This is a genomic window from Aestuariivita boseongensis, assembly GCF_001262635.1.
GTDB lineage: Bacteria > Pseudomonadota > Alphaproteobacteria > Rhodobacterales > Rhodobacteraceae > Aestuariivita > Aestuariivita boseongensis.
In genome coordinates this window covers 1-53928 of the sequence record NZ_JXYH01000014.1, presented here as the reverse complement: position 1 = coordinate 53928, position 53928 = coordinate 1, and the positions used below count along the sequence as shown (strand labels likewise).

The 53928-nt window shown below is 61.2% G+C and carries 62 protein-coding genes (1 of these 62 only partly in view); 25 read left to right on the top strand and 37 right to left on the bottom strand.

Going from position 1 to position 53928, the window contains the following annotated elements:
• Positions 1-116, bottom strand: partial view of a proline--tRNA ligase gene (proS, locus tag TR61_RS07855; RefSeq protein WP_050929370.1) — the beginning only. The gene continues 1282 nt to the left of window position 1, outside the view; only the first 116 of its 1398 coding nucleotides appear in the window; the start codon lies at positions 114-116; its stop codon lies off the left edge, out of view.
• A 200-nt stretch (positions 117-316) separates the two neighbouring features.
• On the opposite strand from proS, the gene TR61_RS07850 reads away from it, so the two are divergent.
• The 4 genes from TR61_RS07850 to TR61_RS07835 all read left to right on the top strand — a co-directional run bounded on the left by TR61_RS07850 (position 317) and on the right by TR61_RS07835 (position 5907).
• The gene (locus TR61_RS07850; RefSeq protein ID WP_050929369.1) at positions 317-1384 is read left to right on the top strand and encodes an AI-2E family transporter; all 1068 of its coding nucleotides are present in this window, start codon (positions 317-319) and stop codon (positions 1382-1384) included.
• A complete protein-coding gene (locus tag TR61_RS07845) occupies positions 1384-2052 on the top strand; it encodes a P-loop NTPase family protein (RefSeq protein ID WP_050929368.1) in 669 nt (222 codons plus the stop codon). The genes TR61_RS07850 and TR61_RS07845 overlap by 1 nt, the downstream gene beginning before the upstream one ends.
• Before the next feature lie 69 nt (positions 2053-2121).
• On the top strand, positions 2122-4296 hold the full coding sequence (locus TR61_RS07840; RefSeq protein WP_050929367.1) for an RNA degradosome polyphosphate kinase: 2175 nt from the start codon (positions 2122-2124) through the stop codon (positions 4294-4296).
• 66 nt (positions 4297-4362) lie between these two features.
• Positions 4363-5907, top strand: coding sequence for a Ppx/GppA family phosphatase (locus TR61_RS07835; protein WP_050929366.1), 1545 nt, complete (start codon positions 4363-4365; stop codon positions 5905-5907).
• On the opposite strand, the gene TR61_RS07830 is transcribed toward TR61_RS07835, so the two are convergent.
• From TR61_RS07830 to TR61_RS07800, 7 genes are all read right to left on the bottom strand, one after another.
• Positions 5904-6275 carry a hypothetical protein gene (locus TR61_RS07830; RefSeq protein WP_050929395.1) on the bottom strand — a complete coding sequence of 124 codons (372 nt, stop codon included), beginning with the start codon at positions 6273-6275 and terminating at the stop codon, positions 5904-5906. The two genes, TR61_RS07835 and TR61_RS07830, sit on opposite strands and share 4 nt — an antisense overlap.
• 36 nt (positions 6276-6311) lie before the next feature.
• On the bottom strand, positions 6312-7319 hold the full coding sequence (locus TR61_RS07825; protein ID WP_050929365.1) for an endonuclease/exonuclease/phosphatase family protein: 1008 nt from the start codon (positions 7317-7319) through the stop codon (positions 6312-6314).
• Positions 7319-7999: a molecular chaperone DjiA gene (locus tag TR61_RS07820; RefSeq protein ID WP_050929394.1), complete on the bottom strand. Its 681-nt coding sequence runs from the start codon at positions 7997-7999 to the stop codon at positions 7319-7321. Before TR61_RS07820 ends, TR61_RS07825 begins: the two co-directional genes overlap by 1 nt.
• A 42-nt stretch (positions 8000-8041) precedes the next feature.
• Positions 8042-8521: a GNAT family N-acetyltransferase gene (locus TR61_RS07815; protein WP_050929364.1), complete on the bottom strand. Its 480-nt coding sequence runs from the start codon at positions 8519-8521 to the stop codon at positions 8042-8044.
• Positions 8518-9138 (bottom strand): VOC family protein, encoded by a 621-nt coding sequence (locus TR61_RS07810; RefSeq protein ID WP_050929363.1) that lies wholly within the window; start codon positions 9136-9138, stop codon positions 8518-8520. Before TR61_RS07810 ends, TR61_RS07815 begins: the two co-directional genes overlap by 4 nt.
• Before the next feature lie 75 nt (positions 9139-9213).
• Positions 9214-11340, bottom strand: coding sequence for a methylmalonyl-CoA mutase (gene scpA / locus TR61_RS07805; RefSeq protein ID WP_050929362.1), 2127 nt, complete (start codon positions 11338-11340; stop codon positions 9214-9216).
• Positions 11306-12301, bottom strand: coding sequence for a hypothetical protein (locus TR61_RS07800; RefSeq protein WP_245626843.1), 996 nt, complete (start codon positions 12299-12301; stop codon positions 11306-11308). The genes scpA and TR61_RS07800 overlap by 35 nt, the downstream gene beginning before the upstream one ends.
• A gap of 111 nt (positions 12302-12412) precedes the next feature.
• On the opposite strand from TR61_RS07800, the gene TR61_RS07795 reads away from it, so the two are divergent.
• The gene (locus TR61_RS07795) at positions 12413-12859 is read left to right on the top strand and encodes a DUF4174 domain-containing protein (RefSeq protein WP_050929360.1); all 447 of its coding nucleotides are present in this window, start codon (positions 12413-12415) and stop codon (positions 12857-12859) included.
• An 87-nt stretch (positions 12860-12946) separates the two neighbouring features.
• Here TR61_RS07795 and TR61_RS07790 read toward each other — a convergent pair whose 3' ends face one another.
• From TR61_RS07790 to TR61_RS07765, 7 genes are all read right to left on the bottom strand, one after another.
• On the bottom strand, positions 12947-14992 hold the full coding sequence (locus tag TR61_RS07790) for an acetyl-CoA carboxylase biotin carboxylase subunit (protein WP_050929359.1): 2046 nt from the start codon (positions 14990-14992) through the stop codon (positions 12947-12949).
• A 129-nt stretch (positions 14993-15121) separates the two neighbouring features.
• A complete protein-coding gene (locus TR61_RS07785) occupies positions 15122-15325 on the bottom strand; it encodes a hypothetical protein (protein WP_050929358.1) in 204 nt (67 codons plus the stop codon).
• A 355-nt stretch (positions 15326-15680) separates the two neighbouring features.
• A complete protein-coding gene (locus tag TR61_RS07780; protein WP_050929357.1) occupies positions 15681-16025 on the bottom strand; it encodes a hypothetical protein in 345 nt (114 codons plus the stop codon).
• 72 nt (positions 16026-16097) lie between these two features.
• A complete protein-coding gene (locus TR61_RS20130; RefSeq protein ID WP_172676950.1) occupies positions 16098-16241 on the bottom strand; it encodes a hypothetical protein in 144 nt (47 codons plus the stop codon).
• A 214-nt stretch (positions 16242-16455) separates the two neighbouring features.
• Positions 16456-16851, bottom strand: a complete 396-nt coding sequence (locus tag TR61_RS07775) for a DUF6497 family protein (protein ID WP_245626841.1) — start codon at positions 16849-16851, stop codon at positions 16456-16458.
• 68 nt (positions 16852-16919) lie between these two features.
• Positions 16920-17318 carry a cupin domain-containing protein gene (locus TR61_RS07770; RefSeq protein ID WP_050929356.1) on the bottom strand — a complete coding sequence of 133 codons (399 nt, stop codon included), beginning with the start codon at positions 17316-17318 and terminating at the stop codon, positions 16920-16922.
• Between the two features lie 62 nt (positions 17319-17380).
• On the bottom strand, positions 17381-18913 hold the full coding sequence (locus tag TR61_RS07765) for an acyl-CoA carboxylase subunit beta (RefSeq protein WP_050929355.1): 1533 nt from the start codon (positions 18911-18913) through the stop codon (positions 17381-17383).
• Positions 18914-19097: 184 nt separating this feature from the next.
• Between TR61_RS07765 and TR61_RS07760 the strand changes: the two genes are divergently transcribed.
• Both TR61_RS07760 and TR61_RS07755 read left to right on the top strand, forming a co-directional pair.
• A complete protein-coding gene (locus TR61_RS07760; protein WP_050929354.1) occupies positions 19098-20312 on the top strand; it encodes a multidrug effflux MFS transporter in 1215 nt (404 codons plus the stop codon).
• Between the two features lie 63 nt (positions 20313-20375).
• Entirely contained in the window at positions 20376-21770 is a 1395-nt protein-coding gene (locus TR61_RS07755; protein WP_050929353.1) for a helix-turn-helix domain-containing protein, read from the top strand.
• Between the two features lie 143 nt (positions 21771-21913).
• Here TR61_RS07755 and TR61_RS07750 read toward each other — a convergent pair whose 3' ends face one another.
• From TR61_RS07750 to betI, 5 genes are all read right to left on the bottom strand, one after another.
• A complete protein-coding gene (locus tag TR61_RS07750) occupies positions 21914-22153 on the bottom strand; it encodes an HP1242/YdcH family protein (protein ID WP_050929352.1) in 240 nt (79 codons plus the stop codon).
• 104 nt (positions 22154-22257) lie between these two features.
• On the bottom strand, positions 22258-22908 hold the full coding sequence (locus TR61_RS07745) for a thermonuclease family protein (protein ID WP_050929351.1): 651 nt from the start codon (positions 22906-22908) through the stop codon (positions 22258-22260).
• A gap of 54 nt (positions 22909-22962) precedes the next feature.
• Entirely contained in the window at positions 22963-24612 is a 1650-nt protein-coding gene (betA, locus tag TR61_RS07740) for a choline dehydrogenase (RefSeq protein ID WP_050929350.1), read from the bottom strand.
• A 78-nt stretch (positions 24613-24690) separates the two neighbouring features.
• Complete coding sequence (betC, locus tag TR61_RS07735) at positions 24691-26199, bottom strand: choline-sulfatase (RefSeq protein WP_050929392.1); 1509 nt, start codon at positions 26197-26199, stop codon at positions 24691-24693.
• Positions 26199-26774, bottom strand: a complete 576-nt coding sequence (gene betI, locus TR61_RS07730; protein ID WP_082181879.1) for a choline-binding transcriptional repressor BetI — start codon at positions 26772-26774, stop codon at positions 26199-26201. The genes betC and betI overlap by 1 nt, the downstream gene beginning before the upstream one ends.
• A 113-nt stretch (positions 26775-26887) precedes the next feature.
• On the opposite strand from betI, the gene TR61_RS07725 reads away from it, so the two are divergent.
• The 3 genes from TR61_RS07725 (at position 26888) to choV (ending at position 29782) form a co-directional block, all read left to right on the top strand.
• Positions 26888-27811: a choline ABC transporter substrate-binding protein gene (locus tag TR61_RS07725; RefSeq protein WP_050929349.1), complete on the top strand. Its 924-nt coding sequence runs from the start codon at positions 26888-26890 to the stop codon at positions 27809-27811.
• Positions 27812-27917: 106 nt separating this feature from the next.
• The gene (gene choW / locus TR61_RS07720) at positions 27918-28751 is read left to right on the top strand and encodes a choline ABC transporter permease subunit (RefSeq protein WP_050929348.1); all 834 of its coding nucleotides are present in this window, start codon (positions 27918-27920) and stop codon (positions 28749-28751) included.
• Positions 28751-29782, top strand: coding sequence for a choline ABC transporter ATP-binding protein (choV, locus tag TR61_RS07715; RefSeq protein WP_050929347.1), 1032 nt, complete (start codon positions 28751-28753; stop codon positions 29780-29782). Before choW ends, choV begins: the two co-directional genes overlap by 1 nt.
• Here the strand turns inward: choV and TR61_RS07710 are convergent.
• Positions 29779-30684 (bottom strand): DMT family transporter, encoded by a 906-nt coding sequence (locus TR61_RS07710; RefSeq protein ID WP_050929346.1) that lies wholly within the window; start codon positions 30682-30684, stop codon positions 29779-29781. The genes choV and TR61_RS07710 overlap by 4 nt on opposite strands.
• 39 nt (positions 30685-30723) lie before the next feature.
• Positions 30724-31323, bottom strand: a complete 600-nt coding sequence (locus TR61_RS07705; RefSeq protein WP_050929345.1) for a LysE/ArgO family amino acid transporter — start codon at positions 31321-31323, stop codon at positions 30724-30726.
• Between the two features lie 89 nt (positions 31324-31412).
• On the opposite strand from TR61_RS07705, the gene TR61_RS07700 reads away from it, so the two are divergent.
• The 5 genes from TR61_RS07700 (at position 31413) to TR61_RS20355 (ending at position 34732) form a co-directional block, all read left to right on the top strand.
• Positions 31413-32294 (top strand): LysR family transcriptional regulator ArgP, encoded by an 882-nt coding sequence (locus TR61_RS07700; protein WP_050929344.1) that lies wholly within the window; start codon positions 31413-31415, stop codon positions 32292-32294.
• Between the two features lie 47 nt (positions 32295-32341).
• Positions 32342-33034: a nitroreductase family protein gene (locus tag TR61_RS07695; RefSeq protein ID WP_050929343.1), complete on the top strand. Its 693-nt coding sequence runs from the start codon at positions 32342-32344 to the stop codon at positions 33032-33034.
• 154 nt (positions 33035-33188) lie between these two features.
• On the top strand, positions 33189-33377 hold the full coding sequence (locus TR61_RS19890) for a hypothetical protein (protein ID WP_157440851.1): 189 nt from the start codon (positions 33189-33191) through the stop codon (positions 33375-33377).
• Positions 33378-34505, top strand: coding sequence for a hypothetical protein (locus TR61_RS07690; protein ID WP_245626840.1), 1128 nt, complete (start codon positions 33378-33380; stop codon positions 34503-34505).
• Complete coding sequence (locus tag TR61_RS20355) at positions 34502-34732, top strand: hypothetical protein (protein WP_245626839.1); 231 nt, start codon at positions 34502-34504, stop codon at positions 34730-34732. The genes TR61_RS07690 and TR61_RS20355 overlap by 4 nt, the downstream gene beginning before the upstream one ends.
• 120 nt (positions 34733-34852) lie before the next feature.
• On the opposite strand, the gene TR61_RS07685 is transcribed toward TR61_RS20355, so the two are convergent.
• The gene (locus TR61_RS07685; RefSeq protein ID WP_050929342.1) at positions 34853-35614 is read right to left on the bottom strand and encodes an NAD kinase; all 762 of its coding nucleotides are present in this window, start codon (positions 35612-35614) and stop codon (positions 34853-34855) included.
• A 169-nt stretch (positions 35615-35783) separates the two neighbouring features.
• Here TR61_RS07685 and glyA point away from each other — a divergent pair, with 169 nt between their 5' ends.
• Entirely contained in the window at positions 35784-37079 is a 1296-nt protein-coding gene (glyA, locus tag TR61_RS07680; RefSeq protein ID WP_050929341.1) for a serine hydroxymethyltransferase, read from the top strand.
• Between the two features lie 66 nt (positions 37080-37145).
• Positions 37146-38048, top strand: coding sequence for a DUF817 domain-containing protein (locus tag TR61_RS07675; protein ID WP_050929340.1), 903 nt, complete (start codon positions 37146-37148; stop codon positions 38046-38048).
• Here the strand turns inward: TR61_RS07675 and TR61_RS07670 are convergent.
• Positions 37987-38361, bottom strand: a complete 375-nt coding sequence (locus TR61_RS07670) for a hypothetical protein (RefSeq protein WP_050929339.1) — start codon at positions 38359-38361, stop codon at positions 37987-37989. The two genes, TR61_RS07675 and TR61_RS07670, sit on opposite strands and share 62 nt — an antisense overlap.
• A gap of 93 nt (positions 38362-38454) precedes the next feature.
• On the opposite strand from TR61_RS07670, the gene TR61_RS07665 reads away from it, so the two are divergent.
• Positions 38455-39216, top strand: a complete 762-nt coding sequence (locus tag TR61_RS07665; protein ID WP_050929390.1) for an alpha/beta fold hydrolase — start codon at positions 38455-38457, stop codon at positions 39214-39216.
• On the opposite strand, the gene TR61_RS07660 is transcribed toward TR61_RS07665, so the two are convergent.
• Positions 39213-39590 (bottom strand): rhodanese-like domain-containing protein, encoded by a 378-nt coding sequence (locus tag TR61_RS07660; protein WP_050929338.1) that lies wholly within the window; start codon positions 39588-39590, stop codon positions 39213-39215. The two genes, TR61_RS07665 and TR61_RS07660, sit on opposite strands and share 4 nt — an antisense overlap.
• A gap of 109 nt (positions 39591-39699) precedes the next feature.
• On the opposite strand from TR61_RS07660, the gene TR61_RS07655 reads away from it, so the two are divergent.
• The gene (locus tag TR61_RS07655) at positions 39700-40269 is read left to right on the top strand and encodes a PA14 domain-containing protein (RefSeq protein ID WP_082181882.1); all 570 of its coding nucleotides are present in this window, start codon (positions 39700-39702) and stop codon (positions 40267-40269) included.
• A gap of 83 nt (positions 40270-40352) precedes the next feature.
• Here the strand turns inward: TR61_RS07655 and TR61_RS19885 are convergent, their stop codons facing one another.
• Complete coding sequence (locus TR61_RS19885; protein WP_157440850.1) at positions 40353-40715, bottom strand: DUF6455 family protein; 363 nt, start codon at positions 40713-40715, stop codon at positions 40353-40355.
• A 57-nt stretch (positions 40716-40772) separates the two neighbouring features.
• Complete coding sequence (locus TR61_RS07645) at positions 40773-41153, bottom strand: hypothetical protein (protein WP_050929335.1); 381 nt, start codon at positions 41151-41153, stop codon at positions 40773-40775.
• 63 nt (positions 41154-41216) lie between these two features.
• Here TR61_RS07645 and TR61_RS07640 point away from each other — a divergent pair, with 63 nt between their 5' ends.
• Positions 41217-41648 carry a type II toxin-antitoxin system Phd/YefM family antitoxin gene (locus tag TR61_RS07640; protein ID WP_050929334.1) on the top strand — a complete coding sequence of 144 codons (432 nt, stop codon included), beginning with the start codon at positions 41217-41219 and terminating at the stop codon, positions 41646-41648.
• Positions 41649-41989: 341 nt separating this feature from the next.
• On the opposite strand, the gene TR61_RS07635 is transcribed toward TR61_RS07640, so the two are convergent.
• The 4 genes from TR61_RS07635 to TR61_RS19880 form a co-directional block, all read right to left on the bottom strand.
• Positions 41990-43087, bottom strand: a complete 1098-nt coding sequence (locus TR61_RS07635) for a hypothetical protein (RefSeq protein WP_157440849.1) — start codon at positions 43085-43087, stop codon at positions 41990-41992.
• Between the two features lie 30 nt (positions 43088-43117).
• Complete coding sequence (locus TR61_RS20490) at positions 43118-43240, bottom strand: hypothetical protein (protein WP_281178062.1); 123 nt, start codon at positions 43238-43240, stop codon at positions 43118-43120.
• A 292-nt stretch (positions 43241-43532) separates the two neighbouring features.
• A complete protein-coding gene (gene lepA, locus TR61_RS07630) occupies positions 43533-45332 on the bottom strand; it encodes a translation elongation factor 4 (protein ID WP_050929332.1) in 1800 nt (599 codons plus the stop codon).
• A 110-nt stretch (positions 45333-45442) separates the two neighbouring features.
• The gene (locus TR61_RS19880) at positions 45443-45568 is read right to left on the bottom strand and encodes an entericidin, EcnA/B family (protein WP_157440848.1); all 126 of its coding nucleotides are present in this window, start codon (positions 45566-45568) and stop codon (positions 45443-45445) included.
• A gap of 183 nt (positions 45569-45751) precedes the next feature.
• Between TR61_RS19880 and TR61_RS07620 the strand changes: the two genes are divergently transcribed.
• Both TR61_RS07620 and TR61_RS07615 read left to right on the top strand, forming a co-directional pair.
• Positions 45752-46093: a hypothetical protein gene (locus TR61_RS07620; protein ID WP_245626838.1), complete on the top strand. Its 342-nt coding sequence runs from the start codon at positions 45752-45754 to the stop codon at positions 46091-46093.
• Between the two features lie 70 nt (positions 46094-46163).
• The gene (locus tag TR61_RS07615) at positions 46164-47129 is read left to right on the top strand and encodes a LysR family transcriptional regulator (protein ID WP_050929330.1); all 966 of its coding nucleotides are present in this window, start codon (positions 46164-46166) and stop codon (positions 47127-47129) included.
• A gap of 25 nt (positions 47130-47154) precedes the next feature.
• On the opposite strand, the gene TR61_RS07610 is transcribed toward TR61_RS07615, so the two are convergent.
• A complete protein-coding gene (locus TR61_RS07610; RefSeq protein WP_050929329.1) occupies positions 47155-47604 on the bottom strand; it encodes a low molecular weight protein-tyrosine-phosphatase in 450 nt (149 codons plus the stop codon).
• 44 nt (positions 47605-47648) lie between these two features.
• Between TR61_RS07610 and TR61_RS07605 the strand changes: the two genes are divergently transcribed.
• On the top strand, positions 47649-48347 hold the full coding sequence (locus TR61_RS07605) for an NAD-dependent deacylase (protein WP_050929328.1): 699 nt from the start codon (positions 47649-47651) through the stop codon (positions 48345-48347).
• A 19-nt stretch (positions 48348-48366) separates the two neighbouring features.
• On the opposite strand, the gene TR61_RS07600 is transcribed toward TR61_RS07605, so the two are convergent.
• From TR61_RS07600 to rpmB, 3 genes are all read right to left on the bottom strand, one after another.
• On the bottom strand, positions 48367-48843 hold the full coding sequence (locus TR61_RS07600) for a copper chaperone PCu(A)C (protein WP_050929327.1): 477 nt from the start codon (positions 48841-48843) through the stop codon (positions 48367-48369).
• A gap of 42 nt (positions 48844-48885) precedes the next feature.
• On the bottom strand, positions 48886-49242 hold the full coding sequence (locus TR61_RS07595) for a hypothetical protein (protein ID WP_050929326.1): 357 nt from the start codon (positions 49240-49242) through the stop codon (positions 48886-48888).
• Positions 49243-49369: 127 nt separating this feature from the next.
• On the bottom strand, positions 49370-49657 hold the full coding sequence (rpmB, locus tag TR61_RS07590) for a 50S ribosomal protein L28 (protein WP_050929325.1): 288 nt from the start codon (positions 49655-49657) through the stop codon (positions 49370-49372).
• Positions 49658-49878: 221 nt separating this feature from the next.
• On the opposite strand from rpmB, the gene TR61_RS07585 reads away from it, so the two are divergent.
• Positions 49879-50976 carry a DUF2855 family protein gene (locus tag TR61_RS07585; protein WP_050929324.1) on the top strand — a complete coding sequence of 366 codons (1098 nt, stop codon included), beginning with the start codon at positions 49879-49881 and terminating at the stop codon, positions 50974-50976.
• A 53-nt stretch (positions 50977-51029) separates the two neighbouring features.
• Here the strand turns inward: TR61_RS07585 and TR61_RS07580 are convergent, their stop codons facing one another.
• Together TR61_RS07580 and meaB are read right to left on the bottom strand one after the other, a co-directional pair.
• Complete coding sequence (locus TR61_RS07580) at positions 51030-51998, bottom strand: glycosyl hydrolase (RefSeq protein WP_082181878.1); 969 nt, start codon at positions 51996-51998, stop codon at positions 51030-51032.
• 146 nt (positions 51999-52144) lie between these two features.
• Positions 52145-53122, bottom strand: coding sequence for a methylmalonyl Co-A mutase-associated GTPase MeaB (gene meaB, locus TR61_RS07575; protein WP_050929323.1), 978 nt, complete (start codon positions 53120-53122; stop codon positions 52145-52147).
• A 113-nt stretch (positions 53123-53235) separates the two neighbouring features.
• On the opposite strand from meaB, the gene TR61_RS07570 reads away from it, so the two are divergent.
• Positions 53236-53928 (top strand): DEAD/DEAH box helicase (locus tag TR61_RS07570; RefSeq protein WP_157440853.1); only part of this gene is annotated, 693 nt, incomplete at its 3' end.

The window sequence follows — 53928 nt, the reverse complement described above, 5'->3', positions numbered from 1 at the left end:
ATGCCCGCCGCCTGCTGTTTGATCATGCCCGCGCGCAGCATCAGCCGGTGGCTGACGATCTGAGCCTCGGACGGGTTTTCCTTGAGAACCGGCAGGAAGTAACGGGTCAGGCGCATGGGCGAAGTCTTTCTTGCATCCAGTCAATCTAAGCGCGGTCTAAGCCATCCTTCACGGGCGCGCAATTGGCCAAAGCGCCCTGCCGCCCTTTCCCGGGGCATGACTAAGAGGGAAACGGTCGCTCGCACGGTTGTCATCTCTTCGGCTTGCAAGACGGGGCAAGCTGCGCCATCTCTTGGCAAAGACGAAAGGATCTTTCATGGCACTGCCCGTCCGGGAACAGGTCACATATTGGAGCGTTGCCGCGCTGATTTTTGCCCTGGCCCTTTGGTTTCTGGGCCCTGTCCTGCTGCCTTTCGTGATCGGCGGAGCGATTGCCTATTTCCTGGATCCGGTGGCCGACCGGCTGGAGCGTGCGGGCCTGTCGCGCGTCGCGGCAACGGCGGTGATCACGGTGATCAGCCTGCTGCTGTTCGTTCTGCTGACGCTGCTGGTGATCCCGTCCCTGATTTCCCAGGCGATCCAGCTGTTCAATATCGCGCCGCAATTGTTCGAGCAGTTGCAAGGCTTTGTGCGCGAGAACTTCCCCTCGATCCTGGTTGAGGGCTCGGCCCTGCACGAGACGCTGCGCACCGTGGGCGAAACGATCCGCAGCAAGGGCGGCGAGCTGTTGGAGACGGTTCTGACCTCGGCCCTGTCGGTGATCAACATTGTCGTGCTTTTGATCGTGGCGCCGGTTGTTGCGGTCTATCTGCTGCTGGACTGGGATCGCATGATTGCGCGGATCGACGATCTTCTGCCCCGCGATCACGCCCCCACCATCCGCCGCTTGGCGTCGGAAATCGATGACACGCTGGCCGCGTTCATTCGTGGCATGGGGACTGTCTGCCTGATTTTGGGGACATATTACGCCATTGCGCTGATGCTGGTGGGGCTGCAATTCGGGCTGGTCGTGGGGTTCGTGGCAGGGCTTGTCACCTTCATCCCCTATCTAGGCGCATTGATTGGTGGGGCTTTGGCGATCGGGCTGGCATTGTTCCAGTTCTGGGGCGATTGGGTGTCGCTGGGTCTGGTCGCGGGCATTTTCGTCGTGGGTCAGGTGGTCGAAGGTAATATTCTGACGCCCAAACTGGTGGGTGGTTCCGTGGGCCTGCATCCGGTCTGGCTGCTTCTGGCGCTCAGCGTCTTTGGCGCGCTTTTCGGTTTCATCGGAATGCTGGTGGCGGTGCCCGTCGCTGCGGCCCTTGGCGTCATCACGCGCTTTGCTGTGGAACAGTATAAAACCAGCCTGCTCTATCGCGGTTTCTCGGGGCGGGATTCGGAATAATGGCCGAACAACTGAGCTTTGATTTGCCCGGCAAAACGGCGCTGGGGCGGGAAGACTTTTTCGTCGCCCCCTCGAACGCGCTTGCCGTCGCTATGGTCGAAGACAGCCGCAACTGGCCGTCCCGCAAACTGGTGCTGACAGGGCCCGCGGGATCCGGGAAGACCCATCTGGCCCATGTCTGGGCGGCGCAAAGCGGGGCGCGCATTGTGACCGCTGCCGATCTGGCGGGGCAGGACATTCCCGCATTGGCCCAAACCAGTGTCGTGGTCGAGGATGTTCCCCGGATCGCCGGTGACACCACCGCTCAGGATGCGTTGTTCCATCTGCACAATCTTGTGCTGGCAAATGGCCACGCGTTGTTGATGACCGGTCAGGGAACGCCGCGCCACTGGGCGCTGTCGCTGCCGGATCTGCAAAGCCGGGTTGAAGGCACACAGGCCGCCACGCTGGAGACGCCGGACGACGCGCTTCTGGCAGCCGTTCTGGCCAAGCTGTTTGCCGACCGGCAAATCACCCCAAGGCCCGACGTGATCCCCTATGTCGTGGCGCGGATGGAGCGGTCGTTCGAGGCCGCACAGCGCCTGGTCGCTGATCTGGACCGTGCTGCCATGGCCGAGGGGCGCAGCGTGACGCGCCGCCTGGCCAGCCAACTGCTTGGCGCGGCGTGAAATTCGGCGTAGCCTGACAGGACTATTCCGTTACAGAACTGTTACCAATCTTCGCCCATAAGCGCTGCCATGACCCTTGCTGATTTTCTGAAATCCCCTTTCCCCGAAGCGACCGAGGTGCCCGATCTCGACACCAGCGGGCCGGGACGGTTTTATAACCGCGAACTCAGTTGGCTGGGCTTCAACTGGCGCGTTCTGGAAGAGGCGGAAAACCCACGCGTTCCGCTGCTGGAACGGCTGAGATTCCTGTCGATCTCGGCCACGAACCTTGATGAATTCAACACCGTCCGCGTCGCAGGCCTGCGAGAGCTGGCCCATGCCGGCAACGTCACCCCCGCCGCTGACGGCCTGACCCCGGCCGAACAGCTGGTTCTGATCAGCGAAGATGCGCGGCGGCTGATGAAATCGCAGCAACGCGTTCTGGTCGATCTGAAGACCGAGATGGAAGAACAGGGCATCTCGATCCTGCAGCCCGACGATCTGACAGAGGCCGACCACCAGCATCTGGAAGATGTCTTCCTGAACAAGGTATTCGCGGTCCTGTCGCCACTGGCAATTGACCCGGCGCATCCCTTCCCGTTCCTGCCCAATAACGGTTTTTCGCTGGCCCTGCAGCTGGAGCGTGAGAAGGACAAACGCCCCCTGCAGGCGCTGTTGCCGGTTCCTGCGCAGGTCAGCCGGTTTATCAGCCTGCCATCCGAACCCGGTGAGGACAGGTTCATCGCACTGGAAGACCTGTTGCTGATCAAGCTGGGGCACATGTTTCCCGGATACAAAGTGAAAGACCATTTTGCCTTCCGTGTATTGCGTGACAGCGATCTGGAGGTGGAGGAAGAAGCCGAAGATCTGGTCCGCGAATTCGAAGTGGCCCTGAAACGCCGCAGGCGGGGTGAAGTGGTGCGGATGACCCATTCGGCCGGCGCCCCGGAGAAGCTGAAAACGCTTGTCATGGATCAGCTGGCCGTGACCGAGGATGAACTGATCGAGATCGACGGTATGCTGGGTCTGGCTGATCTGTCAGAATTGGTGCTGGACAGCCGCCCCGACCTTCTGTGGCCCCCGTTCACCCCCCGCGTGCCAGAGCGGGTGCAGGACCATGACGGCGACATGTTCGCCGCGATCCGCCAAAAGGATATGCTGCTGCACCACCCATATGAGACCTTCGACATGGTGGTCCGCTTCCTGCAGCAGGCCGCGCGCGATCCCAATGTCGTGGCGATCAAACAGACGCTTTACCGCACATCCAAGGACAGCCCCATCGTGGGCGCGCTGTGCGAAGCGGCGGAAGACGGCAAATCCGTCACGGCGCTGGTCGAACTGAAGGCCCGCTTTGACGAGGCCGCCAACATCCGGCAATCCCGCCGCCTGGAACGCGCGGGCGCGCATGTGGTGTATGGCTTCATAGACCTGAAAACCCATGCCAAGATTTCAACCGTTGTGCGCCGCGAGGGGGACAACCTTGTCACCTATACCCATTACGGCACCGGCAATTACCACCCGATCACCGCGCGGATTTACACGGATCTGAGCTTTTTCACCTGTGACCCCGGATTGGGGCGCGATGCAACGAAGGTGTTCAACTATCTTTCGGGCTATGCCCAGCCGGACAGCCTGGAAAACCTGGCGATTTCGCCGGTGTCGCTGAAACCCCGCCTGCTTGAGATGATCGCGGCCGAGATGGATCACGCCAAGGCTGGCAAACCTGCCGAAATCTGGGCCAAGATGAACTCTCTCATCGATAGCGAAGTGATCGACGCGCTTTATGCAGCCAGCCAGGCAGGCGTGAAGATCAGCCTTGTGATCCGGGGGATCTGCGGCCTTCGCCCCGGCATCAAGGGGCTGTCGGACAATATCCGCGTGAAATCCATCATCGGACGCTTTCTGGAGCACTCCCGTATCGTCTGTTTCGGCAATGGTGCTGGCCTGCCATCGAAAAAGGCGCGGGTGTTCATCAGCTCGGCCGACTGGATGGGGCGCAACCTCAATCGCCGGGTCGAAACGCTGGTCGAGACGACAAATGCCACAGTGAAGGCACAGATTGTCAGTCAGATCATGGCTGCGAACCTGTCGGATGTGGCGCAAAGCTGGGTGATGAACCCAGATGGCAGTTTCGACAGGGCGCAAGTGAAAGAAGGCGAATTCGCCTTCAACTGCCACCGGTTCTTCATGGAAAACCCTTCCCTTTCGGGCCGTGGGTCGGCGGGGGCATCCGACGTGCCCAAACTGACGCATACGGAGGAGTAAGATTGACCCGAGCCCGCGCTTTGCCCATGGTGGCCGCACAGGCGGAAGGCAAGGCCTGGGGGATCTATGAACGACCTGTCTGACACGTCATCGCGCGATTGGGGGCCGTTTGGCAGGCCGTTGTTTGACGATCCGTCCGCGCGGGCGCTTGCTCGGGTTGGCGTGATTGACATCGGGTCGAACTCGGTCCGGATGGTGGTGTTTGACGGCGCGGCGCGCAGCCCAGCCTATTTCTATAATGAAAAAATCATGTGTGCGCTTGGCGCAGGCGTGGGCGAAACCGGGCGGTTGAACCCCGAAGGACGCGTGCGCGCGCTGGCCGCGATCCGGCGCTTTCAACTGCTGGCCGAAGGGATGAACCTGCCGCCGCTGACCGCCGTTGCCACCGCCGCCGTGCGCGACGCCGAAGACGGCCAGGATTTCCGGGACGAGGTCGAGCGTGAGACCGGCCTGCGCATCTGGGTCATCGACGGCGAGGAAGAGGCCCGTCTTTCCGCCCAGGGCGTGCTGCTGGGCTGGCCGGGATCCTTCGGTCTGGTCTGCGATATCGGCGGATCTTCGATGGAGCTTGCGGAAATCCGCGATGGCCGCGTGGGCCGGCGGGTGACGTCAAACCTTGGACCGCTCAAGCTGCAGGGGATCAAGGGCGGCAAGGCTGGCCGCAAGGCCCATATCAAAGAGGCGATGGAAACCCTTGCCGAAAAGATGGGTACCCAGCGCGACAGGCTGTTTCTGGTGGGCGGGTCCTGGCGGGCCATCGCGCGCATCGACATGGAACGCCGGGGGTATCCTTTGCATGTGCTGCACGAATATCGGATGACAGCGACATCGGTGTCAGAGACGGCGAAATACATCAACGCCTGTGACCTGGAAGAACTGCGCACGGCCTGCAGCATATCCAGCGCGCGGATGTCGCTGGTGCCCTACGCGATCGAGGTGCTGAAACGTCTGGTGCGCACCTTCAAACCCAAGGACATCGCCATCTCAAGCTATGGGATCCGCGAGGGGATGCTGTATGAACAGATGCCCCAGCGCCTGCGCGACCGTGACCCGCTGATCGAAGCCTGCCGCTTTGCCGAGGCCAAGGATGCGCGCCTGCCCGGCTTTGGCAAAACGCTGTTTCACTTTGTCCAGCCGCTGTTCAAGAATGCGCCGCCTGCGCGCATGCGGCTGATCAAGGCGGCCTGCCTTCTGCATGACGTCAGCTGGCGCGCCCATCCCGATTACCGGGCCGAAACCTGTTTCGACAACGCCACCCGCGCGAACCTGGGCGGGCTGAAACATAACGAAAGGGTGTTCCTGGGCCTTGCGCTGCTGCATCGCTATCGCAACAAGCGCGAAGGCACGCGGTTCGAAGACCTGTATGAGCTGCTGGACGACAAGGAACAGCGACAGGCCGAAGTACTGGGCAAGGCCATGCGTTTTGGCGCCATGTTCTGGATGCAGGGCGATGTGCCCATGGGACAGTTCAGATGGTTCCCACAAAAGCGCGTGCTTGAGCTGCGCATCCCCCGCGCCGCAAGCGCGCTTTATGGCGAGGTGGCCGAAGCAAGGCTGATGTCCCTTGCCGCCTCGATGGAGGCGGAAGCTCAGGTGAAATTCGTCAGTTAAAGGTCGATGGGGTCACCGCTTTTCGGCGCGTCTTCTTCACCTGGATCAGCAGGCGGGTTTTCGGCCTTCCGACGGATGATGATATCGCCATTGGGCAGGATTTCGGGCGGATGGTAGGCCGACCAATCCTCGACCTCTGACAAAAGATCGCGGAAGGCAGGGCCCATTTCGGTAAAGAACCCGCGCATCGCGGGTCCGAACTCTTGTGCGAGGCCCTGCAGGTCATCCAGACGCGGCTCGACCTCGGCCATCAGACCTTCCAGAAACATTTGCGCCCCCCGCTCCATCAGGCTGGGCGGATCCTCTGCCTCCTGCGCGGCGGCGGGAAGGGCTGCGGCAATGAACACAAGAACAAGATACCGTTTCATGACCTGAATATAGCGCATCCAAGGCGACATTTTAAGTCACAGGTCAATATCCAACGACACGGGGAAGTGGTCAGAGGCGGTCAGCAGCGCCTCTCTCAACTCGACATCGGACCAGCAGTTCGGATCGTCAAACGGATGCCAGATACACCATTCAGGCCGTTTCGCGCGCAGATCGGGAGAGATCATGATGTAATCCAGAAGCGCCTGAAGATAGCGTCGCTCGCGTTCCAGATAAAAGCGCGCGGTTGTCGGATTGGCGCCCAACCGGCGTTGCAGGGCGCGGGCCGCATGGGGATCGTAAAGAGACAGGTCCGAACCCGAACCACCCATCACAATCTCGACCGAGGATCGGCCGAAAAGATTTTCATATTCATCAAGACCGGGACCGTCATTCAGATCGCCCAGCACGATCAGGGAATTGCCCGCTTGCAAATGTTCCTCGACCCGACCGCGCAGCCAGATCGCCTGGGCCAGCTGTTTGCGCCTGTTGGCGATCGCCTCGCGCATGATTTCATCCCGGGTACGCGCACCATGCGGCGCCTTCGATTTCAGATGCGCCCCGATCACCCGCAAACCCACGCCCGTCGCGGTGGTCACCGCAAGTTCCAGCGGGGGTTTGGAAAACTCCACCAGGTCTTCGGTGGCGTCGATATCCAGATCAATCCGGAACACTTCGTCAAAGCGCGGTACGTTCGGCCCGTTCCGCGGATCGTGCACCGCGTTGATGACAGCCGGATCGTAAAGCAGCGCGATCTCTTGCTGGGTATGGTTCTGAAAGCCCATCACAGCCCGGGATGTCCGCAGAGAGAAACTTTCCGCGAAATGCTCCAGCGCCGCCACCGTCCGACGCTTGCGGCTTTGATCGGGCGCTTCGATCACCAAGATCGCATCTGCATTCACCGCAACCAGAACTTTGGCAACCGCCTCGATCTGCTCAGCGCGGCTGACCCCATGCCGGCCTGAGCGCGCGTCATCCACGATCAGCTGATTGTCATCATCAAACAGGTTCGAAAACCATTCGATGTTATACGTCGCCAGCCGCATCAGCCCGCCGCGCCGTTGATTTCTTCCCAGGCGCGGTTGATGTCGACCATCCGCTTTTGCGCAAGCTGTACCGCCTCCTCCGGAACACCGCGCGCGATCATCTGATCGGGGTGGTTGGTCTGCACCAGCTTGCGCCAGGCCTTGCGGATATCGGCCATGGGCGTGTCCGGCGTGACCCCCAGGATCGTATAGGGATCGGGCGCCGCATCAGGAACGAAACGCGCGCGCATGGCGCGATACTCAAGCTCGCTCAGCCCGAAAATCTCGGCGACATCTTCCAGAAACTTGTCTTCGCCCGGATGATAAAACCCATCCGCCATGGCGATGTGAAAAAGCCCCTCCAACAAATCCGTCAGGGTCTCGGGATCGTCGCGGAACATACGTTGGATCCGCGCAGCATAGTCGCGGTATCCCGCCACATCCTGCCGGGCCAGATTGAACACACGCGCCGCCCCGGCCTCATCTTCGCGAGCGATTTCAAAGACTTCGCGAAAGGCCGTCACCTCGTCGCGGGTGACATGCCCATCGGCCTTGGCCATCTTCGCGCCCAGCGCCACCACCGCGATGGCAAAGGCCACACTGCGTTCAGGCGGCGTGCGCAGACGATCAAAGACCTGCGCCAGGCCTTCACCCTGCGCAAGCGCCTGCAGCGCATCGGTTATTCGCGACCAGATCGACATGGCGCCACGATAACGGCGCATGTCGGGGAAGTCATTGCCGGATCAGAGAATTTTCTGCATCAAGACAAGATCAAGCAATTGGTCGAACTTGCGCCCAACCTGCGGCATACGCCCGGTTTCCACAAAACTCAGGTTTTTGTGAAAGGCGATCCCTGCGTGGTTGCTGGCGCTGACGCCCCCGACCAGAACATGCACCCCCTTCGCGCGGGCATGATCTTCCAGACGGGTCATCAGCGCGCGCCCGATCCCACGGCCGCGCGCCTGCGGCCCCAGCTGGATCGTATGTTCCTTGGTGTGGGCATATCCGGGACCTGCCCGGAACGGGCCATAGCTGGCAAAACCGATAACCTGCCCTGCCTCCTCCGCCACCAGGAATGCGCCTTCGGCCTGCGTAATGGCCTCGCGCGTACCGTCTTCGGTGCGCAGGATCGTGGTGAAGGTGATGACGGTGTCGCGGATCAGCGGATTTGCAATCGCGCAGATCGCGACTGCGTCCTCAGCGCTGGCTGCGCGGATGATCACCGCAGCACCCGCGACCCGTTGGGCGTATCGAATTCCGCCATCATCTCCGGAACGTTCCCGGCTTCGAACGCGACGCGATCATCGCGCAGGTAAGGCGCGAGACCCTTGCGCAAATCATCCGCGCGGGGATGCGCGATGACCAGCCGGGTCAACCGACATCCCGACGGCTCCAGCATGGCGGCCGGATGCAGATTCGTACCCCATTCGATGATCGCCGGGTGCAGATTGTCGAAGGGTAAAACCCCGGTCTCAGGGACCGCCATCTGCCAACGCAAATCGCCCCGCTTCAAACTGACGATATCGCCCACGCCCGGAGCCAGATCGGGCAAGATTCCCGTCAGGTCATCGGTCCGGCAGATCCAGTTGGTCAGCCGCGCGGGGCCTTCGAACCGATCCAGATCAAACCAGCGCGGGCGATCCGGCGTGGGTGCATTCGGGTTGATCGCGATGCCTTCCAGGTACAGACCGTCTTCCAGGCCCAGCAAAGTGTTATGGGTAAAGAACACATCATGTTCCCCGCCCTTTTGCAGCCGGACGCCCAGGGCATCTTCAACAGCCTCGGTCGCCTCTGCCAGCGTGCTCCCGGCAACAGCGATATGATCCAGTTCCAGACGCATCGTGCACTCCCGCTTCTTTCTGGCGCAAATACCCCGGGGGGCCGAAGGCGGGGGCAGAGCCCCCTCTACCGCCGGTCAGCCGCGCGCCGACCCGATCAGGCGCAAAATGTCCTTCGCCGCCTCGGGGATATTTGTCCCCGGCCCGAAGATCGCCTTCACACCGTTTTCATACAGGAACTCGTAGTCCTGCTGCGGAATAACGCCGCCACAGATGACGATGATATCCTCGGCACCGGCCTCTTTCAGCGCCTTCACCAGCTGAGGGGCCAGCGTCTTGTGACCCGCCGCCTGGGACGAGATGCCGACAACATGCACGTCGTTGTCGACCGCGTCCTGTGCCGCCTCTTCCGGGGTCTGGAACAGCGGGCCCACATCCACGTCAAAGCCGATATCGGCGAAGGCTGTGGCGATCACCTTTGCCCCCCGATCGTGGCCGTCCTGACCCATTTTCACCACCAGCATGCGCGGGCGACGCCCTTCAGCTTCGGCAAAGGCTTCGACATCCTTCTGGATGGCGGCGAACCCTTCGTCCCCCTCATAGGCTTTGCCGTAGACACCTGCGAGCGTCTTCACCTCGGCCCGGTGCCGTCCGAATACCTTTTCCATCGCCATGCTGATCTCTCCCACCGAGGCCCGTGCGCGGGCCGCTTCCACCGCAGCGTCCAAAAGATTGCCGCCTTCGCCCGCGCGGCGGGTCAGTTCATCCAAAGCCGCCTGACAGGCTGTCTCATCCCGTTCCGCACGAATCCGTTCCAGACGGGCGATCTGGCTGTCGCGCACCTGCTGGTTGTCGATCTCCAGAATGTCGATCGGGTCTTCCTTGTCCTTGCGGTATTTGTTGACGCCGACGATGACCTCATCGCCCCGGTCGATCATGGCCTGCCGGGTTGCGGCGGTTTCCTCGATCCGCAGCTTGGGCATGCCCGAGGCGACGGCCTTGGTCATGCCGCCCATCTCCTCAACCTCTTCGATCAGCTTCCAGGCTTCTTCGGCCAGCTGCGCGGTCAGGCTTTCCACATAGTAGGAGCCCGCCAGAGGATCGACCACATTGGTCACACCGGTTTCTTCCTGCAGGATAAGCTGCGTGTTCCGCGCGATGCGGGCGCTGAAATCCGTGGGCAGGGCAATTGCCTCGTCCAAAGCATTGGTGTGGAGCGATTGCGTGCCCCCCAGAACCGCTGACATCGCCTCGTAAGCGGTGCGGATCACGTTGTTATAGGGGTCTTGTTCCTGCAAACTGACGCCCGAGGTCTGGCAATGTGTGCGCAGCATCATGGATTTGGGGTTCTTGGGCTCGAACTCCGACATGATGCGGTGCCAGAGCAGCCGCGCAGCGCGCAGTTTGGCCGCCTCCATGAAGAAATTCATGCCGATGGCGAAGAAGAACGACAACCGGCCCGCGAATTTGTCGACATCCATGCCCCGTTCGATCGCGGCGCGCACATATTCGCGGCCATCCGCCAGGGTATAGGCCAGCTCCTGCACCAGGTTCGCGCCCGCCTCCTGCATGTGATAGCCCGAGATCGAGATCGAATTGAATTTCGGCATGTGGTCCGAGGTGTATTCGATGATATCCGCCACGATGCGCATCGAGTGTTCGGGCGGATAGATATAGGTGTTGCGCACCATGAATTCCTTCAGAATGTCATTCTGAATGGTGCCCGCCAGCAGGGATTTGTCATGCCCCTGCTCTTCCCCGGTGACGATGAAACTGGCCAGAACCGGGATCACCGCGCCGTTCATCGTCATCGATACGCTGACCTTGTCCAGCGGGATGCCGTCAAAGAGGATCTTCATATCCTCGACGCTGTCGATGGCCACACCAGCCTTGCCGACATCGCCGGTCACACGGTCGTGGTCACTGTCATAGCCGCGGTGGGTGGCCAGGTCGAAGGCCACTGACACTCCCTGCTGCCCCGCCGCCAGGTTGCGGCGATAGAAGGCGTTCGACTCCTCTGCCGTGGAAAACCCCGCATATTGTCGGATCGTCCAGGGACGGCCCGCATACATCGTGGCCTTCACACCGCGCGTAAAAGGCGCCTCACCCGGGATACTGCCCAGATGGCCCAGGCCCGACAGGTCCTCTTCGGTGTAAAGCGGTTTGACCTCGATCCCTTCGAGGGTGTTCCAGTTCAGATCCTCAACCGGCTTTCCGCGCAGCTCTTTCTCAGCCAGCGCGCGCCACTTTTGCGTGTCGCCCATGGTGTCTTCCTCTTGTCTTGTCAGGTGATGGCAGATGTTTCTCTGCCTTGTTATGCGCCGGATCCTCCGCCAGAACCGCGAGGCCGTCGGCCCCGCTTTCCAGCCACATCAGATCATCGGCATATGTTTCGCGCAGCATGGCGCGTTGTTCGTCGTCAAAGGGCATCCAGCGGCCTTCGCCCTCTGGCAAGCTGCCTTCGGATGGAGACATGACCCGGCGCAGCTGTTCAAGCGGCAGAGTGGTGTTGCGCTTGTCCTGTGCCGCGTGGCCGGGTGCAGGCCGGCCGATCAGATGAGCCAGCTGAGCATCGGGTCGCCCCGCAAATCTTTCAAAAGGCAGAACATGCACCCGCGCACCGCCGGCTGCGCAAGACACATCTGTAACCACATCGCGCCAAGATCGCGGCGTGTGGGCCACGCGGCGTAACAGGCCTGGATGCGGCGTGCCCCGGCCATGTTCCGCAAAAAGACCAAAGACCGAAGCCCAGTAATATTCCGGGCTGCGAATGTTCAGAACGATATCCGTCAGATGGCCCTGAAACGCCTCGGCGAACCTCGCAATGCGCTCGCCCACGCCACCGTAAAGCTCCCCAACCCGCAGATTGGCCCGCATTGTGCCCATCATGTTTTCATCGCTGACGATCAGCTGCTTGACCCCCAGATCGACCGATTTCGCGCAACGCAGTTGCACGCGGCCAAGAGCGCGTTGCCGTGTCTTTGGCGTCAGAGGGGCCTCGGGCCCGGGCAGGATCCCATGGAACAATCCCGATCGCGTGCGGATCGGCCCCCAAAAGCCAACCCCCATCGGATCAAGCCGTGACGCATTGCTGCGCATATAATGCTGAAAGCTGGTGGTCGCACAGCGATGCGCGCCGATATGCAGGATCACGTCCATGACACGTCGTACCTTTTGCAGGATCGCCGACCCAGTGGGCGGTGACAGGGGAATGGACGCGATCATTGACAGGGACTCCTGACAAAGCGATTAACTTTCAAAAGACCGTGTGCAAGACGATCAGGGGTGGTCGCATTTGCGAAATTCAGGCCTATATGTGGGTCATCAGGAGGCCCCATGAAAAACATACTAGCCGTTGTTTTGGCTGTTTTATTTCCGCTTTCCGCCATGGCGACGGATGCATCCTCTCCGCAGGAGTTCGACATGATCCGCAGCGCGGAGGACGTGGATTTAAGTGAATTTTTATGGATAAAACGGCCGGTGATCGTGTTTGCCGACACGCCGGCAGATCCGCGATATGCCGAACAGATCGAATATCTGACCGAACGGCTGGATGATCTGCGCGTGCGCGATGTGGTGGTTCTGACAGACACCGACCCGTCGCAGAACTCGGCTCTGCGGCAGAAACTGCGCCCGCGCGGCTTCATGCTGGTGCTGATCGGCAAGGATGGCACGGTGTATCTGCGCAAACCCTTCCCCTGGAGCGTCCGGGAGCTGAGCCGGTCCATCGACAAGATGCCGATGCGCCAACGCGAGATCCGCGAACGGCGCGGCGACGGCTGAGCGCCATCCCCCCGGAAACTTTGAAAGTTTCCGGCCCGTTTTCTGTTCCAGAAAACGCTGTCCGGGGATCGGCGCACAGCCATTGGCTTATTCGAACTCCATGATCACGTCGTCCACGGCCAAGCTGTCGCCCGCGCCCGCGTTGATCTTTGACACGATGCCCTTGCGTTCGGCGCGCAGGATGTTCTCCATTTTCATGGCTTCCACCGTGCACAACGCCTGACCTTCCTGCACCTCGTCGCCGACCTCTACATCGACTTTCACGATCAGACCCGGCATCGGGCACAGCAGCATCTTGGAGGTGTCGGGCGGCAGCTTCTCTGGCATCTTTTCGGCCAGTTCCGCCTGACGCGGAGTGCGCACATGCACCTTCAGGTCAGCGCCGCGTGTCCGGATGCGGAAGCCGCCCGAAATCTTGCCAACCTTCAGAACAAGGTTCGTGCCATCGGCGTTGATATGCGCCAATGTCTGACCCGGTACCCAGGTGCTGTCGACGCGCACTTTCGTGCCGTCGGCAAAGGTCACGGTCGATCCGTCGTGATCGGCGGCAATGGTCACGTCAAAGCGCTGGCCTTGCGCTGTCACGACCCAATCAGAGCCCACCTTGCGTTCGTGATTGTCCATGCGGCCCGACACGCGGGTGCGCCGGATCTCGGCCACGCGGTGCATCGCCGCGCAAGAGGCCGCAACGCGGCGCAGATCATCGTCCGACAATGAGACCCCTTCAAAGCCATCGGGATATTCCTCGGCAATAAAGGCCGTCGTCATATCGCCCGAGACGAATTTCGGGTGATCCATCACAGCCGCCACGAATGGCAGGTTGTGGCCGATCCCTTCAACCTCGAAGCTGTCCAGCGCCACGCGCATCGCCTCAATCGCCGTGCCGCGATCAGGGCCCCAGGTGCACAGCTTGGCAATCATCGGGTCGTAATACATGCTGATCTCGCCGCCCTCATAGACGCCGGTATCGTTGCGCACGCCGGTTTCGCCCGTGGGCGCATCGCCGTGCCAGGTACCCGCCTCAAGCATTGGGCCTGATGCCACCTCCATCGGCGGACGATAACGCGTCAGACGACCGATCGAGGGCAGGAAGTTGCGATAGGGGTCTTCCGCGTAGAGCCGGTTCTCGATCGCCCATCCGTTGATCTTCAGATCGCTTTGCTGGATCGACAGCTTCTCGCCTGCCGCCACGCGGATCATCTGTTCGACCAGATCGACGCCGGTGATCAGCTCGGTCACCGGGTGTTCCACCTGCAGACGGGTGTTCATCTCCAGGAAATAGAAGTTCTTGTCGCCATCTACGATGAACTCCACCGTCCCTGCGCTGGCATATCCAACCGCATGGGCCAGCGCGAGGGACTGCTCGCCCATCGCTTTGCGCGTGGCTTCGTCAAGAAACGGGCTGGGAGCCTCTTCAACCACCTTCTGGTTGCGGCGCTGGATAGAACATTCACGCTCGTGCAGATAAACGCCATTGCCATGCTTGTCGCAGAGCACCTGGATTTCGATATGGCGGGGTTGGGTGACGAATTTCTCGATGAAAATCCGGTCATCGCCAAAGCTGTTCGCGGCCTCGTTCTTGGAGGACTGGAAGCCTTCGCGGGCTTCTTCGTCATTCCACGCGATCCGCATGCCCTTGCCGCCACCACCAGCGCTGGCCTTGATCATCACCGGATAGCCGATCTCGTGCGAGATCTTGACCGCCTCGTCCGCGTCTTCGATCAGCCCCATATATCCGGGCACGGTGCTGACACCGGCCTGCTGCGCAATCTTTTTGGAGGTGATCTTGTCACCCATCGATTCAATCGCGCCTTTGGGCGGACCGATGAAGGCGACACCAGCGGCATCCAACGCCTCGGCGAACTTGGCGTTTTCCGACAGGAAGCCATAACCGGGGTGAACTGCTTCGGCGCCGCTTTGCTTGATGGCGTCCATGACCTTGTCGATCACGATATAGGACTGGTTCGCAGGCGGTGGCCCGATATGGATGGCTTCGTCGGCCATCTGAACGTGCAGCGCTTGCTTGTCGGCATCGGAATAGATGGCAACCGTCTGAATACCCATCTTGCGGGCGGTCTTGATAACGCGGCAGGCAATCTCGCCCCGATTTGCGATCAGGATCTTTTTGAACATGGAACGTCCTTTGTCTTTGGAAGGGTGCCACGCGAAAAGCCGCGCACAAGGTTGACCTCGCGCACGGTGCGTGATGTTTGAATTCTGTTATGTTCGGGACGTGTCCCGGCGGCCGTCAGCGGCCGCGTGTCAGCATTTGCTGGGGTTCTGCTGGCAATACAGGATGTTGCCTGCCGCACCCACAGCGGCGCCCGCCACCAGGTTCCCATTGACCACGGCTGCTGTGCCTGCGCCGACAGCGCCCCCGATGAGCGCTTGTTCGCCCGCCGTGTCGCCACATGCCGCAAGTCCACCCATGACCGCCAACGCAAACCAAATCTTTGGAGCTCGCATTTTACCCTACCTTTTTTCGTTACAGTGCCTGTAAAAACCACGTTGGTCCGGGAAAGGTTCCGACGCAAGTCAAATGCTTGATCCGCGCAGGATTTGGCAAATCTGCGCGCATGTGCCGCCCACGACGCATCAAACAAAAAAGAGGCGGGCAGGAATGTGGCCAAGCCACGCGCCTGCCCGCCCAGGGAAGGGGTACGGAATAGGTGTTTCGCAGACGCAACCGGGATGGCAGTTTCGCCTACAGGTAGAAGACTGTACTGTGACTCGCTTTCTGCCAAGCGCGCTGCCGAGGTTTGCACTTTTTGAGCCAAATCGCGCCCATCTGAGACTGAGCTTTGCAAAAAACCGCCGATGATCATTGGATCACCTCCGGGAAAGACACACGCGCCGCAGCCACATCAATAACCAGCAGCGCCTCGTAACTGGCGGGGTCAAACGGATCTTCAGCGGGAACAACTTCGCGCCCGAAAAGCCAGCTCAGCCGCCCCGCATCCAGATTGCCGCGCTCAAAGGGCTGATCGCCGAAATGCTCCCACAAGGCGGCCAGAAACCCGGCATCTGCGCGCCTGTCAGCGGCCTTGCGGTCGGCAAATCGTTCGCGACGCGTCAATGGCGTCACACCGCGAGGGTTCGCGCGACGGATGACAAATTGATAATCAGTACCCGGCAAACGGCCCGGGAACCCGCGATGCTTCAGCATGGCTGCCCCCCTGACAAAAGGACAGCGCGGGGTGCCAGCGGGGCAGGCCCATTGGCCCACCCCGTGACAGTGTTACTTGAGTTTGCCGGTATATGTCGGCTCGACCGAAATGGGCTCGGGCTCGACCACGACAAATGTCTCTTCCTGCGGCTGTGCGCAGGCTGCAAGGCCGGCCAAGAGGCCCGCCATCGCGAGAAGCTTGATGCTCGTCGACATCCATGTCTCCTGTCTTTTCTTATGGATCCTTCAAGGCTCTGCGTCCTTGTGGAAACCCACCTCAAACACCGACGGGCGAATGCCCATCGCACTGAAATCATAGCGGAAAGACAGGCCGAAAGATATCCACAGCCACGCGACGGACCAGCCTGTGACTCCAAAGCCTCAAATCGCATGGCGCTTAAGCTTTGATCCGCAAGATATTGTGGCTGCATCAGAATTCCTCCCAAATGCAGGCGCCGTCTTGCAGGCTGAAAAGCTCGAAAAACTGGGTTGCGTCGGGGTCGGGCTGGCCAAAGGGCACCTCGCGATCGGAAAACGACATCACGATCCGCGCGGGCGCAATTGCGTTATCCACAAGGTAAGGTGCTGCCAGATCATCGCACAAAACCTGCATGTCCGCGATGGCGGTATCGGGCGCAATCGCATCCGGACCGGGCGTGATCTGCGGCGCCAGAAATCGGAAGCGCACCCACAGCTCGCCCGGGTTTTCGTCTAACAGGATCTCGGACAGGGTCACGGTCTGGCCCGAAGGCGCGATGATGGCCTCGGTGGCGAAAGCGGGGCTGATGGACAGGATCAAACCCAGGACGCAGCCCCGACCCCGCATGCGGGCTCCTCCTGCCGGGGCTGCTGATCGCGTGCACGCAGCACGCGTGTTGGGTTGACCGAACGTCATCATGGGGCCGATTCGTCCCGTGTGTCAAATTCCGCAGGGCTGATGATTTCGATCAGCTCCATATCGTCGGAATGGCGGACCTCGCGATGTTTGATGCCGGGGGGTTGCAGCACGCAGGAACCTTCGCGCAAAAGATGCTCCCCCTGCCCCTCATATTCGAAAACGACCCATCCTTTGGTGACATAGACCATCTGGAAATCCAGATCATGCGAATGCCACGCGCCGGGGCTCTCCATGCCCGGCACTGCGCGGATGACATGCGCGCCGAACTTGCCCTGCGTCGCGTCCTTGATACCCAGATCACGGTACTCAAAGAACGCACGCAGCCCTTCGCCCACGAATTTGCCGTCATCGGCATGGGCGATGGTGAAGGCCTGGTTTTTCCAAAGCTGGGTCATGGTGATCTCCGTAGGCCGGGCTTCAGCCCGGCTTTGCGGCAGGTGCCGGGCTGAAGCCCGGCCTACAGCGGAATATTATCGTGCTTCTTCCACGGCATAGGCTTCTTCTTGCCCCGGAGCGAGGCAAAGGCCCGCGCCACGCGTTTGCGTGTCGATCGCGGCTGAATTACCTCGTCAATGAACCCGCGTTCGGCCGCCACAAACGGGTTGGCAAAGCGCGCTTCATATTCCGCCGCGTGCGCGGCGATCTTTTCGGGATCGCCCAGATCGGCGCGATGAATGATCTCGGTGGCCCCTTTGGCCCCCATCACCGCCACCTCCGAGGTGGGCCAGGCATAGTTGATATCGCCGCGCAGGTGCTTGGAGCTCATCACCACATAGGCCCCGCCATAAGCCTTGCGGGTAATCACCGTGACCTTAGGCACCGTGGCCTCCCCATAGGCAAAGAGAAGTTTCGCACCGTGTTTGATCACGCCGTTATATTCCTGCGTGGTTCCGGGCAGGAAGCCGGGCACATCGACCAGCGTCAGCAGCGGGATTTCGAAGCAATCGCAGAAGCGCACGAAGCGCGCGGCTTTGCGGGCTGAGTCGATGTCCAGCACGCCAGCCAGAACCATCGGCTGGTTCGCCACAACACCCACGGTCTGCCCTTCCAGACGGATGAACCCGGTGATGATGTTTTTCGCGAACTCCTCCTGGATCTCGTAGAAATCCGCCTCATCGGCCAGCTTCAGGATCAGCTCTTTCATGTCGTAGGGCTGGTTGGGGTTTTCGGGGATCAGCGTGTCCAGCGAGGCCTCGATCCGCGCAGGATCGTCAAAGAAGGGGCGCACAGGCGGTTTCGACTGGTTGTTGAGCGGTAGGAAATCCACCAGACGGCGCACTTCGGCCAGGGCCTCCACATCGTTTTCAAACGCCGCATCCGCGACCGAGGATTTCCTGGTGTGGGTCGACGCGCCGCCCAGTTCTTCGGCGGTCACCACCTCATTGGTCACCGTCTTCACAACATCCGGGCCGGTGACGAACATGTAGGAACTGTCTTTGACCATGAAGATGAAGTCGGTCATCGCGGGCGAATAGACCGCACCGCCTGCGCAGGGCCCCATGATCACGCTGATTTGCGGCACCACGCCCGAGGCTTCGATGTTGCGCTGGAAGACCTCACCATAGCCGGCCAGCGAATCCACGCCTTCCTGAATGCGCGCACCACCCGAGTCGTTGATGCCGATCACCGGCGCGCCGTTCTGCATCGCCATATCCATAATCTTGCAGATCTTCATCGCATGGGTGGCCGACACCGACCCGCCCAGAACCGTGAAGTCCTGCGAAAAGACATAGACCTGACGGCCGTTGATCGTGCCCCAGCCGGTGACCACGCCATCGCCCGCAGGCTTTTGTTTTTCCATGCCGAAATCGGTGCAGCGGTGGGTGACGAACATGTCGAATTCTTCGAAGCTGTCCTCGTCCAGCAGAAGGTCGATCCGTTCGCGCGCGGTCAGCTTGCCGCGCCCGTGCTGCGCGTCGATACGCTTTTGACCACCGCCCAGCCGCGCGGTCTCGCGGCGGTTTTCCAACTCGGTCAGGATGTCTTTCATGATATCTGTCCCCAAAATCCGTTTGGCTGGTTATAGCCAAGCAACTGTGGTCCCCAAAGCGGAATTCGGCAAATTTGCATATTTTCTGCATCGCGATGAATGCGAATTGCAAATCATGCTAATTAACAGATGAAACGCGACGTTCGCATGGACAAGCCCAACGCCGCGCCATAGATCAAATTTCATGGCCGACGCGCCCAACATACGCTTTCTTGATCCAAGCTCACCGCCACATGTCTCGACGCTGATCATGCTGTCGGGGCTGTCGGCGCTTGCCATGAACATCTTCCTGCCCAGCCTGCCGGGGATGACAGCCTATTTCGAGACCAATTACCGGGTGATGCAACTGTCCGTCGCGGTCTATCTGGCCGTCAACGCGGTCTTGCAGATCCTTATTGGCCCGATCTCGGACAAGTTCGGGCGCAGACCCGTGATTATCTGGGGATTGGCCCTGTTTCTGCTGGCGACGGTGGGCTGCATCTTTGCGCCCAATGCCGAGCTTTTCCTGTTCTTCCGCATGTGCCAGGCGGTTGTGGCCGTGGCCCTTGTGCTCAGCCGGGCCGCGGTGCGCGACATGTACCCGCAGGATCAGGCGGCCTCGATGATCGGATATGTGACCATGGGCATGGCGATTGTGCCCATGATCGGCCCCGCCATAGGCGGCGCGCTGGACGAGGTCTTTGGCTGGCAGGCCAATTTCTGGATGCTGTTTGGTCTGGGCGCGATCTGCCTTGCGCTGGTCTGGCAGGATATGGGGGAAACCGCCCTAACAAGCGGCAAAACCTTGATCGAACAGTTCCGCGAATATCCCGAGCTGCTGACCTCTCCCCGGTTCTGGGGCTATGCCATGGCGGCTGGTTTCACATCGGGCGCGTTCTTCGCCTATCTGGGCGGCGCGCCTTTCGTGGGAACCGAGGTCTTCAACCTTTCACCGGCCCAGCTTGGGGTCTATTTCGGCGCGCCCGCCGTGGGTTATCTTCTGGGTAACTTCATTTCGGGCCGCTACTCCGTCCGGTTCGGAATCAACCGGATGATCCAATGGGGCTGCACGACATGCGCCACTGGAATGGCGATTTCGCTGGGCTTCTTTCTGACCGGCAACGGCACGCTTTATTCCTTCTTCGGGCTGATGACGCTGGTGGGGTTGGGCAATGGCATGACCATTCCCAACGCCACCTCGGGCATGCTCTCGGTGCGCCCGCATCTGGCCGGCACCGCCTCGGGGCTTGGTGGCGCGCTGATGATTGGCGGGGGCGCGGCGCTCAGCGCACTGGCCGGGGCGCTGCTGGGGCCCGGAACGGGGGCAACGCCGCTTTTGTGGCTGATGTTTGCGACGTCTGCACTGGGCGTCGTTGCGATCCGCGTAGTGATCTGGCGCGAACGCCAAATCATGGGCTGAGGACTTGCGCCGCATGTTTTGCAAGGTTAGCACGGCATAGATCAAACTTTGCAAAGGGCACCCATGGCCACGCAAAAACTCTATGCCGGTGCAAAGCTGCGCGAGATCCGCATGCGGATGGATCTGACCCAGAAAGCCTTTGCCGCCAAGCTGGGCGTGTCCCTGCCCTATCTGAACCAGATGGAGAACAACAAGCGGCCGGTCTCAACCTCAGTCGTTCTGGCGCTGGCGCAGGAATTCGGCGTCGATGTGATCGAGCTGAGCACCGGCGACAGCGAAAGGCTGGTCAGCGATATGCGCGAGGCCCTGTCGGATCCGGTCTTTGCCGACAACATGCCGCCGCTTGCGGATCTGCGCCTGACGGCCTCGAACGCGCCGGCGCTGGCACGTGCGCTGATCGAACTGCACAAGGCCTATCGCCAGACGCATGAGCGACTGGCCTCTCTGGACGAGGCGCTGGGTCGCGAAGACGCCCGCACGCAATCCAGCCCCTGGGACGAGGTGCGCGATTTCTTCCACTATTGCGACAACTATATCGACGCGGTGGACCGCGCGGCCGAAAGCTTTGCCGCCCAATCCCGCGGGCAGATCCGCGCCGCCACGGAGCGGCGGCTGGCCGATCTGGGCATAACGGTCCTGCTGCACGATGACAGCCCCGTCCGGCGCTATGACGCGGCCACGGGCACGCTGTACCTGTCGGCCCGCGCGGCGCCCGAGACCCAACTGTTCCAGATGCTTCTGCAGTTTGCGTTGCTGACCCAGGACAAGCTGCTTGAGGCAACGCTGGATTTCGCACGCTTTCAGACGGAAGAGGCCCGCGCCATCGCCAAGATCGGCCTTGCCAATTACTTTGCCGGAGCCGCATTGATGCCCTACCGCGCTTTTCTGGATGCCGCGCAAGAGGTGCGCCACGATCTGGAAGTCTTAGGCGGGCGGTTTGGTGCGTCGATCGAACAGGTGGCCCATCGCCTGTCCACGCTGCAAAGACCCGGCGCCAAGGGCGTGCCCTTCTTCTTTGTACGCGTCGATCAGGCCGGAACGATCACCAAACGCCATTCGGCAACGCGGCTGCAATTCGCGCGTTTCGGCGGCGCCTGCCCGCTGTGGAACGTGCACCGGGCGTTTGAGACCCCGGGTCAGTTCCTGCGCCAGCTGGCTGAAACACCCGATGGTGTGCGGTACATCAGCCTGGCGCGGGACGTGTCGAAATCGGGGGGATCCTATGGTGCGCCGATCCGGCGGTATGCCATCGCGCTGGGTTGCGAAGTGCGCCACGCGCCATCGCTTGTCTATGCCGACACGCTTGACGTGTCGAACGCCGAAGCGTTCGAGCCCATCGGCATTTCCTGCCGGATCTGCGAGCGCACCTCCTGCCACCAGCGATCGGTTCCGCCGCTGGAGCGCAGGTTGTCGGTGGATGTGAACGCCCGCGATATCCTGCCCTACACAGTGCGCTGATCCAGACAAGCGCCCGGTGCACAAAGCAGGATCGGGTATTTTTGCCAGAAAGAAGCAGGAATTGAGCACTCCTGCTCCCCTGGTGTTTCAGATATCCATGTACGCTGGCGGCAATTCAGCCCAGCGCTGGCCCTATCCGGACGTCAAGCCTTGGACAGGATTGCCCAGATTTCGTCCTTGAGATGGGCGCGTTTCTTGCGCAGGTCGACCTCGGCCAATTCTTCCATCGGATCAACATTGGTCTCGGCGCGGTGCACCGCACGGTTGACCTCGTGATACTCATCGGCCAGCCGCGCGAAATGGGCGTTCGATTGTTTAAGCTGGCTCATCAGTTCGACCTTGTCAGGAAATTCTTCGGCCAGTTCGTGGGGTGTGTGCGACATGTCTCTCTCCCGTGGATGTCTTTTCGGTTCAGGCCACTCTAGGACATGCGCGGCAGGGCACACTTTGACCGGGATCAAACCCGGCGTGCGATAACCCGAATTACCTAACGCCTGGCGCGGCGCCACCCGGCGGCTTGCGCCTGCGCCTCGCTGCAGAACCAGCGTTCGCCCTTTGCTGGGTTGATCTGGGTCTGGCGGTAATGTTCCTGCCCCGGCATGTGATAGATCCGTTTGCCCGAGGCCGAGATATTGCCCTTGATCGCGCAAGTCCTGTCAGGGGTTTCCGGCGCGCGCCGTTCCGCCCGGAATTCCGCAGGCGCCTGCGCGGAGGAGCCATGCAGCCCGACACCGCGCACCGCTGCGCCTTTTTCATCCAGATCGTAATCCATGGAGTAGCGCCGATAGGCATAGGCCCACCCCGATTGTACCAGAACACGGGCCACGTCCCTGCCCCGGACCGCACAGCGCGCGACAACCCGGCCATAGCGATCCCGATCAAGCGCCTCGCACTGCGCCCAGGCCCCGTCGAATTCCGCGCGTGTCTGCGCAGAAGACCAAAGCCCGCACTCCCAAACCTCCCCAGAGGGGCGTGTGCAGGTCTGATCGCGTTCTGGTGCGTCGATGCCGAAAAGCCGGACGCGGGTTCCGCCAACGTCCCAGGTATCGGCGTCGATCACGCGCACCGCGCCGCTCACGTCTGCAAGCGCCGTGAGCGGAGACAGAGAGAGGAGAACCGCGAGGCAAAACCTTAACATGCGGTTAACCTGCGCTGGCGGCCGGGCAAGCGCAAGCGTCGCCTTGAGCCGGGGTTAACGCTGTGCGGTTTGCCAGTCGGAATGGACCCAGGGCCGGTCATTGGCCCGTGGCAGCGGATCGCGGCCAAGGATATGATCGCTCATCTTCTCACCCACGAGGATCGACGGACCATTCAGGTTGCCATTGGTGATGCGCGGGAAAATGCTGCTGTCAGCCACGCGCAACCCGTCAACGCCGATCACCCGGCCTTCGGGATCGACCACCGCCTGCGGGTCGTCGGCTCGCCCCATCTTGCAGGTGCCGCAAGGGTGATAGGCGCTTTCAGCGTGCTCGCGGATGGCTTCATCAAGCTCATCATCCGTCTGCAGATGCGCGCCGGGCTGAATTTCGGCCTTCACGAAGGGTTCCATCGCCTTCTGCGCGAAAATCTCGCGGGTCAGGCGCAGGGCGGTGCGGAATTCGGTCCAGTCATCCGGGTGGCTCATGTAATTGAACCGGATCTTCGGCGCATCCACGGGATTGCCCGAGGCCAGGCTGATCCGCCCCCGGCTTTTCGACCGCATCGGCCCGACATGGGCCTGAAACCCGTGCCCTTCCGCAGCCGTCTGCCCATCATAGCGCACGGCGATGGGCAGGAAGTGGAACTGGATATCCGGATATTCGATGCCCGCGCGCGACCGGATGAAGCCACAGCTTTCGAAGTTGTTCGAGGCCCCCAGCCCCGTCTTGGTGAAAAGCCACTGCGCCCCGATCATCGCCTTCGAGATCAGGTTCCAATGCTTGTAAAGCGTGATCGGCTTGCTGGAGGAGAACTGCACATATATCTCAAGATGGTCCTGCAGATTGCCGCCGACCCCGGGTCTGTCGGCGATCACGTCGATCCCATGTTCGGCCAGATGCGCCGCCGGGCCGATACCCGACAGCATCAGGATCTTCGGCGAATTGATGGCCGAGGCCGCTAGGATCACCTCGCGCCGGGCCCGCACGATCTTGCCGCCCGCAAGCGCCACGCCTTTGGCGCGGCCGTCTTCGATCACCACACGCTCCACCAATCCGCGCAGCAGATCGCAGTTTGCGTGTTTCAGTGCAGGCCGCAGATAGGCATTCGCCGCAGACCAGCGCCGCCCTTTCCAGACGGTCTGCTCGAACGGGCCGAAGCCTTCCTGTTTCTCGCCGTTGTAATCGTCGGTGACCTGATACCCGGCCTGACGCCCCGCCTCGACAAAGGCGTGATAAAGCGGGTTTTTCCTGGGGCCGCGGCTTATGTGCAGCGGACCGTCGGTGCCGCGCCAGCCCGGGTCGCCGCCATGCCCGCCGTCATGCCAGCTTTCCATCCGCTTGAAATAGGGCAGCACGTCGGCAAAGGCCCAGCCTTCCGCCCCGCTGTCGGCCCAATGGTCGTAATCGTGCGCATGCCCGCGCACATAGACCATCCCGTTGATCGACGATGATCCGCCGATGACCTTGCCGCGCGGGCAGACCAGCCGGCGATTGCCCAGATGCGGCTCGGGCTCAGACAGATAGCCCCAGTCATACATCTTCATGTTCATCGGATAGGACAAAGCCGCAGGCATCTGGATCAGCGGCCCCCAATCGGTGCCGCCATGTTCGATGACCAGCACGGATTGCCCGGCTTCGGCCAGACGGTAGGCCATGGCGCAGCCCGCGCTGCCCGCGCCGACGATGACGAAATCGGCCTCCATCAGCGCCCCACCTTGCAGATGCGGGACGTTATGATTTGCGCGGGAGTGGGGTATTTCTGGCCAGAAAGAAGCATGAGGTTACTCCCCCCTCGGGAAGCGCTGGTTTTCTTCCACCACGTTCAGGTCCATGTGATTGCGCATGTAGCGTTCCGACGCCTTTTGCAGCGGCTGGTAATCCCAGGGGTAATAGCCGCCCTGCCTGAGCGCTTCGTACACGACCCAACGGCGGGCCTGGCTGGCGCGCACATCGGCGTCGAAGCGTTCCAGATCCCAGCGCGCGGCGGCCTCGATCCGGAAGCCTTCCAGCGTGACGCGATGGGCGGGGTCTTCGGCGAGGTTGACCAGCTCGTCCGGGTCTGCCTCCAGATCGAAGAGCTGTTCGGGGTCAATGGCGCAATTGGTGTATTTCCACTTGCCCTGGCGCAGCGCGATCAACGGCGACTGGGACCCTTCGGCGGCATATTCCATCGCCACGGCGCTGGTGCGCGCGGCGCCTTTTGCCAGCGGTATAAGGCTTTCACCCGTGGTCCAAGGCATGACCTCGTCCATACTTACCCCCGCCAGGTCACAAAGCGTCGGACAAACGTCGATGGTGGAGACCGGATCGCTGACCGTTTGCGGCACAAGGCCCGGAGCCGCGATCATCAGCGGCACGCGGGCCGAGCCTTCGTAGAAGTTCATTTTGAACCACAGCCCCCGCTCGCCGAGCATATCGCCGTGGTCGGACACAAAGAGGATGATCGCCTCCTGACGGGTGCGGTCGAGCACGTCGAGGATCTCTCCGATCTTCTCGTCCAGATAGGAGATATTGGCAAAATAGGCCCGGCGCGACCGGCGGATATCATCTTCGGAGATGTCGAAATTGCGCCAGTCATTCGCATCGAAAATCCGCTGCGCATGCGGATCGTGATCGGCATAGTCCATCGCGGGGACGCGCGGGCTCAGATGGTTGCAGTCTTCATAAAGATCCCAGAACCGCTTGCGCGCCACATAAGGGTCATGCGGGTGGGTGAAGCTGACGGTCAGGCACCAGGGCCGGTCATCATGTCCGCGGGCGAGGTCATAGAGTTTGCGCTGCGCGTGATAGGCGACCTCGTCATCATATTCCATCTGATTGGTGATCTCGGCCACGCCTGCCCCCGTGACCGACCCCATGTTGTGATACCACCAGTCGATCCGCTCTCCGGGTTTGCGGTAATCCGGCGTCCAGCCGAAATCGGCGGGATAGATATCGGTGGTCAACCGTTCTTCGAACCCGTGCAGCTGGTCGGGCCCCACGAAGTGCATCTTGCCCGACAGGCACGTGTGGTAACCCGCCCGGCGCAGATGGTGGGCGTAGGTGGGCAGATCACCGCGGAATTCGGCAGCGTTGTCATAGACGCCGGTGGCCGAGGGCAGCTGGCCCGTCATGAAGCTGGCACGCCCCGGCGCACAGAGCGGGGAGGCGGTATAGCTGTTGGCAAAGCGCACTGACCGGTCGGCCAGCCGCCGCAGATGGGGCGCGTGCAGCCAATCGCCAGGACCATCGGGAAACAGCGTGCCGTTCAGTTGATCGACCATCAGGATCAGGATGTTTGGTTTGGGCATCATCCCTCCCGGATCAGGCGTTGAACATCGGCCAGAACAAGCGCGACCGCCTCTTCGTTCGACATCGCCTCGGGGCGCAGGACCTGACGCAGATAGACCCCGTCGATCAATGCGCCGATCGTTTCGGAGGCGCGGGCGGGATCGGCGACCAGCGGCGTGAAGCCCACCATCAGGTTCGATCTGAGCCGCCGGTGATAGAGCCGCAACAGCCGCCGCGTCTGGTCGGAAGTTTGCGCCTGAAGATAGAAATGCAGCCAGGACGCCGCCGTCGCAGCCCGGAAATTCTGCGACGAGAAAGAGGCGCGCACGATGGCCTCGATCCGTTCTTCGGGGCTTCGCGCCATGGCCAGCGCGCCGCGCACCTCTGCCCCGAACAGCGTCAGGATGTGGCGCATGGTGGCCACAAGCATCTGTTCTTTCGAACCGAAATAGTGATGGGCCAATGCGCTCGACATGCCGGCGCGGCGGGCGATCTGGCTGACGGTGACGTCCAGCGACCCCGCCTCTCCGATCTCGGCAATCGCCGCTTTGACGAGGGCATCGCGCCTGATAGGCTCCATTCCAAGTTTGGGCATGTGGGCGTCTCCGGGGTGAACGTCGGAAAACGCTATGGGTTCTTTATTGACTCGTCAATCAATAACCCTCAGCCTGCCAAACGAGGACAACAAAAACCGTCAGGGAGACAGTAATGACCTTTAAATCTTCTCTTTCCGCATTGGCCCTTATGGCTATTGCAGGGCCCACCTTGGCCGATTGTGACACTGTCACATTCTCGGATGTGGGCTGGACCGACATCACCGCGACAACCGCCGCCACCACGGTGGTGCTGGAAGCGCTTGGCTATGAGACAGACATCAAGGTGCTGTCGGTGCCGGTGACCTATCAATCCATGGCGAATGGCGACATCGATGTGTTCCTGGGCAACTGGATGCCCACGATGGAGGGCGACATCGCGCCCTATCGTGAGGCCGGCACGGTCGACACGGTGCGCGCCAACCTGGAAGGGGCGAAATACACGCTGGCCGTGAACAAGGCGGCGGCAGACATGGGCATCGCGGATTTCAGCGATATCGCCAGCCAGAAGGATGCGCTTGAAGGCAAGATTTATGGCATTGAACCGGGCAATGACGGCAACCGACTGATCATGGATATGATTGGCGCGAACGCCTTTGGCCTTGAGGGTTTCGAGGTGGTCGAAAGCTCTGAACAGGGGATGCTGGCGCAGGTGGCGCGAGCCGATCGTCGGGGGGAGCCGATTGTGTTCCTGGGCTGGGAGCCGCACCCGATGAACGCCAATTTCGAGATGAGCTATCTGACCGGTGGCGATGATTATTTCGGGCCCAATCTGGGCGGTGCGACCGTCTATACCAACACATCGGCGGGCTATGTCGAGACTTGCCCGAATGTGGGCAAGCTGCTGACAAACCTGGAGTTTTCGCTGGCCATGGAGAACGAGATCATGGGCGCGATCCTGAATGACGGCGAAGATCCTGCCGATGCGGCAACCGCGTGGCTTTCGGCCAACACCGATGTGCTGGGCGGATGGCTGGATGGTGTGACCACCAAAGACGGTGGTGACGCGATGGCAGCGGTGAAAGCTGCGCTGAACTGATCTTTCTGCGCGGCTTCGGTTGGTCCGGGGCCGCGCAAGAAAATTCGAATTTTCTTGCCAAAATTCTTCGAAGAATTTTGCCCCCTCCCAGCATGATGAGGTCTGAATGGAGTGGTTGACCGACACCAAGATCCCCATCGGCAAATGGGCCGCCGGGATCTTCGACTGGCTTCAAATCAACGGCGCGTGGTTCTTTGATGGCCTCTCCATCACGATGGAGGCCCTGATTGACGGTATCCTCTGGGTTCTGCAGACGCCCCACCCGTTCATCATCATCGCGGTTTTTGGGGGGCTGACCTGGCTCCTGCAGCGCAACTGGAAAGTGGTGCTGTTTGTGATCCTGGGCTTTCTGTTCATCCTCAACCAGGACTATTGGGAGGAAACCACCGAAAGCCTGACCCTGGTTCTGTCGGCCTGCGTGGTCTGTATGGGGATTGGCGTACCCATCGGCATCGCCGCCGCCCACCGCCCCCGGCTTTACCGCTTCATGCGGCCCGTGCTGGACCTGATGCAGACGCTGCCCACCTTCGTCTATCTTATTCCGGCCATTGTGTTTTTCGGCATCGGCATGGTCCCGGGCCTGATCGCCACGGTGATCTTTGTTTTGCCCGCGCCCATCCGCCTTACGCATCTGGGTGTGACCTCCACCCCCAAACCTCTGCTTGAGGCCGCGCAGGCCTTCGGGTCCACGCCCAGTCAGACGCTTTGGAAGGTCGAACTGCCCTATGCGCTGCCTCAAATCATGACTGGCCTGAACCAGACGATCATGCTGTCGCTGTCGATGGTGGTGATCGCCGCTCTGGTCGGCGCAGATGGGCTGGGCGTGCCTGTGGTGCGCGCGCTCAATCAGGTGAACACCGCCCTTGGCTTTGAAAGCGGGTTCATCATTGTGGTTGTCGCGATCATGCTGGATCGGATGCTGCGGATGGAGCGGCGGTGATGGGCACAGCGGTTGAGTTTGATGCGGTCAACATCGTCTTTGGCGACAAACCGCAGGCGGCCCTACCCTTAATGGATCAGGGTCAGGAGCGCAGTGAAATCCAGGCCTCCACCGGCCAGGTGCTGGGCGTGCATGATTGCTCCCTGACTGTGGAAGAAGGGGAGATCCTTGTGCTCATGGGCCTCTCCGGGTCAGGCAAATCCACGCTGCTGAGGGCGGTGAACGGGCTGAACCCGGTGGTGCGTGGGTCGGTGCGGGTGAATGACGGCACGCAGATGATCGACGTGGGCCAAGCGGATGCGGCGACACTGCGGGATCTGAGACTGAGCCGGGTGGCGATGGTGTTTCAGCAGTTTGGCCTTTTGCCCTGGCGGACCGTGCGCGAAAATGTGGGGCTTGGGCTGGAATTGGCCGGGATGTCCAAATCCGACCGGGCGGCCAAGGTGGATCAGCAGCTGTCTCTCGTGGGTCTCTCGGATTGGGCCGAACGCAAGGTGGGCGATTTGTCGGGCGGCATGCAGCAGCGCGTGGGCCTTGCGCGGGCCTTTGTGACGGATGCGCCGATCCTGTTGATGGATGAGCCGTTTTCAGCCCTTGATCCGCTGATCCGGACGCGGTTGCAGGACGAGCTCTTGGAGCTGCAGCAAACCCTGAAACGCACCATCATATTCGTGAGCCATGATCTGGATGAGGCCTTCAAGATCGGCAATCGCATCGCGATCATGGAGGGCGGACGGATCGTGCAATGCGGCACCCCGCAAGAGATTTTCACCGCCCCCGCCACCGACTACGTGGCCGATTTCGTGGCCCATATGAACCCGCTGGGCGTGCTTTGCGCGCGCGATGTGATGGACCCGGCCGAGGGTACCCCGCCCCATTCGGTCGCGCCGGATGCCACGATCCAAGAGGTGATGGAGGCGGCGATGGAGACGAAGGAACCGGTGGGTGTTGTCGCAAATGGAAAGCTGCTGGGTCAGATCAGTTATGACGGCATTCTGCAGCGCCTTCTGGACCCGCGCGGCAGCGGTTAAAGCTTGGTTTCCGGCGCCGTTGGTGTGATCCGGCGGCGCCGCAGCACGGCCTCGCGCCAAGCGATGAAGGTCACCGATCCCAGGATCAGCCCACCGCCCAAAACCACCCAGATATCAATGGCTTCGGCGAAAACCACATAGCCCAAAAGCGTGGCCCAGACGAGCTGGAGGAAGGTCACCGGCTGGGTCACCGTCACTGGTGCAGCGCGCAGCGCAAGCGTCATCGTGTAGTGGCCGGCTGTCGCGAAAAACGCCACAGCCAACAGCAGGCCCAGTTCGGCCAAAGTGGGCGTGACCCAGACCACCAGGGCAAAGGGGGCCAGCACGATTGTCACGATGATCGACAGACTGGCGACCACGTAAGTGGGGTCGACCTCATCGGCCAGAACCTTGGCCAGAAGGTAGGACGCGCCAAAGACCAGCCCCGCCAGAAGCATTGCCAGATGCCCGGGATCGACCTCACGAAAACCGGGGCGGAGGATGATCAGCGCCCCCAGCAGCGCGCAGACCACCGCCGCGATCCGGCGGGCAGCCAGCTTTTCCTTCAGGAAGATCGCCGCACCGATGGTGACATAGACAGGGGCGAGATAGTTCATCGCCGTGACCTCGGCGATGGGGATCTGGGTCATGGCGTAGAACCACAGCATCACGCCGAACGCGTGGCTCAGCCCACGAAACCCGAAGAGCCGCCATTGCCGTGCCGTGGGGTGGGACCGGCGCAGGTGGGGGATCAGCGGGATCAGGAACACAAGCCCGATGAGGTAACGCAGGAAGGCCGATTCCGGTGCGGGGATCCTGTCGCCCATGTATTTGACAAGCGCCGTGACGGCGACAAAGCACAAGCCTGTCACCAGCATCCAGAAAATTCCCAGGATCGGGTTCTGTGGCCGGGCGTCATCCATAGGGCTATGAACACCCAATGGCACGCCGCGCGCAACCCTTCACATGATAAGCAGTTTGCCCGCGATGGCCCACATCATGCAGCCGATGATCACATCCAGAACCTGCCAGGCACGGGGCCGTGCAAAAAGCGGTGCCAGCAGGCGCGCGCCATAGCCAAGCGTGAAGAAGAAAACCGCGCTGGCCAGGGCGGCCCCGACACCGAAGGCGATCCGGTCGTCATACTGGGACGAGATCGAGCCGATCAGGATCAGCGTATCCAGATAGACATGCGGGTTGAGCCAGGTCAGACCCAGTAGCGTGATCAGAGTACTGCGCAGCCCGTTGCCTGTGTCGGTTGCCGCTTGCAGCACCTCCCCACCCCGCCAGGCGTTGAGGAAATTCTGCGCGCCGTACCAGATCAGGAATGCCGCCCCGCCATAGCGCATAAGCGGCTCGAACCAGGGGGCCTTGGTGGCCAAGGTGCCGAACCCCGCGACCCCGGCGGTGATCAGGATGGCATCGGACAGCGCGCAGACCATGCACACCCAGAAGACATGACTGCCCCGCAATCCCTGGCGGAGCACAAAGGCGTTCTGCGCGCCGATGGCGAGGATAAGCGACAGGCTGAGCAAAAAACCGGGGAGGAAGGAGGCGATCATGGGGAACCGTGTGCTGTGGTCCCCCGTTGACTACGCAGGCAGGCCGATTTAGTCGAATTAAATATCCTTCATCTGGTTAAGCTGAACTTATGCAAATCGACCCTGCCCAACTGGCCGCACTGTCCGCGGTTCTGCGCTGTGGCGCATTCGATCTGGCCGCGGCCGAGTTGAACGTGACACCCTCGGCCATATCGCAGCGGATCAAGGCGTTGGAAGATCACATCGGCACGGCCCTTGTGCATCGCGGCAGCCCCTGCACGGGCACGCAGGCGGGTCAGCGGCTGGCCAAACACGCGGGCGATTTGGGGCTTCTTGAGGCGCAGCTTATACGGGACCTGTCGTTAACAGGGGTTAAATCCGGCGCGCGGCTGCGGCTGGCGGTCAATGCCGACAGTCTGGCCACGTGGTTCATACCGGCGCTGGCGGCGGTGCCGGATGTGCTGTTTGACTTGGTGATCGACGATCAGGATCACTCCACCGACTGGCTGGCGCGCGGCGAGGTCAGCGCCGCCATCGCTGCCACCGACAAGGCGGCGCGGGGCTGTGACAGCTTTGCCTTGGGCGCGCTGCGCTATGTGGCCACCGCAAGCCCTGCCTTTATGGAGCGTTGGTTTGTGGCGGGCGTCAACGCCGACACGCTGAACCGTGCGCCCTGCCTTGTGTTCAACCCGAAAGACAAGCTGCAGGCCCGCTGGATGGCGGATGTGACAGGCGCGCGGCCCACGCCGCCTGCGCATATGCTACCCTCGACCCATGCGTTCATCGATGCGGCGAAAGCCGGGATTGGCTGGGGCATGAACCCGGAGGTGCTGGTGCGGGACTCGTTGGTGAACGGCTCTCTTGTCGCGCTGGTGCCGGGACAACCGCTTGATGTGCCGCTTTTCTGGCATGTCAGCCGGGCGCTGTCGGGGGCCATCGCGCCACTGACCCGCGCGGTGCGGCAGGCGGCGGGAGAGGGTCTCTTGCGCTGAGGGGATTGCCGCGTCATGTAGGGGTGCGCAGGGAGAGGAGAGGGCCGATGTTTGCAAAGGAAAAGCTGGAATACACGGCGGTTCCCCTGCCCGATCGCGTCGAGTTGACGGATGAAGAGATGCGCGACGCCGCGCACGCGTTTTATGCCAAGATGCGGACGCGCCACACCGTGCGCGATTACACCACCCGGCCCGTGCCGCGAGAGGTGATCGAGGATTGCATCCGCACCGCGGGCACTGCGCCCTCGGGCGCAAACCACCAGCCCTGGCATTTCGTGGCGATCAGCGACCCGGAGATGAAAGCGCGTATCCGCGAAGAGGCCGAGATCGAAGAGCGGCGCTTTTACGAAGGCGGCGGCGGGGATGAATGGATCAAGGCGCTGGAACCCATTGGAACCAATGCAGAAAAACCGCACCTGACCACTGCGCCCTGGCTGATCGTGGTCTTTGCCCAACGCTGGGGACAGTTCGAGGACGGCACCCGCTACAAGAATTATTACGTGCCCGAAAGCGTCAATATCGCCACCGGGTTCCTGCTGGCCGCGCTGCATCATGCGGGGCTGTGCACGCTGACGCATACGCCCAACCCGATGAAGTTTCTGGCCCCGGCCTTGGGGCGCCCGGCCTCGGAAAAGCCCACGATGATCATCGCCGTGGGCCACCCGTCGGAAGATGCGACCGTGCCGACAGTAGCCAAGATGAAAAAGCCGCTGGAGGAGATTTCGACCTTCGTGGAGTGATCCGGGGGCCGATTTCGTCAACGCCTATGAAAACAAGGGTTAACGGGACAAATCGGGATGCACAGGGCGTGCACAACCCGTGCACAACCCGTGCACCGGAGGGTGCACCGAGGGCAGGTGTTAAGAGGGCGTGCGGTGGAGGTGTTACCGAAAGATGAGCGACCGGCTGCGCGGCCGATTTGTCCGTAGCCAGAGAAAGACCCGCCGCAGCAAGCCCGAAGTGACGGGTATTTTGCTACCTGACGAGAACTTCATAAAGATTACACCACGTACGGTTGCGTTGACTGCTGGCATTCAACTAGCCTGTGCGCAGTGGCGGTTATTACACTTTGGAGAAATTTGAATGCATCGTCCCGATTACCTTGTTCAAGGTGAAAGCGCTCGCCTTTTCCCTGTGCTAGCGACGACTTCCAAAGAGGGAAGAATAACCTCAATTGTACTGGCGTGCATTTCCAAGATTGAAGAGTTCGGCGCGGAATTAATGAAGAGTGTAGGCAAGCGCGTCGGCAAGCGTACGTCTATAGAAACCTTTACAGAGATCGTCTTCAAAAACGAAAAGGTTCGCGTTGCGGATCGCCCTGACGGGCTAATCGTTTTGCGCACTGGCTCCAACGAATGGCGCGCGCTGGTAGAAGCAAAAGTAGGAAACTCGGCAATTGGTGCAGATCAAGTTGAGAAGTACCGAGAAATTGCCAAAGAACAGGGGCTAGACTGCGTTATTACCATTTCCAATCAATTCGCAACTCAGCCTGAGCACCATCCAGTTGAAGAAGTCCGGAAAAGTCGTTCAAGAATTCCTGTCTTTCACTGGTCTTGGATGTCGATCCTGACTGTTACAGACATATTGCTCAATCAGGACGGCGTAGCCGACAAGGACCAAAGGCTACTTTTGACTGAGCTCCGTCGCTTTCTGACCCACGAAAGCGCTGGAGTAAAAGGTTTTGATCGGATGCCGCCGGAATGGGCTGAAATCAACCGACTTGTGTCCGCTGGAGGAAAAATCCCAGCCAAGTCTCAGGAAGCGGCGATAATCCTTGATGCATGGCATCAAGAAACTCGGGATCTTTCACTGATACTCAGCCGTCAAACCGAAGCATATGTACAAGAAAAGCTGCCAAAAAATCAACGTTCAGACCCCGCGCAGCGCAGGCGGGACGAACTCCAACTCCTTCGAGAAGAAGGTCGACTGAAGTCTGTTCTAGAAGTGCCCGACGCCGCCGCTCCGATTGAGATCATTGCCGATATCGCGCGTCGCGCAATTGACATCGGAATGACACTGCGCGCTCCTGAAGACAAAGTTTCTTCCAAGGCGCGCGTCAACTGGCTACTGCGGCAAGTAAAAACTGAAAGCGTCCAAGAGGTTTTTGTAAGGATGACGTGGCCAGGGCGAAGCGAGACTACTCAATTTCAGTTGTCTGAACTGATAGAAGATCCTGCAATCTGCGAGAAAGGCAAAATGGCCTGCAAGTGAGCCGGTTTCATATTTTCATAGCACGCCGATTGGGCGGGAAATTCACTCAACAGGTCAACTTTATCAAAGAGCTCGAAGACGTAGTGCCTTTCTTTTATCGGGAGATCGGCCAGAATTTGCAGGAATGGAGAAAACCTGCACCAAAGATCAAACCGGATCGTAGCGCTGCAAGCGATGTGACCGTCGACGCGCTACAAGACGCAGCCGAGGCGGATCTTTCTGACTAGGCTCTGAACCAGACAGCGCGCAAGGGCGACAGGGCGGTTCCGCTGTTGGCCCATCGGCCGGATATTCCGATGAGTCGGGCCAAGGCGTGCGACGCGAGGTTGTTGCCGGGATGGGCGCGCTTAGGTGAACTGTTCCGAAATCAACCGCTCTTCCAACCCATGTCCGGGATCAAACAGGATGCGGTGTTCAATAGCCGGTTCCGACTGGATTTCGACCCAATCCACGTTTTCCACCGATTTGCTGTCACCTTCGGCCATGACAGGGCGCTTGTCGGCCTCGAGCACGTCAAACCGGACCTTGGCGCGTTTGGGCAGAAGCGCGCCCCGCCAGCGTCGGGGGCGGAAGGCGGCAACGGCGGTTAGCGCCAGCACATCTGCGCCGATGGGCAGGATCGGCCCATGGGCAGAATAGTTATAGGCGGTCGATCCCGCAGGCGTGGCCACAAGTGCGCCGTCGCAGACGAGCTCGGCCAGGCGCAGGCGCCCATCCACGGTGATTTTCAGCTTGGCCGCCTGGGGGCCTGCGCGCAGAAGCGAGACCTCGTTGATGGCAAGGGCCCGGTGCATCTTGCCTGAGTGATCCATGGCCTGCATCGAGAGGGGGTTGATCACCTCTTCCTCAGCCGCTTCCAGCCGTTCGATCAGGTCGCTTTCGCCATAGGTGTTCATCAGAAACCCGATGGTGCCACGGTTCATGCCGTAAACCGGCACACCAAGTTCCTGTGTGCCATGCAACGTCTGCAGCATGAACCCGTCGCCGCCCAGGGCCACGATCACGTCGGCCTCGTCCAGCGGCACATTGCCATAGCGCCCGATCAGCGCGGCGCGCGCGGTCTGGGCCACTGGCGCGTCACTGGCCAGGAATGCGATTTTCATAGACATGACAACGGGTTCCGGTCCTGCGCATCTGGTTCCGAAACAAGCACAAGTTTCCCCTCTTGACCAGCCTTGCCGCCAAACCGGGCGATTTGGTCGTTTTGCTCTCTTTTCGATGGGGGGCGTTTGGGATAGAGACGCGCGCAACCACTGCACCCAACGGAGGCTTGCACCCATGAACGCGCAACATCGTGACACCGGCTTTTTCACCGAAACGCTTTCCGAGCGTGATCCGGAGATCTTCGGCTCGATCACCGACGAACTGGGCCGTCAGCGCGACGAGATCGAATTGATCGCATCGGAAAACATCGTGTCGGCCGCTGTGATGGAGGCGCAAGGCTCGGTGATGACCAACAAATATGCCGAAGGCTATCCGGGCCGGCGGTATTATGGCGGGTGCCAGTTCGTGGATGTGGCCGAGAACCTGGCGATTGAACGCGCCTGCAAGCTGTTCAACTGCGGCTTTGCCAATGTGCAGCCCAACTCCGGGTCGCAGGCGAACCAGGGTGTGTTTCAGGCGCTGTTGCAGCCGGGCGATACCATCCTGGGCATGAGCCTGGATGCGGGCGGCCACCTGACCCATGGCGCAGCGCCCAACCAGTCGGGCAAGTGGTTCAACGCGATCCAGTACGGTGTGCGCAAACAGGACAACATGCTGGATTACGACCAGGTTGAGGCCTTGGCGAAGCAACATCAGCCCAAGCTGATCATCGCGGGCGGCTCGGCCATTCCGCGCCAGATCGACTTTGCGAAGATGCGCGAGATTGCAGATCAGGTCGGCGCCTATCTGCATGTGGACATGGCCCATTTCGCGGGGCTGGTGGCGGCGGGCGAACACCCCTCCCCATTCCCGCATGCGCATGTGGCCACCACCACGACGCACAAGACGCTGCGCGGCCCGCGCGGCGGCATGATCCTGACCAATGACGAGGCGCTGGCGAAAAAATTCAACTCCGCCATCTTCCCCGGCATTCAGGGCGGTCCGCTGATGCATGTGATCGCCGCCAAGGCCGTGGCCTTTGGCGAGGCGCTGCGCCCGGAATTCAAGACCTATATCCAGCAGGTGATCACCAATGCGCAGGCGCTGAGCGATCAGCTGATCAAGGGCGGTCTGGATACGGTGACCCACGGCACCGACACCCATGTGGTGCTGGTCGACCTGCGTCCCAAAGGCGTGAAGGGCAATGCCACCGAAAAAGCGCTGGGGCGGGCCCATATCACCTGCAACAAGAACGGCGTACCGTTTGATCCGGAAAAACCGACCGTGACCAGCGGCATTCGTCTGGGATCGCCCGCCGGAACCACGCGCGGGTTTGGAGAGCCCGAGTTCCGCCAGATCGCGGACTGGATCATTGAGGTGGTCGATGGGCTGGCAGCGAATGGCGAGGACGGCAATGCCGAGGTCGAAGCCAAAGTGCGTGCCGAAGTCGACGCGCTCTGCAAGCGTTTCCCGATCTATCCCAACCTGTGACCCTGGCGGCAGAGTTTTGAAAAACTCTGCCTGCAAATTCTTTGTAAAGAATTTGCGCCCCGTCTGATGTCAGAGCTGGACCGATCCGCAACCCGACGCATCGAACGGGGCCTGGGCGACTGGATGCGCGCCCGGCTCCCGTTTGTGCTGTCCGAATTCGTAATGTTTCTCCTCAAACAGGGCTGGGCCTGCCTTTTCGGCATCCTGATGCTGCTGGGGCTGATCGCCTCGAAAGCTATTTGGCACGAAGACTGGTCGCTGGCGCGCTATGACGCGCTTTTGATATATGCTCTGGCCATTCAGGCCGGTTTTCTTGCCCTGAAGCTGGAGACCTGGCGCGAGGCGCGGGTCATCCTGCTCTTCCATCTGACCGGCACGGCGATGGAGATCTTCAAAGTCAATGCGGGCAGTTGGGCCTATCCGGAAGAGGCGGTGATGAAGCTTTGGGGTGTACCGCTCTTTTCAGGGTTCATGTATGCGAGCGTCGGCAGCTATATGGCGCGGGTGATCCGCGTGTTCGAGATGCGCTTTGCCCCCTACCCACCGTTCTGGATGACGATTGCGCTGGGTGTGGCGATTTACGTGAATTTCTTCGCCCATCACTTCCTGCCCGATATCCGGCTGGCCCTCTTTGCCGCCACGGTGATCCTGTTCTGGCGCACGCGTATCTGGTTTGTCGTGGGCGGCAATGACTACTGGATGCCCCTGCCCGTGGCCGCCCTGCTGTCGAGCTTCTTCCTCTGGGTGGCCGAGAACGTGGGAACCGGAACCGGTACATGGATTTATGCCGGGCAAGGCGCGCTTGATCTGGTCAGCTTTGCAAAAATGGGGTCGTGGTACCTGCTGCTTTACGTCAGCTTCGCCACGGTGACGCTGGTGTATCGCGACGTCCTCTATGACCGCCCGGTCACAGGAAACCGCGCCAGGACAGCACCAGAACCAGCAGGGCAAACGCCACGATCAGGCTGAACGCGATGGAGGCAAGGATGGACAGGATACGGTCCTTGCGTTCTTCGGCCAGGTCGATGCTGTTGAGATGGGTTTTCACCACGTCCGCCGATTGGCTGAGCCCCTTGAAATCCACGGTACGCGCCAGCTTGGGATGATGGGTGAAGCGTTCGGCGTCAACCAGTGTACGGGCGTTCTGATAGACATGGCGCGGCAAGCGGCCCTTGCTGCGCGCCACCAGCCTGGCAAAAGGCGCGGGACGCAGTTTGAATTTCGCCTGCAGGCGATTGCTCAGGTCGGCGATCAGCTTGTCAAATTGCGCGGCGTCGGACATGGCCCCTCCGGTTCATCGGACACAGATTACCTTGGCTGCGGCTGCGCCTCAATGCCTCTGGCAGCGCGGGGCGAAGGCCGGTATCAGGGCAATATGCTGAACACGATTTTGCACGGATCCCCTTCGGAACGCCCCCCTGTTGTGATTGCGCATGGGCTTTACGGGTCTGCCCGGAACTGGGGCGTCATTGCCAAACGCCTGTCGGATCGCGGCCAGGTGATCGCCGTAGATATGCGCAACCACGGGCGCAGCCTGCGGTCCGATGATCATCGGTACGAAGCAATGGCGGACGATCTGGCCGAAGTGATTGCGGCCCATGGCGGAAAGGCCGATGTCGTTGGCCATTCAATGGGTGGAAAGGCGGCGATGATGCTGGCCCTGCGCCACCCCGATGCGATTGGCAAACTGGTGGTGGCTGATATCGCGCCGGTGGCTTACTGCCACAGCCAGATGCCCTTTATCGACGCGATGCGTCAGGTCGATCTAAGCCGGGTCGAACGGCGGTCAGATGCCGAGTCGCAACTGGCCGAACTGGGGGTAGAGAAGGCGCTGCAAAGCTTTTTCACCCAGTCTTTGGACCTGAAAGAAGGGCGCTGGCTGCTTAATCTGGATGCGCTGGCCGAAAACATGCCCCGGATCATGAGCTTTCCCGAGACCGATGCCAGCTGGACCGGGCCCGCGCTGTTTCTGTCGGGCGCGGCGTCGGATTACGTCCGGCCCGAGCATCGCGAGACGATCAAGCGCCTGTTTCCGGCAGCACGATTTGCCAAGCTTCCCGGCGCGGGCCATTGGCTGCATGCCGATGATCCGCGCGGGTTCGAAGCTGCAGTGCGGGTCTTTCTGGACGCTGCTTAGCCCGCGACGACCGTGCCCCCGCCATCGGCCCAGTCTTTCAGGCCGCCAAGGTTATAGACCTCTTTATACCCCATATCTTTCAAAAGCTTACCCGCCAGCGCCGACCGGCCGCCGCTGGCGCAATGCAGGATGATCACACGATCAGGTCGCAGCTCTGGATCGGCTGTGGGCGCATTGGGATCGGCCCGAAACTCCAGCAGCCCGCGCGAGATATGATGCGCCCCTTCCGCCTTGCCGGCTGCCGCCAGTTCGGGACCGTCCCGCACATCCAGAAGCAACGCGCCTTCGGCGATCTTGGCTTTGGCGTCCTCAGCCGAGATCCGCGGCACAGCGGCATGTGCCGCCTCGAGCATGTCTTTGAGGGTTTGCGCCATGTCATCTCTCCTTGATCTTTTTGTGGCAGTTCGGACCTGACCGAAGCTGGGCGTTGCAAAAATTCTTAAGCTTTCTAAGCTTCGAACAAAAGGACAGGGAGATACAATGATGAAACTTGTGAAAATCGTGAGCCTGTGCGCCGCGATCTTCAGTGCCGGGGCCGCACTGGCCGGGCCACTGAAGCTGGAACCTGCCAATCCGCAGCCCAGCGGATTGAAATCGGGTCTGGCGGTGAAATACGCCCTACCTGAAAAGCAGATCAAAACTCTGGCCCAGGCCGACGAGGCGCTGAAATCCGCCAAGCGCGGGCCTGCGCTGAAGGGTCTGGATTACTGGGACACCGAAGAAGGCGGTGAGACGCTGACATCTGGCAAAGCCTGGTGGGTGGCGGCACAGATCAATGGCTATGTCCGGTTTGATGCGCCTGGCGTCTATACCATTGATTTTCTTGTGAATGACGGGCTGCGCATGTTCATCGGCGGCAAAAAGATCACGGTTTGGGATCAGCGGACCCCCTGCGAGCCGATCCCGGCAGTAGAGGTCGAGGTGCCGGTGGCCGGGTGGTACCCGCTGAGCGCGGTGTATTTCCAGAACCAGGGCACCGCCTGCCTGCATATGCGCGCCGCCCCGAAAGGATCAGCGCCCGACTGGATGCCCGATGCGGCTTTTGGGCACTGAACCGAATTGAAATATAACCTTATGAAAATGCGGCGGTTTCGAACACCGCTGCGTTTTTCTTGGTCATGGCAGACGCCTGGCGTTCAAGCCGCGCGGATCTCTAACGCGGTTTTGGCAAGCATCAGATTGTGGAAACTTTGGGTGGCATCGCAGAAATCCGGCGTGCCCTCATAGCCCGCCGCGCGCCAGCCTGTACAGCGCCCCGGCGTGTCGCATTTTGCACATGATTTCAATGCGTTCTGAAGCTCGGCCAGCAGCAGCGGAGCCTCAACTTCGCCCGGGTCCAGGTCCAGATGTTTTAGCATTCCCTCGAATGCTGAGAGGCGGAGGGTTAGGTCTTGTTGCATTCCGTCCAAATTGATTGACACCACACTCTCCCCGCGTGTCATTATTTTTGTACAGAATACCAACGTATACTGAGATTTCCGCACGGCAAGCGTTTTCATGCATTTCCCACTCAGTTTTTTCCGACCCCCTGGAAAGGCGGCGGATTATCGGGGATGTCAGGGCAGATGGACCATGACGATCACGGTCGCGTTTTCCGCCCAGGCCTCTGTGCGCTCAAGCGCCGCGATTTCCTGCAACACCTTGTTCTGATTTGATAAAGGGACAGGCGCCACGGCCCAGAGCTGCGCCTGCTGGGCCGGGAGACCGGTGGGGCCGATACGCCCCAGCACATCTTTCACGCGGGCGCGGCGGGCGGCGTAGGCGCTGTTTTCTACGGCCGTTGTGAGGCCGCGCACCGGCAGGGTCAGCGGGTTGCCGAGGTGGTTGGCCTGTGTACAAGCCGAGAGAAGAAACAGGACAAACAAGGCGCGCATGGTTGTCACCTTAACCTGACAGGCGGAGGCCGCCCAGCCCCAGCGCACGCCGGATTCAGCCATAATTGACCGTTTTGCACAAGGGTTCGAGGGGCGATTGTGCATCTTGTACCCCTGGAGGACCCCATGCAACTGTCCGTTTCCGATGCCCGCGCCCGGCTGGGCCAGCTTGTGACCCTGGTGCAGGACCCGCGCCTGCCGATTGTCCTGACCCGCCACGGGAAACCGGTGGCGGCGCTGGTGTCGATGGAGGAGGTCAAACGTATCTGGGAACTGCAGGACGACGAATGGTTCGGCGCCAGATCGCCCCTGACCGGGCGGCGGCGGGGCGGCGGGCTGTACCTGTCACGCGGGCTGGTGATGGGTCCGGAGGGCAAGCCGGTGACCGTCACGCAGGCGGCGCAGATCATCCGCGAGCGCCAGATGACGCGCGCCGAGGAACGCGCGATGCTGGCCGCCGGCGGGTTGAAACCGGTGGAAGGCGGCGAGGTCGCGGTGGAGATCCCAGAACGGGTGGAACAGGCCGAGCCAAAACGGCGGTGGTGGCGGTTCTGGTGAGGGTCGTTGTGCGGGGTTCGGGGCGGTCGGGTGGGGTGGCCCGGGGGTTTAGTAAAGAACGGCGCTGTAGGGTGGGTGAAACCCACCGTTGGTGGAGGGGTGGGTTTGGTGGGTTGGCACCCACCCTACGCTTGCTGGTGAGGGTCGTTAGGCGGACCGTCTAGAGGGCGGGTACCGGGACCGTCGGGTGGTGGCCCGAGGGTTGAGTAAAGGACGGCGCTGTAGGGTGGGTGAAACCCACCGTTGGTGGAGGGGTGGGTTTGGTGGGTTGGCACCCACCCTACGCTTGCTAGCTACCCTTCGATTGCTGCAAAGGAATAGTTGAAGTATGTTCCCAACGATTAGCCGTTTGTTTTTTCGTCGGCCTCAGTCTCCATATTGTTACCCATAGGTAGTGGCGGCAGCGCCGGAAACTTCTCGCGCAGTTTGTCATACTGTTGCCGAATGGTGCCAGGCGATACAAACTCCGAAAGGCCTACGATAGCTGCAAGAGTCGCGACTATTTCTCCAACCCCGGGGATTGCCAAAGATGAAATAAGAGCGCTAAAGAAAACAAAGCGACCCACATACACACCGCCGTTCTTGAAAGCTTCGCTCTTTCTTCTATTGAAAACCTCACGTCTCTTCTCATCGGTAGTGAAATTGGCGGCGTCGTCCAAATCCCGAATTTCACCCGCTATGTCTCGCAGCAAGGTTGGGATAGACGGATCTACGATTTTTTCCCCATTGTCCGAAGTGGCCGCATCCATTATTTCGGCGACTTCTCGCAGCTCAGAGCCATCACTTTCATTAACCACGGTTGAGACTTCCGCGGCGTCGACCTCTTGCGCTTTTGCCAGCGCTTCTCGGAAGTAAAGTCGCATCAACTCAAGATGGTCGCGGTTGAAACCTTCGACTGCCTCTACGTCCCAAGAGTTCACAGCATTCTGAAAATCGTCGCTATTGGTAATTCGAGAGATAGTGGTACCAAGCCTATTCAGCAACCGAGGATTAGGGCTCTCAGACTCAGCTTCGGAAGCGTACGACCTCACGTATCTTATGAACTTCTCTTCGTTGATGTTTGTGCTGTCTTGCACGCTTTCAACTATCAACTCGGCAAATTTCGAGAGTGACTTAAGGAGATTTTCGCGATCTTCAGCAATCTCTTCCGGCGCATTTCGATCTGTATCGCCTTCAAATGGAACTGGAACAATTTTGGCTGAAACAGGGTTGAAATCAAAGTCTGTAAGCGACGCCCGCAGAATTGAACTACGCAGTCTCCTTTCAGTGAGTGGAATATTGACCCTAGTGCTTTTCTCGGACACCTGCCTTCCGAAACGGTCAACAAGCCGTTGCCTCATTTCAATAGCCGCGCTTCTCAGTGAACGGCGGTAAGTAGAAAGCGGCGGGGTGTAGCCCCGCTCCCAATTGCCGATGGTTGTTTGACTTACTCCAGTCAAGATTGCCCAGTCAGCTTGAGTGCCGGTCTGTCAACGAATTCTTCGAAAAACGACACGATTGAAGCGAGCAGGCATTGCATCGATGAAATCATCAAAGTCTTGCAAAAGCTCCCGAAAGCTCTCCAATGCGCGGTTTGAAAAGATGTCGCTCACTTGGTTTGGCTCCCTTGTTATACTTCGGCTACACCGTTTAAAAACAAGAAACTGAGAATGGACAAGCTAAACCATTAAGAGTTCAGATTCTAAGTGTTTTTTTATTAATGAGTATTTTGGTAACCCCTAGGATGCGGGCACGCAACTTTGCAGGCAAAAATCGCTTTCGCCCACTGGTCCTTTTGGATGCGGGGCGTGATGATTGTTCTGGCACTCCGGCACCAAGAATGGCTACCGTGTGCGGCCGCAGTTCGCTTCGCGAACCGCTTACCCGCACGAAAAAAGGCCGGCTTTAGTCGTCCATTTTCAGGGCGGAAATAAACGCCTCCTGAGGAATATCCACCTTCCCAAACTGACGCATCTTCTTTTTCCCCGCCTTCTGCTTGTCCAGCAGTTTGCGTTTTCGCGTCGCGTCGCCTCCGTAACATTTCGCGGTCACGTCTTTGCGCAGGGCGGACAGGGTTTCGCGGGCGATGACCTTGCCTCCGATGGCCGCCTGGATCGGGATTTTGAACATGTGGCGGGGGATGAGGTCTTTCAACTTCTCGCACATGGCGCGGCCGCGGGTTTCGGCACGGTCACGGTGGACCATGATCGACAGCGCATCGACCGGTTCGTCATTCACCAGGATCTGCATTTTCACCAGATTGTCCTGGCGATAGCCGGTCATCTGATAGTCAAATGACGCATAGCCCTTGGTCACCGATTTCAGGCGGTCATAGAAGTCGAACACCACCTCGTTCAGCGGCAGGTCATAGACGACCATCGCGCGGGAGCCGGCATAGGTGAGGTCAAGTTGGATGCCGCGGCGGTCCTGGCAGAGTTTCAGCACGTCGCCCAGATATTCGTCGGGTACCAGGATGGTCGCTTTGATCCGCGGCTCTTCCAGGTGGTCGACATGGGTGAGGTCGGGCATGTCGGCGGGGTTGTGCAGCTCGCGCATGGTGCCGTCTTTCATGTAGATATGATAGACGACGGAGGGCGCGGTGGTGATCAGTTCGATATCGTATTCGCGTTCGATCCGGTCGCGGATCACCTCGAGGTGGAGAAGGCCGAGGAAGCCGCAGCGGAAGCCGAAGCCGAGGGCGGCGGAGGTCTCCATCTCGAACGAGAAGCTGGCATCGTTGAGGGCGAGTTTCTCGATCGCGTCGCGGAGGTCTTCGAATTCGGCTGAATCGACGGGGAAGAGGCCGCAGAAGACCACGGGGACCGAGGGTTTGAAGCCCGGAAGGGGTTTGTCGGCGCCCTTCTTTTCGTGGGTGATGGTGTCGCCCACCTTGGTGTCGCGCACCTGTTTGATCGAGGCGGTGAGGAAGCCGATCTCACCCGGGCCCAGTTCGTCGACGGGCTGCATGGCAGGGCGGAAGACGCCGATGCGGTCAACGCCATAACGCGCGCCGGTTTGCATCATCTTGATCTGGTCGCCCTTTTTCAGAACGCCGTCTATGATGCGGACAAGGACGATGACGCCGAGGTAGGCGTCGTACCAGCTGTCGACCAGCATGGCTTTGAGCGGCGCGTCGCGGTCGCCTTTGGGCGCGGGGAGGTGGTGGACGATCGCCTCCAGCACTTCGTGGATGCCCTGGCCGGTCTTGGCCGATACCGGGATGGCGCCCGAGGCGTCGATGCCGATGACGTCTTCGACCTGTTCGGCGACACGGTCGATATCGCTGGCGGGCAGGTCGATCTTGTTGAAGACTGGCACCAGTTCGTGATCGGCGTCGATGGCCTGATAGACATTGGCGAGGGTTTGCGCCTCAACCCCTTGGGTTGAATCGACCACCAGCAGGGAGCCTTCGACGGCGCGCATGGAGCGGCTGACCTCATAGGCGAAGTCCACATGGCCCGGCGTGTCGATCAGGTTCAGCACATAGTGTTCGCCATTATCGGCGGTGTAGTCGATGCGGACGGTGTTGGCTTTGATCGTGATGCCGCGTTCGCGTTCGATATCCATGGCATCCAGAAGCTGTTCCTTCATGTCGCGGGCCGAGACGGTGTTCGTCTCTTGAATAAGGCGGTCGGCCAGCGTGGATTTCCCGTGGTCGATATGGGCCACGATGGAAAAATTGCGGATATGCGAAAGCGGTGTCATATGCGGGATATGGAGAGGTTTCGGGGGGCGGTCAATGGCGTTGATGCAGCACCTGTGGCGCCGCCCGGCTTAGGGTGCCGGGAGGGCGCGGGCGGTGCTGTGTCTGCCGCTCAGATGGCGCGGTCGACGGCTTCGGCTGCACGGGTAATGTCGCGGCCGACGCCTTTGGCGGTTTCGCAGGCGGCCAGCGTCATCGTGGCAAGCAGAAGAAGCAGGGTAAGGCGGGGTTTGGCCATGGGGCGCTCCGGGTTCAGGTTTTGATGCGATATAGCTTGGCGCAGGGGGCCGGTCAAACGGGGCGGCGGGCGGATCGGCCGCTTCGTGAATTGCTCCTGCCGCCGCTTTGCGGCATAGTGCGGCCAAGGCAGAAACAGGGGGCCCAAGGGCCTTCAGAGGCATAAGAGATAAGGCAGTCAGACATGGGTCGGATCCTGGCCATATTGGCGTTGGGAATGGTGGTTTCCTGCGGTGGGGGCGTCACGCGGGGCGGCGATCCCGTGGCGCGATTTGCCTCGGTCAGCGGGCCGATCAAGAGCGCGTGCCTGTCCTCGGGGCGGCGTGCGGCCAACCCTCAGATTTGCGGATGTATTCAGGCCGCGGCCGACCAGACGCTGAGCGGGGCGGACCAGCGGCGCGGCGCGTCTTTCTTTGGCAATCCGGAACTGGCCCATGCGGTGCGCGCGTCGGACACGGAACGCGACGATGCGTTCTGGGACCGCTGGCGGAACTTCGGCAGCGCCGCGGATCAGCTGTGTAGTTAACACGCCCGCTTGTCGGATCGCTTGAGCTTGCGTAGTTTTCGAAAATCGAAAACTGCAATGGATCTGTCCCATGCTGAAAAAGGGCGTGAGCCTGCGCGGGCTTGAGGTGTTCGAAGCGCTGGCTGCCACCGGATCGGTGGCCGAAGCCGCCCTGCGCACGGGGCTGAGCCAGCCCGCCGTCAGCCAGCAGATGCGCAATCTGGAAGATGCCCTGGGCGTCGATCTGATCGACCATGGGCGCAGGCCCATGCGCCTGACCGCAGCGGGGCGCAGTTTCCTGACGCGGGCAGAAGCGGCGCTGACCCAGCTGCGCGCGGCGCAGGGTGAGCTGACAGTGATGGACCTGAGCCATCTGGAAACGCTCAGCATCGGGTTGATCGACGATTTCGACAATGAACTGACACCGCGTCTGGCGACGATCCTGGCCGACAGCATGACACATACACATTTCAAGCTGATCACCGCACCCAGCCATGAGATCAGCGCAGCGCTGCGGGCGGGCGATCTGCATGTCGGGATCTCGGCCCGGATGAGCGAAACGCTTGATAATATTTCAGAATATCCGCTGATCCGCGACCCATTCATTCTGGTCACCCCGGCTGATCTGGAGATGGATCCGAGCGATCCGCTGGCCGGGCTGCGCGAGTTGCCTTTCCTGCGCTATGCCCGCGAACAGCGGATCGGCCAGCAGATCGAAGCGCAGCTGACCAAGGTCGGGCTGAGTTTCGAGCACAGGTTCGAGGTGGGCAGCCACCTGGCGCTGATGGCGATGGTGGCGCGGCGGATCGGCTGGGCGATCACCACGCCGCTGGGATATATGCGCGCCACCCGGTTTCAGGAGGATCTAGCGGCGCATCCCCTGCCCTTTGCGCCTTTCGCGCGGACGATTTCACTGTTTGCCGGGGCGGATTGGGCCGATGAGGTGCCTCTGGAGATCGCCCGGATGGTTCAGCGGCTGGTGGAGCCGCATATGATCGACCCAGGGCTGGCGCGGCTTCCCTGGTTGCAGGGGGAGTTTCACCTGATCGAATTGTAGGGCTGGCGCTTTCAGTCTTGTGAAATCAGCCTGCGGTCGCGAGGTGGGATTTGAGGCCCTGGGCGGCCGCCTCGATCAGGTCAAGCGCGCCGTCGAAATCGCGGGTGTAATACGGGTCGGGGACGTGATCCATGCCCGTGTCGGGCGCAAAATCGGTGAAAAGGCGCACCGGGGTATCGTTGCCTGCGGGGCGCAGCGCCTCAACATCTGCGCGGTTGGTGTCGTCCATCACGATGATCAGGTCGAAACGGCTGAAGTCCTGCCCGGTAATTTGCCGCGCCCGCAGGTCCGAGAGGTCATAGCCGCGGGTCCGCGCCGCCTCTTGCATGGGGCCATAGGGTGGTTTGCCCACATGCCAGCCTGCCGTGCCCGCGCTGTCGGTGGTGGCGGTGGGCATCAGGTGGCGGAACACGCCTTCGGCCGTGGGCGAACGGCAGATATTTCCAAGGCAGACAAAGAGGATACGGCTGGTCATGGGGGTATTTTCCATGTCAGGCTGAGGCGCGCAAGGAGGGCAGCATGGAAAAGATCGTCATTCTGACAGGCGCCGGGATTTCTGCCGAAAGCGGGCTGGGCACCTTTCGCGACGAAGGCGGATTGTGGAGCCAGCACCGGATCGAAGATGTGGCCACCCCCGAAGGGTTTGCGCGCGACCCGGCCTTGGTGCACGGGTTTTACAACGCCCGCCGGGTGCAGGCGGCGCAGGCCGCGCCCAACCCCGCGCATGAGGCCCTGGCCCGCCTGCAGCGCGATCATTCGGGAGAGGTCGTGATTGTCACGCAGAATGTGGACGGGCTGCACGAGGCTGGCGGCGCACAGGGCGTGATCCATATGCATGGGGAACTGGCAGGCGCGCTCTGCGCCTTTTGCGGGCATCGCTGGCGCGCGCCCGACGAGATGTCGGTAAACGAGCCCTGCCCCGTCTGTCATGGCCCCGGCGGTCGGCCGGACGTGGTGTGGTTTGGCGAGATCCCCTATCACATGGAGACCATTCTGGAGCATCTGGCGCAGGCGGATCTGTTTGCGGCAATCGGCACCTCGGGCAATGTCTATCCCGCCGCAGGCTTCGTGGAGGAGGCGCGCGCGGCAGGCGCCCATACGGTTGAGTTGAACCTTGAGCCGTCGGCGGTGGTGTCGCGTTTTGGTGAGACGCGGTTTGGTCCTGCGTCGCAGACCGTGCCTGCCTGGGTTGGCGAGCTTTTGGGCCGCGCGGGCTGATCCGCACGACCCATTTGCGTTAGCCGCCCGAGGACATGGCGCCGTGGCCGTGGCCGGGTTTACGCTCAAGATCGACCGGGATGGTGACCTCGACCTCACCCGCGTTTTCGAAGACCAGGGTCACGGTGATCTCGTCCCCCTGCAACAGCGGCTGGGTCAGGCCCATGAACATGACGTGATCGCCGCCCCTTTGCAGCATGGCAGTGCCCCCTGCGGGAATCGGGATGCCGTCTTCGACCTTGACCATGCGCATCACGCCATTGGCGTCCTGCAGATGGGTGTGGATTTCGACGCGGGCAGCGATATCTCCACGGGCGTCGATCAGCCGATCAGGCGTGTCGGATTGGTTCTCGATGCCCATGAAGGCCGCACCGGTGACCGATGTGGGCCCGGAGGAGCGCGCATAGGGGTCGTGGATCACGATACCGTCGGCAAGGGCCGCGGTGGCAAGCAAGGTTGCGGCCCCGGCCGCGAGAAGGGTGGTTCTGATGGACATGGCTTGTGTCCCTTTCTGTCTGAAGTTGGGTATTGGGTGTGTTCAGACTGGGATCGGTGGGCCACGGGCCTGCGCGTTGGCTGGTATTTGCGCGGGACGCTGTTGGGTCGTTTGGGGCCATGCGGCCTTTGACACGCCCGCGGGCCGCGCGGCAGAGGGCGCGTCCGGGTCGGGCATCGCCATCAGCCCTGCCAGCACGCAATCGGGGCACAGATGCTGGGGCGATGTGGGATGGCCGTCCTTGTCGGTGAAGACAAGGGTCGCGCCCTGACCGTTGCAGATCACCATGTATCCCGTGGCAGGCGATGCACCCTTGGCAGACGCCATGGCCTGGCCCGACGCGATCAGGCCCAGCGCGATCAGCGCTGTCAGAAGGAGGGAACGGGCACGCATCAGCATGTCAGGGGATATATGCCCCCGCGCAGGCTGGCGGAAGGGGAGGGCGGCTGCGACACATGCGACCGGCCAACAGAAAAAGCCCCGCGCGGGTTGCGCGGGGCCTTCAAGCTGTCAGCAGACAAGCGGATCAGGAGGCGGCAGTGGCCTTCGCGATCTCTTTCTTGATCTTCAGCGCGTGGGGCGACAGGTCGCTGTCCTTGGCTTTGGCAAGGAACGCGTCCAAGCCGCCACGGTGATCGACCGAGCGCAGGGCGTGAGCCGAAATGCGGAACTTGATCGCACGGCCCAGCGCTTCGGAATGAAGCGTGGTGTCGTTCAGGTTCGGCAGGAACCGGCGCTTGGTTTTGTTGTTGGCGTGGCTGACATTGTTGCCAACCATCGGGCCTTTTCCGGTCAGTTCGCAGCGGCGCGACATGGGTGTCATCCTTCGTTTCATCGGGGCGGTGTGGTGGGCGCCCAATACACAAGGGCGCTGCCATTGGCGGCGCCCGAAATCTGGTTGGATGCTCATAGGAGGAATCGCTTTTGGGGTCAACCCGCAAGACAGCGCTGATTTTGCCTTGTGACGGTGCGTGAGGCTTGCGCATCGCGGGCCCGCGCGCTCAGGGTAAAGGCAAAACGCAAGGGAGGGCGCAAATGGCCATCACAGGAACCGATCTGATCATCAATCGCGCCGATCTGAGCGATGCGCGTCTGCGCGAGGTGGAATTTGCCGACACGCCGCCAGCGGGGCAGGTTTTGCTGAGAATCGACCAATTCGCACTGACCGCCAACACGATCACCTATGGCACGGCAACCGACAGTCTTGGGTATTGGAATTTCTTTCCCGTCCCGGAGGAGGGGTTTGGCCGCATTCCGGCATGGGGGTTTGCGGATGTGGTGGCCTCATCCAACCCGGATATCGCGGTGGGTCGGCGGGTTTATGGATATATGCCGATGTCCACCCACCTGATGGTAAAGCCGGGCAAGGTCAGCCCGGACGGGTTTTCCGACAAGGCCGCCCATCGCCAGAAGATGGCGCCGATCTATAACCGCTATGTCTTTACCAATGCCGATCCGGGATATGCGCCGGAGGCAGAGGCGCAGATTGCCCTGTTCCGTCCCTTGTTCACCACGTCGTTCCTGCTGGCGGATTTCTTTCAGCGCAATGAGATGTTCGGCGCGCAGATGCTGACGATGTCGAGCGCATCCAGCAAGACCGCCCTGGGGCTTGCGGCCGAGATGACGCGGGTGAAGCCAGAAGGCGTTGAGGTAGTGGGGTTCACCAGCCCAGGAAACGTCGCCTTTGTAGAGGGGCTGGGCCTTTATGACCGGGTGCTGAGCTATGACGAGGTGGGCGCCCTGTCCCATGCCCCCGCGGCTTACGTGGATTTTTCAGGCAATGGCGATTTCACCCTGCGACTGCACAGCCATTTCGGCGATCAGATGCGCCATAGTGCGCAGGTGGGTGTGACCGACTGGCAGAACGCCAATTTGCGCGTGCCGGGATTGCCAGGGCCGAAACCACAGTTTTTCTTCGCTCCTCTTTATGCGCAGGAGCGGATTGGAGATTGGGGCATGGCCGGGTTTCAGTCGCGCCTGGCCGAGGCGTGGGCGGCCTTCACGGACAAGGTGGCCTGGCTGGACGTGACCGAGCACAAGGGGCCAGAGGCCGCCAAGGCGCGGTATCTGACGGCGCTGGTCGGAGAGTTCGACCCCAGGCGCGGGGACATGGTGTCATTGCAGAACGGGTAAGCGCGGCACGGGGATACGTGCCGCGCGGTCATGCTTGTCTGATCCGCGATGGATTATCGGACAAATATGTCACGTGGCGGCTTGGCGCGCCGGTCGTCAAAGCTTGCCAGGCGCGCCACCGGGCTTGCCAATTGCGCCACCGGTTCCGGCTTGGGCGTTCTGGCGGGTTTCGCGCGCGTGCTCTTAGCAGCGGCGATCCGAGTGCCTGAAATCTGGCTGAGTGTCTGATCGAAGGCCATGCCAACAGGCGTGGGTGTCAGATCGTTCTGAACCAGGTTGATTCTGGGTGCCCGTCCGTTCCACGGATAGGGATTTGCGGCAAACCAGGCGTAACGTTCGACAAACGGCAGGGATTCCATCATCAGCATGGCCTGCTGAATGAACCTGGCGTTTTGCGCATAGGATGCGGCCTGCGGACGGTTCCAGTCGATAAAGGCGAATTCGGTCACCCAGATGGGGCGGCGATATTCCCTGTACACGGCATGAAGCCAGTTGCGGAATTCGTTCACATTCCCCGTGGTGGAATAGTAGTGCACCGCCATGAAATCCACGCGCAGCCCCTTGGCTTCAGCCTGATCCATGAAGCGGCGTTGCCAGGAATTCCGGCCCAGTGTCTGGCCTTGTGTCGTGGCCGGGCTGCTGAGGCGCAATCCGCGGCGTTCCAGCTGCGGCCAGAGGCGCACCGCTTCGGCCACCGACATATTCGCCTGGTGTGAGCCCGAGCCGCCATCGGGTTCATTGAACGCCAAAAGGTGACGCACCCGCAGGTCCGACCGGATGCGTTTGTTCACATCCTTCGCGCCATGAATCATGGGCACGAATTCGACATCGCGGCGAACACGCGATTGCGTATACATCTGGTCAGGACGCCAGTTGTAATACCAGCCGACGCCGGGCGCATCCTCGATCCAGTGGATCATGTTCATGCGTGGATTTTCCCAGGCGCCAATGCCGACCTTCTGCGCAAGCGCAGGACCGGTAGCCGCCAGAATGGACAATGCTGCAATAAGAATTCGGATCATGGTCACCCCTTTGAACCGAAAAACTTTCGCAAGGGTTAAAGGCAGAACCGGGGCGGAATTGGGGAGAGTCGGCGGCTTTTGCAGCCGTCGCAGGGGAACGGAGACACATTTCGGGGTAGGTTAGAGCGCTCGCAGCGCGCCGGTTTTCAGCCCTTGCCGAGGCGCGAGAGCATCTCTTGCGCGGCGGCGGCGGGGGACATCTGCCCCTGGGCCACGGCGTCGCCCAATTCAGTCATAGCGCTGCGCGCCGCGCCCTGATCAAGCTGGGCCAGAAGCGCCTGGCGCAGTTCCTGATCGAACCAGAACCGCGCCTGTTCGGCGCGCGCGCGGTCCCAGTGGCCGGTGTCCTTGCGCCAGTCGGCCAGGGCGGTGATTTCCTCCCAGGCCTTGGCAAGCCCCTGCTCTTCAAGCGCAGAGACGGTCATCGCCTTGGGAAAGCCGTCGGGGTCTTGCGGGCGTTTGCGCAACAACCTGAGCGCGCCCGCGTAATCGGCGCAGGTGCGGGTGGCCGTGGCTTTCAGATCGCCATCGGCCTTGTTGACGAGAATGATGTCGGCCATCTCCATAATGCCGCGTTTGACGCCTTGCAGTTCGTCCCCGCCGGCAGGTGCCAGCAGCAAAAGGAACACGTCCGACATTTCGGCCACAACCGTTTCGGACTGGCCCACGCCCACGGTTTCGATCAGCACCACGTCAAAGCCCGCGGCCTCGCACAGGGCCACGGCCTCGCGGGTGCGGCGGGCGACGCCGCCCAGATGGGTCTGGCTGGGGGATGGACGGATAAACGCCGCGCGTTCGCGCGCCAGCCGGTCCATCCGGGTCTTGTCGCCCAGGATGGACCCGCCCGAACGGGCCGAGCTAGGGTCAACCGCCAGAACCGCCACGCGCAACCCCTGCCCGATCAGCATCATGCCGAAGCTTTCGATGAAGGTGGATTTGCCCACGCCCGGCGTACCGGAAAGCCCGATGCGCAGGGCCTGGCGGTTTGTCTGGCGCAGGTGCTCCATCAGCTCTGCCGCCTGGGCGCGGTGATCAGCACGGGCGCTTTCCACCAGCGTAATACCACGCGCCAGCGCGCGGCGGTCGCCGTTGATGATCTGTTCGGCCAGCTGTGAGATATCCATGCTTTGCGCCCTTGGTCGGTCACCGGGTACATGCCGAAAGATGCGCCCGAATGTCCATAGGCGATTGGCGGGGCCGTCTGGACCTGTGGGGCGGGTTTGGCCATAACCGGGCGATGACCCGGCTTCCCATAGATGACGTTCTGCCCGATGTGCTGGCCGCGATGCGGCAGGCGGGGCGCGTGGTGCTGCAGGCCCCTCCCGGCGCGGGCAAGACCACGCGCGTGCCGCTGGCGCTGCTGGAGGCGGGGCTGAGCGCGGGCCGCATCGTCATGCTGGAGCCGCGCCGCCTGGCCGCGCGGGCCGCCGCCGAGCGCATGGCCGAAACGCTGGGCGAGCCGGTGGGCGCCACCGTGGGATACCGCGTGCGGGGGGAGGCGAAGGTGTCATCCGCCACACGGATCGAGGTGGTGACCGAGGGCATCCTGACACGGATGATCCAGTCGGACCCCGATCTGCCGGGGATTGGCGCGGTGATCTTTGACGAGTTTCACGAACGGTCCCTGAATGCCGATCTGGGCTTGGCGCTGTGCCTGGAGGTCGCCGGAGCGTTGCGGGACGATCTGATGCTGATTGCCATGTCGGCCACGCTGGATGCAGGACCCGTGGCCGATCTGATGCAGGCGCCCATTGTCACGGCCGAGGGGCGGTCTTTCCCGGTCGAGCCGCGCTGGCTGGACCGGCCGCTGGGGCCCGGAAGGTGGGAGGGCGCGCTCCATGATCTGGTGATCCGGGCCGAAGAAGAGACGCGCGGCATCGGCGGCGGTCTTCTGGTCTTCCTGCCCGGAGAGGGGGAGATCCGGCGGGCC

What these genes read in the sequence shown, in the direction of transcription:
- TR61_RS07850 (WP_050929369.1), top strand. Translation starts at nt 317, where the DNA reads ATGGCACTGCCCGTCCGGGAACAGGTCACATATTGGAGCGTTGCCGCG.
- TR61_RS07845 (WP_050929368.1), top strand. Translation starts at nt 1,384, where the DNA reads ATGGCCGAACAACTGAGCTTTGATTTGCCCGGCAAAACGGCGCTGGGG.
- TR61_RS07840 (WP_050929367.1), top strand. Translation starts at nt 2,122, where the DNA reads ATGACCCTTGCTGATTTTCTGAAATCCCCTTTCCCCGAAGCGACCGAG.
- TR61_RS07835 (WP_050929366.1), top strand. Translation starts at nt 4,363, where the DNA reads ATGAACGACCTGTCTGACACGTCATCGCGCGATTGGGGGCCGTTTGGC.
- TR61_RS07830 (WP_050929395.1), bottom strand. Translation starts at nt 6,275, where the DNA reads ATGAAACGGTATCTTGTTCTTGTGTTCATTGCCGCAGCCCTTCCCGCC.
- TR61_RS07825 (WP_050929365.1), bottom strand. Translation starts at nt 7,319, where the DNA reads ATGCGGCTGGCGACGTATAACATCGAATGGTTTTCGAACCTGTTTGAT.
- TR61_RS07820 (WP_050929394.1), bottom strand. Translation starts at nt 7,999, where the DNA reads ATGTCGATCTGGTCGCGAATAACCGATGCGCTGCAGGCGCTTGCGCAG.
- TR61_RS07810 (WP_050929363.1), bottom strand. Translation starts at nt 9,138, where the DNA reads ATGCGTCTGGAACTGGATCATATCGCTGTTGCCGGGAGCACGCTGGCA.
- scpA (WP_050929362.1), bottom strand. Translation starts at nt 11,340, where the DNA reads ATGGGCGACACGCAAAAGTGGCGCGCGCTGGCTGAGAAAGAGCTGCGC.
- TR61_RS07800 (WP_245626843.1), bottom strand. Translation starts at nt 12,301, where the DNA reads ATGATCGCGTCCATTCCCCTGTCACCGCCCACTGGGTCGGCGATCCTG.
- TR61_RS07795 (WP_050929360.1), top strand. Translation starts at nt 12,413, where the DNA reads ATGAAAAACATACTAGCCGTTGTTTTGGCTGTTTTATTTCCGCTTTCC.
- TR61_RS07790 (WP_050929359.1), bottom strand. Translation starts at nt 14,992, where the DNA reads ATGTTCAAAAAGATCCTGATCGCAAATCGGGGCGAGATTGCCTGCCGC.
- TR61_RS07785 (WP_050929358.1), bottom strand. Translation starts at nt 15,325, where the DNA reads ATGCGAGCTCCAAAGATTTGGTTTGCGTTGGCGGTCATGGGTGGACTT.
- TR61_RS07780 (WP_050929357.1), bottom strand. Translation starts at nt 16,025, where the DNA reads ATGCTGAAGCATCGCGGGTTCCCGGGCCGTTTGCCGGGTACTGATTAT.
- TR61_RS20130 (WP_172676950.1), bottom strand. Translation starts at nt 16,241, where the DNA reads ATGTCGACGAGCATCAAGCTTCTCGCGATGGCGGGCCTCTTGGCCGGC.
- TR61_RS07775 (WP_245626841.1), bottom strand. Translation starts at nt 16,851, where the DNA reads ATGCGGGGTCGGGGCTGCGTCCTGGGTTTGATCCTGTCCATCAGCCCC.
- TR61_RS07770 (WP_050929356.1), bottom strand. Translation starts at nt 17,318, where the DNA reads ATGACCCAGCTTTGGAAAAACCAGGCCTTCACCATCGCCCATGCCGAT.
- TR61_RS07765 (WP_050929355.1), bottom strand. Translation starts at nt 18,913, where the DNA reads ATGAAAGACATCCTGACCGAGTTGGAAAACCGCCGCGAGACCGCGCGG.
- TR61_RS07760 (WP_050929354.1), top strand. Translation starts at nt 19,098, where the DNA reads ATGGCCGACGCGCCCAACATACGCTTTCTTGATCCAAGCTCACCGCCA.
- TR61_RS07755 (WP_050929353.1), top strand. Translation starts at nt 20,376, where the DNA reads ATGGCCACGCAAAAACTCTATGCCGGTGCAAAGCTGCGCGAGATCCGC.
- TR61_RS07750 (WP_050929352.1), bottom strand. Translation starts at nt 22,153, where the DNA reads ATGTCGCACACACCCCACGAACTGGCCGAAGAATTTCCTGACAAGGTC.
- TR61_RS07745 (WP_050929351.1), bottom strand. Translation starts at nt 22,908, where the DNA reads ATGTTAAGGTTTTGCCTCGCGGTTCTCCTCTCTCTGTCTCCGCTCACG.
- betA (WP_050929350.1), bottom strand. Translation starts at nt 24,612, where the DNA reads ATGGAGGCCGATTTCGTCATCGTCGGCGCGGGCAGCGCGGGCTGCGCC.
- betC (WP_050929392.1), bottom strand. Translation starts at nt 26,199, where the DNA reads ATGCCCAAACCAAACATCCTGATCCTGATGGTCGATCAACTGAACGGC.
- betI (WP_082181879.1), bottom strand. Translation starts at nt 26,774, where the DNA reads ATGCCCAAACTTGGAATGGAGCCTATCAGGCGCGATGCCCTCGTCAAA.
- TR61_RS07725 (WP_050929349.1), top strand. Translation starts at nt 26,888, where the DNA reads ATGACCTTTAAATCTTCTCTTTCCGCATTGGCCCTTATGGCTATTGCA.
- choW (WP_050929348.1), top strand. Translation starts at nt 27,918, where the DNA reads ATGGAGTGGTTGACCGACACCAAGATCCCCATCGGCAAATGGGCCGCC.
- choV (WP_050929347.1), top strand. Translation starts at nt 28,751, where the DNA reads ATGGGCACAGCGGTTGAGTTTGATGCGGTCAACATCGTCTTTGGCGAC.
- TR61_RS07710 (WP_050929346.1), bottom strand. Translation starts at nt 30,684, where the DNA reads ATGGATGACGCCCGGCCACAGAACCCGATCCTGGGAATTTTCTGGATG.
- TR61_RS07705 (WP_050929345.1), bottom strand. Translation starts at nt 31,323, where the DNA reads ATGATCGCCTCCTTCCTCCCCGGTTTTTTGCTCAGCCTGTCGCTTATC.
- TR61_RS07700 (WP_050929344.1), top strand. Translation starts at nt 31,413, where the DNA reads ATGCAAATCGACCCTGCCCAACTGGCCGCACTGTCCGCGGTTCTGCGC.
- TR61_RS07695 (WP_050929343.1), top strand. Translation starts at nt 32,342, where the DNA reads ATGTTTGCAAAGGAAAAGCTGGAATACACGGCGGTTCCCCTGCCCGAT.
- TR61_RS19890 (WP_157440851.1), top strand. Translation starts at nt 33,189, where the DNA reads ATGAGCGACCGGCTGCGCGGCCGATTTGTCCGTAGCCAGAGAAAGACC.
- TR61_RS07690 (WP_245626840.1), top strand. Translation starts at nt 33,378, where the DNA reads ATGCATCGTCCCGATTACCTTGTTCAAGGTGAAAGCGCTCGCCTTTTC.
- TR61_RS07685 (WP_050929342.1), bottom strand. Translation starts at nt 35,614, where the DNA reads ATGTCTATGAAAATCGCATTCCTGGCCAGTGACGCGCCAGTGGCCCAG.
- glyA (WP_050929341.1), top strand. Translation starts at nt 35,784, where the DNA reads ATGAACGCGCAACATCGTGACACCGGCTTTTTCACCGAAACGCTTTCC.
- TR61_RS07675 (WP_050929340.1), top strand. Translation starts at nt 37,146, where the DNA reads ATGTCAGAGCTGGACCGATCCGCAACCCGACGCATCGAACGGGGCCTG.
- TR61_RS07670 (WP_050929339.1), bottom strand. Translation starts at nt 38,361, where the DNA reads ATGTCCGACGCCGCGCAATTTGACAAGCTGATCGCCGACCTGAGCAAT.
- TR61_RS07665 (WP_050929390.1), top strand. Translation starts at nt 38,455, where the DNA reads ATGCTGAACACGATTTTGCACGGATCCCCTTCGGAACGCCCCCCTGTT.
- TR61_RS07660 (WP_050929338.1), bottom strand. Translation starts at nt 39,590, where the DNA reads ATGGCGCAAACCCTCAAAGACATGCTCGAGGCGGCACATGCCGCTGTG.
- TR61_RS07655 (WP_082181882.1), top strand. Translation starts at nt 39,700, where the DNA reads ATGAAACTTGTGAAAATCGTGAGCCTGTGCGCCGCGATCTTCAGTGCC.
- TR61_RS19885 (WP_157440850.1), bottom strand. Translation starts at nt 40,715, where the DNA reads ATGAAAACGCTTGCCGTGCGGAAATCTCAGTATACGTTGGTATTCTGT.
- TR61_RS07645 (WP_050929335.1), bottom strand. Translation starts at nt 41,153, where the DNA reads ATGGCTGAATCCGGCGTGCGCTGGGGCTGGGCGGCCTCCGCCTGTCAG.
- TR61_RS07640 (WP_050929334.1), top strand. Translation starts at nt 41,217, where the DNA reads ATGCAACTGTCCGTTTCCGATGCCCGCGCCCGGCTGGGCCAGCTTGTG.
- lepA (WP_050929332.1), bottom strand. Translation starts at nt 45,332, where the DNA reads ATGACACCGCTTTCGCATATCCGCAATTTTTCCATCGTGGCCCATATC.
- TR61_RS19880 (WP_157440848.1), bottom strand. Translation starts at nt 45,568, where the DNA reads ATGGCCAAACCCCGCCTTACCCTGCTTCTTCTGCTTGCCACGATGACG.
- TR61_RS07620 (WP_245626838.1), top strand. Translation starts at nt 45,752, where the DNA reads ATGGGTCGGATCCTGGCCATATTGGCGTTGGGAATGGTGGTTTCCTGC.
- TR61_RS07615 (WP_050929330.1), top strand. Translation starts at nt 46,164, where the DNA reads ATGCTGAAAAAGGGCGTGAGCCTGCGCGGGCTTGAGGTGTTCGAAGCG.
- TR61_RS07610 (WP_050929329.1), bottom strand. Translation starts at nt 47,604, where the DNA reads ATGACCAGCCGTATCCTCTTTGTCTGCCTTGGAAATATCTGCCGTTCG.
- TR61_RS07605 (WP_050929328.1), top strand. Translation starts at nt 47,649, where the DNA reads ATGGAAAAGATCGTCATTCTGACAGGCGCCGGGATTTCTGCCGAAAGC.
- TR61_RS07600 (WP_050929327.1), bottom strand. Translation starts at nt 48,843, where the DNA reads ATGTCCATCAGAACCACCCTTCTCGCGGCCGGGGCCGCAACCTTGCTT.
- TR61_RS07595 (WP_050929326.1), bottom strand. Translation starts at nt 49,242, where the DNA reads ATGCTGATGCGTGCCCGTTCCCTCCTTCTGACAGCGCTGATCGCGCTG.
- rpmB (WP_050929325.1), bottom strand. Translation starts at nt 49,657, where the DNA reads ATGTCGCGCCGCTGCGAACTGACCGGAAAAGGCCCGATGGTTGGCAAC.
- TR61_RS07585 (WP_050929324.1), top strand. Translation starts at nt 49,879, where the DNA reads ATGGCCATCACAGGAACCGATCTGATCATCAATCGCGCCGATCTGAGC.
- TR61_RS07580 (WP_082181878.1), bottom strand. Translation starts at nt 51,998, where the DNA reads ATGATCCGAATTCTTATTGCAGCATTGTCCATTCTGGCGGCTACCGGT.
- meaB (WP_050929323.1), bottom strand. Translation starts at nt 53,122, where the DNA reads ATGGATATCTCACAGCTGGCCGAACAGATCATCAACGGCGACCGCCGC.